The organism is Streptomyces sp. NPDC016677 (assembly GCF_055562815.1).
Genome location: NZ_JBVHEO010000028.1, coordinates 1 through 49,399, shown reverse-complemented (window position 1 = coordinate 49,399; position 49,399 = coordinate 1). Strand labels below are relative to the sequence as shown.

Here is a 49,399-nt window from a genome sequence, read left to right as displayed (position 1 = left end):
GGATCCAGCTCCGGCCGGGTCGCGTCCCCGAACGGGTCCCTGCCCTGCCAGCCAACGGTCCACAGACCGAACGTGAACCTGTCCTCGGGAGTGGGGTTGAAGCGCTTCGACATCGTGCGGCCCTTGCTGTCGTACCGTCGGCTCCCACGCCGGACGGTTTTGTTTGATGGCATGACTAATACGTCACGGAGCGGCTTCCGCGCTAGCCCCGGAGGAGGCCCTCCGCTCCGTGAGTGCCTCGTTCTCTTCGGTTATCAGAGCAGTTCAGAGGCCGAAAAGCTGGACCGGAGCCCTTCCGGGCCGATTTGTTTTGTGTACGATCAAAATGCTCCTGAGACGTCACGCACCGCTATCCGACCGCTCTCGCCCCACCCGAGGAAGATCATGAAGTTCACCGACGGCTTCTGGCTCGTCCGCGAGGGCGTGCACCTCTCGTACGCCACCGAAGTACGCGATGTCCGCGCCCAGTCGAAGCGCTTCATCGCCCATGCCGCCGTGAAGAAGGTGACACGGCGGGGCGACACACTCAATGCCCCGCTCATCACCGTCGACTGCTTCTCACCGGCCGAGGGCGTCATCGGCGTCCGGGTCACCCACCACGCGGGCAAGCGGCACCCGGGCCCCGACTTCGCGCTCACCGAGGCACCGGACGGCGCCGGCGAGGTCCGCCAGGACGGCCCGGTCACCGAGCTGACCAGCGGCCCGCTCACCCTGCGCCTGGACCGCTCCGGCCCCTGGGGGCTCACCTTCCATGACGCGGACGGACGGGAGCTGACCCGCGCGGACGCCAAGAGCACCGCGTACGCCACCACCGGCGAGGGCGCCCATCACATGCTCGGGCGCCTCGCGCTCGGCGTCGGCGAGCAGATCTACGGCCTCGGCGAGCGCTTCACCCCGTTCGTGAAGAACGGCCAGGTCGTCGACGTCTGGCAGGCCGACGGCGGCACCAGCAGCGAGCAGGCGTACAAGAACATCCCGTTCTACCTCTCCTCACGCGGCTACGGCGTCTTCGTCAACCACCCCGGCGCGGTCTCCTTCGAGATCGGCTCGGAGTCCGTCGGCCAGGTGCAGTTCAGCGTGGAGGACCAGACGCTGGAGTACTACGTCGTCGCCGGTCCCACGCCCAAGGACGTCCTGTCCCGCTACACGGCCCTCACCGGCCGTCCCGCCCTGCCGCCCGTCTGGTCCTTCGGCCTCTGGCTGAGCACCTCCTTCACCACGTCCTACGACGAGGCGACCGTCACGTCCTTCGTCGACGGCATGGCCGAGCGCGGCATCCCGCTCTCCGTCTTCCACTTCGACTGCTTCTGGATGCGCGAGTACCAGTGGTGCGACTTCGAGTGGGACCCGGACGTCTTCCCGGACCCGGAGGGCATGCTGGCCCGGCTGAAGGAGAAGGGGCTCAGGATCAGCGCCTGGATCAACCCCTACATCGCCCAGAAGTCGCCGCTGTTCGACGAGGCGGCGGAACGGGGGCACCTGGTGCGCAAGCCCGACGGCGACGTGTGGCAGTGGGACCTGTGGCAGGCCGGTATGGGCCTGGTCGACTTCACCAGCCCGGACGCCCGCGCCTGGTTCCAGTCGAAGCTGAAGCCGCTGCTCGACCAGGGCGTGGACTGCTTCAAGACCGACTTCGGCGAGCGTATCCCCACCGACGTGGTCTGGCACGACGGCTCCGACCCGGAGCGGATGCACAACTACTACACCCAGCTCTACAACCAGACCGTCTTCGAACTCCTGGAGAAGGAGCGCGGCCGGGGCGAGGCCGTCCTGTTCGCCCGGTCCGCCACCGCCGGCGGCCAGCAGTTCCCCGTGCACTGGGGCGGCGACTGCTGGTCCTCCTTCGGCGCCATGGCCGAGTCCCTGCGCGGCGGTCTGTCCCTGTCGCTGTCCGGCTTCGGCTTCTGGAGCCACGACATCGGCGGCTTCGAGGGCACCCCCGACCCGGCCGTCTTCAAGCGCTGGCTCGCCTTCGGCCTGCTCTCCTCGCACAGCCGGCTGCACGGTTCCTCGTCGTACCGGGTGCCGTGGGAGTTCGGCGACGAGGCGGTCGACGTCGCCCGCCGCTTCACCCTCCTCAAACACCGCCTGATGCCCTACCTCTACGGCGCCGCCGCCGAGGCCCACCGCACCGGCGTGCCGATGATGCGCCCGATGGTCCTGGAGTTCCCCGGCGACCCGGCCTGCCGCCCACTGGACCGCCAGTACATGCTCGGCCCCGACCTGCTCGTCGCCCCCGTCTTCACCGAGGACGGCGAGGTGGAGGTCTACCTCCCCGAGGGCACCTGGACGCACCTGCTCAGCGGCGAGCGGGTCACCGGCCCGGCCTGGCGCACCGAACGCCACGGCTACGACAGCCTCCCGCTGTACGTCCGTGAGGGCGCCGTGCTGCCGCTGGCCTCCGACGACCGGCGGCCCGACGGCGACTGGCTGGACGCGCCGACGCTGCTCGTCCACCCGTCCGCGTCCCCCGGTTACGCGGCCGAGGTCACCGTGCCGGACGCGACGGGCGCGCCGGCGGCGACGTTCCGGGTGCGGCGGGACGGCGATGTGCTGCGGGTGAGCGCGGAGGGGACCCGGCGGGCGTTCACGGTGCGGGTCGCCGGCGGGGCGAGCGCCGAGGGCGCGGGTGAGGTGACGGTGCCGCTCGGCTGAGGGGCGGATGTGCGCGAGCCCCGGGGGACGGCCTCCGGGGCTCACGCGGGCGGGCACGCGCAGAAGTCCGGCGGCTCGCGTGCCTCACCTCGCCCGCGCGGTTCAGTGGCCGGCCAGGTGCTCGCGGAGCACCGTCTCGACGGAGACGGGTTCCCGGCCGGTCAGGGTGGCCAGCGTCGGGTCGACGGTGGCGAACTCGCCGTCGCGCGCGGCGGTGAAGATGCCCAGCAACTGCTCCGCCACGGTGGCGGGCATGCCGTGGCCCGTCACCTCCGCCAGCCACTCGTCGTCCGGCACGGTGATCCGCGTGAGGGTGCGGCCCGTGATCTCGGTGGTGAGGGCGGCGAGGTCCGCGAAGGTGAGCGCCCGCGCGCCGGTGAGCGGCGGCGTGGGGCCCTCGAAGCGGCCCTCGTCGGCCAGGAGGGCGGCGGCCGCCTCGGCGAGGTCGGCGTGCGCGGTCCAGCTGAACGGCCCGTCCGCGGGGAGCACGAGCCGGCCGGACTCCACCGCCTGGCCGATGAAATGCGCCGCGCTGGCGGCGTAGAAGCCGTTGCGCAGCGAGGTGAACGGCACTCCGCCGGCGCGCAGGGCCTCCTCGGTGGCGGCGTGGTCGACGCACGCCTGGAAGCGGGAGGACGGGTCCGCCCCCATCTGGCTGGTGTACAGGATGCGGCGGGCGCCCGACGCGACCGCCGCGTCGATCGCCACGCGGTGCTGCTTGACGCACTCCTCGCCCATCTTGTCGACGGAGACGATGAGCACCTGCGAGGCGCCCTCGAAGGCGTGGGCGAGACCGGCGACGTCGGTGAAGTCGCCCTGTCGTACCCGTACGCCGCGGTCGGCCAGCGCCCGCGCCTTGCGCGGGTCGCGGACGCTGACGCCGACCTGGCCGGCGGGTACGCGGGTGAGCAGCCGCTCGACGATCCGACGGCCCAGCAGGCCGGTGGCTCCGGTGACGATGATCATGACGCACTCCCGTGACGAGACCGTGGTTCCGGTGGAAACATCAAAACGATAACACTGGTACTAACGACGAAACCATAGGTCCCGTATCATTGATTCATGTCATCACGGGAGCAGACCCGGCAGCGGGTCATCGAGGCCGCCATCGACCTGCTGACGCGCGGCGGGCGCGACGCGGTCACCACCCGCGCGGTCGCCGACGCGGCGGGCCTCCAGCCGCCGGCCATCTACCGGCTGTTCGGCGACAAGGAGGGGCTGCTCGACGCGGTCGCCGAGCACGGCTTCACCGCGTTCCTGGCCACCAAGCGCGTCGATCCCGACCCCGAGGACCCCATCGCGGACCTCAGGGCGGGCTGGGACGTCGCGGCCGAGTTCGGGCTGGCCAACCCCGCGCTGTTCACGCTGATGTACGCAGAGCCCGCCAGGACCGCCTCGCCCGCTTTCGCGGCCGGCATGGAGATCCTGATGGGCCGGGTCCGGCGGCTCGCCGCCGGTGGCTGGCTGCGCGTCGACGAGGCACTGGCGGCGCAGATCATCCACGCCACGGCGCGCGGCGCGGTGCTCACCTGGCTGTCGCTGCCCGAGGACCGGCGCGATCCGGCCCTGCTGACCGCTCTGCGGGAGGCCATGGTCGTCGCCGTCACCCACGAGGAGCCGGCCGTCCGGGAGGCGGGCCCGGCGGGCGCCGCCCGCGCCCTGCGCGCCGCGCTGACCGAGCGGACGCCCCTGAGCGACGCGGAGCGGCACCTGCTCAGGGAGTGGCTGAACCGCCTCGCCGACGGCGACTGAGGCGTCCCGGCGGCGCCCTCAGGAGGAGACGGGGGGCGCGAGTTCCGGCGGACTCTTGTCCCGCCCGCCCGGATGACGGTGCCGCCAGATCCAGAACACCGCGCACGACACCAGCGCCCACCCGGCCAGCACCAGGAACGGGAACGCGTGCTGGTGCCCCGCGAAATACACCGCGGTGTGCTGGGCGTTGACCGAGGCGCCCGGCGGCAGCCACTGCCCGATCACGCCCAGCGCGGACGGCAGCAACGGCCAGGACACCGCGCCGCCGGACGACGGATTGCCCAGCAGGATCATGACGCCCCAGGTCGGGAGCATCGCCCAGCGGCCGACCAGGGTGTTGAACATGGTGAACGTCATCCCGCTGGCGAACATCGTGAACGCGAGGATCAGCCAGGACTCCACGAACGGCAGGTCGAGCGCGCCCAGCAGCCAGTCGACGACCGCCGCGATGGCGAACCCGCCGAGCAGCGCGTAGACGAGGGTGAACCCGATCCGTTCCAGTGGGGTGAGCGCGCGGGCGTGCACACTGAGCTGGATCGCGCCGACGAAGCCGATGATCACCGCCGCGAGTGAGATGTAGAAGATCGCCAGTCCGCGCGGGTCACCGTCCTGGAGCGGATTGACGTCCCGCACGGTGACCGCCACGCCGGTGGCCTTCCCGACCGCCGGGGCCGCCTGCTCCAGCAGTTCCGCGACCGAGGCGCCCGAGGCCGAGGAGACGTCCAGCCGCACCTGCCGGCCGTTGTCGCGCAGCTCGAAGACGGCGAAGACGGACTGTTCCTCGACGGCCCGCACGGCCGTCGCCCGTGAGTCGTACGTACGGGTGTGGACCGAGGAGTTGAGGGCCTTGCCCAGCCCGTCCAGGAACGCCTTCCCCCGTCCCTCCTCGTACGAGCCGACGACGGCCGTGGGGAGCTGGTGCGGGGTCGGGTTGGCCATGGTGTACGTGTACGACCCGGCGAACAGACCGGCCGCCGCCGCGAGAATCAGCACCAGCACACTGGCCGGCCACCACGGACCCTCGCGGAACCGCCGCCAGGCCCCCTCCCGTGCCGGGGGCGGGTTCCGGCCGTCGGGGGCCGTCTCGGGAGTCTCGTCCACGTTCGCTCGTCCTTGGTCGGGCCTGCCGGTCCGGTGCGGTGTACGACGGTGGTCATGAGGGGTGGCGACTGGGCGCCGGGGAGTGCGGCGGGGGAGCACGGCGAGAGGGGCGGGGCGCGGCACCGGTCGTGGCGCCCCGGCCGTCCGACGGCTCCCGCCGCCCGACGGCCGGCGCTCCGCTCAGACCCGTACCAGCGGTGTGTCCACCAGGTGCTCCGCCAGGAACCAGGCCTGGAGTTCGTTGGTGCGGATGACGTCCGAGACCAGGATGTCGTTGGTGCCGTCGTCGCCCTGCTCCTGGACGACCGCGGCGGCGTCGTGGCAGTCGGCGAGGATCTGCTCGTGCGTCTCCAGCAGCCGCGACAGCATGGCCGGCACCTCCTCGACCCCGTCCGGCGGCCGGCGCACCGTGGTGATCTCCGCGACATGGCGGGGGTCGCCGACCGCGACACCGCCGAGCGTCTGGACCCGCTCCGCCATCGTGTCGATCAGCGCCAGCTGCTCGCCCGCGTGCTTGTCCATCAGCAGATGCAGCTGGTAGAACGTCGCCCCGCGCATCAGCCAGTGGTACTTCTTGTACAGGTCGTGCAGGATGCGCGTGTCCGCCAGGACCTTGTTAAGCCGCTGGGCGGAGTAGAGGCGGGTCTCCATGGACAGGGCCAGGGGGAACTGCTTGACGGTGCCGAACTCCTGGATGACCCGGCCCTGCTGATGCAGCCACGGCTGGCTGCCGTCGGTCTGGCGCGCCGGTGCCGCCGGCCTGGGATCGGTGCTCACGCCTGAACTCCTTCCACGGGGAGACGAAGGGGAGTGCCGGCGCCTCGCGCGGCCGGACTCGGCCCCCTGCGACAGTCGACCAGCCACCCGCCGGGCCCGCAAACGCTACGGCGCGGGCGAGGCACCCGGACCGGACACGAGGGCTGCGGACGGACCGCGCGGAAGGGGTTGTCCAGGCGATCGCCCGACGCCTAAGGTCGGCCAGGGTGTAAGCGCTTTCCATCAGGTGTCGTCCGCCGTTCACCGTCCGGCGCCCGCACCCGTGTGCTGTCGTCAGCGTCCGAGGAGGACCCCGTATGTCCCCGCTCCCCGCCCGCCGCCGGGTGGCCGTCGTCGGCACCGGTGCCATCGTGGCCGGAGGTCATCTTCCCGCCCTCAGAGCCCATGCCGACCGGGTCGAACTGGTCGCCGCCGTGGACGTGGACCCGGCCCGGCTCGACGCCTTCCGGGCCGAGGCCGGCCCCTCGGTCACCGGTCACACCTCGATGGGCGCCATGCTGGACGCCGTACGCCCCGACCTCGTCCTCATCGGCACCCCGCCGTCGCTGCACCGGGAGCAGACGGTGGCCGCGCTCAAGGCGGGTGCCTGGGTGCTGTGCGAGAAGCCGCTGTGCCTGTCGCTCGCCGAGTACGACGACATCGCGGCGGCCGAGCGGGCCTCGGGGGCGTACGCCTCCGTCGTCTTCCAGCACCGCTACGGCTCCGGTGCCGCGCACGCCCGCGAGCTGATCGCCGGCGGGGAACTGGGCGCGCCGCTGGTCGCCCACTGCCAGACGACCTGGCACCGCGACGCCGCCTACTACGCGGTGCCCTGGCGAGGGCGCTGGGCCACCGAGGGCGGCGGCCCGACCATGGGCCACGGCATCCACCAGTACGACCTGCTGCTCCACCTGCTCGGTCCCTGGGCGGAGGTCCGGGCGATGGCCGCGCGGCTGGTGCACGACACCGAGAGCGAGGACGTGTCCACCGCCCTGGTGCGGTTCGCGAACGGCGCCCTGGCCACCGTCGTCAACAGCGTCCTGTCGCCGGACGAGACGAGCCGCATACGGGTGGACTGCGCCGACGCCACCGTGGAGCTGACCCACCTGTACGGCCACCGCAACGCCGACTGGACCTACACCCCGGCCCGGCACGTCGACGCCGAGCGCGCCGCCGCCTGGCGCACCCCGGCCGCCGACGTGCCCAGCTCCCACACCGCACAGCTCGGCGCGGTCCTCGACGCCTGGGACGCCGGGGAGCGGCCGCCGGGCAGTGGTGAAGAGGCCCGCGCCACCCTGGAGTTCGCCGCCGCCCTGTACAAGGCGGCGTTCACCGGCCAGCCGGTCCGCGCGGGGGAGATCGGCCCCGGCGACCCGTTCCACGCCGCGATGCACGGCGACCACCCCGACTGGGCCCCCGAGGAGCAGGCATGAGCGACGGCATCCGCGTCACCCACACGCACGGCGAGGACGTCACGGTCACGACGGCGGCCGGCACGGAGATCCTCCGGTACGTCTACCGCCCCGACCCCGACCCGTTCGAGTCCCGCAAGCCGTACGCCCACCCGGTGCGCACCCTGGCCGGGCGCACCGTGACCGGGTACCGCCCCAGCGACCACCGCTGGCACAAGGGCGTGCAGATGACGGCCAGCCATGTGTCCGGGCAGAACTTCTGGGGCGGCAACAGCTATGTCCACGGCCGGGGTTACCTGCCGCTGCCCGAGCGCGTCGGCTCGATGCGGCACGACGGGTTCGCGGAACTGACCGCCGAGGACGACCGGCTGGCCCTCACCGAGCACCTCACCTGGGTCGAGCACGGCGGCGCCGAGTGGGCCCGCGAGGAACGCGGACTGACCGTCCACGCGGTCGACGAGGAGTCCGGTTCCTGGGCCCTTGACTGGTCGATCCGCCTCACCAACCTCCGCGCCGAGCCGCTGGCCTTCGGCTCACCGACCACCGCGGGCCGCGAGATGGCCGGCTACACCGGCCTCCACTGGCGCGGCCCCCGCGACTTCACCGGCGGTACGGCCTTCACCCCGGACGCGACGGGCGCCGGGCACCTGATGGGCGCCCAGGGCCCGTGGCTGGCGTTCACCACCGAGCACGACGACGTGGACGCCCACTCCACCCTCGTCTTCGCGCACGCGCCCGAGAACCTCGACGAGAAGACCGCGATCCACCCCTCGCACTGGTTCGTGCGCGCCGAGCCGGTCCCTACCGTCGCGTTCTCCTGGGCGTTCTTCGAGGAGTTCGAGCTGCCGCCCGGACAGTCCTTCGCCTACCGCTACCGGCTGGTGATCGCCGACGGCGCCTGGGACCGCGGCCGGGTCGCCGCACACCTGGCCGGGCTGCCGTGGTGATCCCGCACCCGCTGCCCGGCGCCGTCGGCCTGTCCCACCTCAGCGCCTACGACTGGGAGTCCGCCGACGGGGTGTGCGGCGGCAGTCCGCATCTGCACCTGGTGTGCGCGGAGGCGTACGTCGTCACCGCCGGCCGGGGCGCGGTGCAGACGCTGAGCCCGGACAGCTGCCGGGACATCCCGCTGGAGCCCGGCTCGGTCGCCTGGTTCACGCCGGGCACGGTCCACCGCATGGTCCAGGGCGGCGGCCTGCGGATCACCGTGCTGATGCAGAACAGCGGTCTGCCCGAGGCGGGCGACGCCGTCTTCACCTTCCCGCCCGAGGTGCTCGCCGACCCCGGCGCGTACGCCGCCGCGGCCACGCTGCCGCCGGGCTGCGGACCGGAGACGGAGGCCGCCGCCCGGCGTCGCCGGGACCTCGCCGTCGAGGGCTACCTCCCGCTGCGCGCGGCCCTGCTCGCCGGCGACGACGCCCCGTTGCGCGCGTTCCAGCGGGCCGCCGCCCGCCTGGTGCGCGACAAGGTGCCGGTCTGGCGCGAGGTGTGGCGGGCCGGCGCGCTGGCCGCCGCCGAACGCACCGGCGCCCAGCTCGACGGCCTGGCGGCCGGCGACCCCGCCCACCTCGACGGGGCGACCGCCCACGCGGCCTCGCCCACCCGGCGCGGCGGCTACGGCATGTGCGGACGCCGGGACGAGTACGCCCTGCCGGGGACGACACTGCCGTACGAGGAGACCGGTCGCCCGCGCACGGGGCGGGAGTGACGGCCGTTCAACTCCCGTTCGCCCGCGACCGGCAAGAGTTGACGGCGCGTTGGGAGCGGACGGGTGTGAGGGGGTGGCATGGACGCGCATCATCCTCATGAACCCGCGGCCCGAGGGGCGGGCCGCGGCCTCATGGAGGTGTGGGATGCACCGCAGAAGACTCGTGACCGGTCTTGCCGCCTCGGCCCTCTCCGTCCTCACCGTCGTCGCCACCACCACGGCCGCCGACGCCGCTCCCGCCGACAAACCGCAGGTGCTCGCGAGCTGGACCCAGACCAGCGCGTCGAGTCAGAACCTGTGGGCCGCCGCCCGCGCCAACCAGTCCGCCTGGTCCGCCTACGGGTTCGACTGGTCGACCGACTACTGCTCCTCCTCCCCGGACAACCCGCTCGGCTTCCCCTTCAGCGCCTCCTGCGCGCGACACGACTTCGGCTACCGCAACTACAAGGCGGCGGGCACCTTCACGGCCGACAAGGCCCGGCTCGACAGCGCCTTCTACGAGGACCTCAAGCGCGTCTGCGCCCGCTACACCGGCGGCACGAAGACCACCTGCGACGGAACGGCGTGGACGTACTACCAGGCCGTCAAGGCGTTCGGCTGACGCACCCCGGCCGGGCACGGGCCGTCACCGCCAGGGTGACGGCCGCGCTCGCGACCCCCAGCACGGCCCCGGCGGCCACATCGCCCGGATAGTGCACGCCGGTGTGGACCCGCGCGTAGCCGATCGCGCCCGCCAGGGCGGCCAGCGGGACGGCGGCGGGCGGCAGTACCGTGCCGACGGCGGTGGCGAAGGCGACCGCGGACGCGGTGTGGCCGGACGGGAACGCCGCCGACGCCGGCATCGGCACCCGCCGGTCCACCGTGACCCGGGCGGCCTCCCGGTCGGGCCGCGGCCGGCGCACCAGGCGCTTGCCGAGCAGGTTGGCCGAGACCGAGGCCAGGGCGAGGGAGCCGGCGCCGAGGGCCGCGGCCCGGCGCCGCCGTTCCCCGCCCAGGGCGAGCGCGGCGGCGATGGCGAGCGAGATCTTGGAGTGGTCGGCGGCGCGGGACAGCCGCCGCAGCGTCCGGTCGAGCGTGGGTGTCGGCGTGGCGGCCACCGCGGCGTACAGGGCTCCGTCCACGGCCCGCAGATCGCTCAGTACCGCGGCGGTCGGCTCGCTCATGTGCTCCTTCTCCCCAGGACGTCCGGACACCAGCCTGCCCTCGCGAGGGCCCGGACGGCGCCTCGGCCGGGCCCGTACGGGTCAGGCCCGAGTTACGGGAAGGTACCCCGGGGGGGTATTGTGGAACCGAAGTGGCGCACGCGTACCGAGCCCTGAGCCGAGGAGACGACCGACCATGAACACGGGACTGCGGATCACCGCCTTCGCGGCCGGCCTGGCCGCGACCTTCGGCACGGCCTACAGCGTGGGCGCCGCCCTCGATCCGGCCGCCGAGGACCCCGCGCCCGCCGCCCACGACGGGCACGGCGACCCGGCGCGGACGCCGCGGGCCGGTGACGGGCACGCCGGGAGCGTTCCGGCCGGCGGGCTGCAGATCGCCGAGGACGGCTACACGCTGGACCTCGACACGCCCCGCGTCACCGCCGGGCGGCGCGCCGAGCTGAGCTTCACCGTCCGCGACGACCACGGGCGGGCCGTCACCGCGTACCGGCGTGAACACGGCAAAGAACTCCACCTCGTCCTGGCCTCACGCGACCTGGGCACCTACCGCCACCTGCACCCGGAGCGGGCCGCCGACGGCACCTGGAGCACGCCCGTCGACCTGCCCCGGGCGGGCGGATACCGGGTCTTCGCCGACTTCACCCCGGCGGAGCCCGGCGCCGGCAACCTCACCCTCGGGGCCGACCTCGCGGCGGCCGGCTCCTACGCGCCGCGCGACCTGCCGGCCCCGGCCGCCACCGCCCGCGTCGACGGCTACGAGGTACGGCTGACCGGCGCCCCGCGTCCGGGTCAGGCGAGCGAACTGCGGCTGACGGTCACCCGCGACGGCAGGCCCGTCACCGACCTCCAGCCCTACCTCGGCGCCTACGGCCACCTGGTCGCCCTGCGCTCCGGCGACCTCGCCCACCTGCACGTCCACCCGAACGGCGAACCCGGCGACGGCACCACGGAGCCCGGCCCCGCCGTCTCCTTCACGGCCACCGCGCCCAGCGCCGGCGACTACCGGCTCTTCCTCGACTTCCGGCACGAGGGGAAGGTCCGCACGGCGGCCTTCACGGTCCGGGCGGGTACGGCGCCGGAGGCGGCCACGCCGTCGCCGTCGGCCATCCCCACGGACGGCCGCACCGACGAGCCCGGCGCCTCCCACGGCCACTGAGGCACCCGCCGGGGAGAGCGGCCGGCGGCTCACACCGCGACGACCGTGATCCCCGCCTCTTCGAACCGCCGCACGGTGTCCGCGTCCACCGCCGCGTCCGTGACCAGGGTGTCCACGGTCTCGGCCGCGCAGATCCGGGCGAACGCCCGCCGGCCGAGCTTGGTGGAGTCGGCGGCCACCACCACGCGTCCGGCGCGCTCGCACAGCAGCCGGTTGATCGCGGCCTCCGCCTCGTCGTGAGCGGCGGCCCCGTGCGTCACGTCGAACGCCACGACACCCAGCACCGCCACGTCCATCGTGACCTGGCCGAGCACTCCGTCCGCGAGCGGCCCGATCAGTTCGTAGGACTGCGCCCGCGCCACCCCGCCGGTCACCACGATCTTGAACTGCGGCCGGACGGCCAGCTCGTTGGCGATGTTCAGCGCGTTGGTGACGACGGTGAGCGCGGGCGTGCCCGAGGCGAGATCGGGGCGCACGGCCAGCGCGCGCGCCACCTCCGTGGTGGTCGTGCCGCCGGTCAGCCCCACCGCCTCGCCCGGCGCCACCAGGGCGGCGACGGCCTGCCCGATGCGCTCCTTCTCGGAGGCCCGCCGCGCCGTCTTGTACCGCAGCGGCAACTCGTACGACACCCCGTGCACGACCGCGCCGCCGCGCGTGCGCACCAGCATCTGCTGCTCGGCGAGCTGGTCGAAGTCGCGGCGGATCGTCGCGGCCGACACCGCCAGCTCGGCCGCCGCCTCCTCGACATCCAGCCGGCCGCGTTCGACGAGCAGCTCCAGCAGCGTCTTCCAGCGGGCGTCGCGCGACATGCGCACCCTCCGTTCCTCGGTCCCTGGCCGACCCTAACGCAGATGCTCTTCCGTCAAATGCTTGATTGTGCTTGAAAGGTCGCTATACCTTGCAAGAACAATCAATCCAGGGGAGGGTGTGGCCATGACCTACGTCGAGGACGAGCTGAACAGCCAGCCGGAGTGCTGGACCCGCGCCGCGGCGGAGGCGGCACGGCACGGCGGCGCGCTGCCGGCGGCGGGGGAGCGGGTCGCGATCGTCGGCTGCGGAACCTCGTACTTCATGGCCCAGGCCGCCGCGGCGCTGCGCGAGGAGACGGGCCGGGGCGAGACGGACGCCTTCGCCGCCTCAGAGTTCCCGTACGGCCGCTCCTATGACCGGGTCGTCGCCCTCACCCGCTCCGGCACCACCACCGAGGTGCTGGAACTGCTCGGCCGGCTGCGCGGCCGTACCCGCACCACCGCGATCACCGCCGACCCCGGCACCCCCGTGATGACGGCCGCCGACGACCCGGTCGTCCTGGACTTCGCGGACGAACGCTCGGTGGTGCAGACCCGGTTCGCCACCACCGCGCTGACCCTGCTCCGCGCCCACCTCGGCCTGCCCGTCGAGGACTCCGTCGCCGACGCCCGCACGGCCCTCGCCACGGACCTGCCCGACGGGCTCGTCGACCGCACCCAGTTCACCTTCCTGGGCCGCGGCTGGACCGTCGGACTGGCCAACGAGGCCGCGCTGAAGATGCGCGAGGCGTCCCTGTCCTGGACCGAGGCCTACCCGGCGATGGAGTACCGGCACGGCCCGATCAGCGTCACCACCTCCACCACGGCCACCTGGATGCTCGGCGAGGCCCCCGAGGGACTGGCCGGACAGGTCGCGGCCACCGGCGGGACGTGGGTGGCGGGCACCCTCGACCCGCTCGCCGAACTGGTCCGCGCCCAGCGGCTCGCGGTCGCCGTGGCCGCCGCCCGGGGCCTGGACCCGGACCGGCCGCGCCACCTCACCCGCTCGGTGATCCTCGCCCCCTGACGGGCCTCGGGAAAAGGACAGATCCGTGCCCCTCGCCACCACCGGCGACCTGGTCGCCCGCGCCGCGGCGGCGCGTACCGCCGTCGCCGCCGTCAACGTCATCACCCTGGAACACGTCGAGGCCGTCGTCGCCGGCGCCGAGTCCGTGGCCGCGCCCGTGATCCTCCAGGTCAGCGAGAACGCCGTGAAGTTCCGGCACGGCCGGCTCGAACCCCTGGCCCGCGCCGCCGTCGCCGCCGCCGAACGGGCCGCCGTGCCCGTCGCCCTCCACCTCGACCACGTCAAGAGCGACGCCCTGCTGCGGCAGGCGCCGGACGCCGGCTTCAGCTCCGTCATGTACGACGCCTCCCGGCTGCCGTACGCCGAGAACCTGGACGCGACCCGCGCCGCCGCCGACTGGGCGCACTCCCAGGGGCTGTGGATCGAGGCGGAGCTGGGGGAGGTGGGCGGCAAGAACGGCGAGCCGCCGCTGGACGCCCACGCGCCCGGCGCCCGCACCGACCCCGCCGAGGCCCGCGCCTTCGTCGCCGACTCACGGGTGGACGCCCTGGCCGTCGCCGTCGGCAGCTCGCACGCCATGACGACCCGCACCGCCGCCCTCGACCACGGCCTCCTCAAGGAACTGTCGGCCGCGCTGGACGTCCCCCTCGTCCTGCACGGCTCCTCCGGCGTCCCGGACGGCGAACTCGCCGCGGCGGTCACGGGCGGCATCGCCAAGGTCAACGTCGGCACCGCGCTGAACATCGCCCTGACCGGGGCGGTCCGGGCGCACCTCGCCGCACACCCCGAGGCGGTCGATCCGCGCGGCTACCTCGCGATGGGCCGGGACGCCATGGGCCGCACGGTCGCCGACCTGGTCCGGGTGGTGGGCCGGGTCACTTCCTGACGGCCCGCAGCACCACGAACTTCGGGTCACTGGCGACCAGTTCGCTGTTGCCGAACAGGCGGCGCAGCTTGACGTGGTAGCCGAGGTGCCGGTTGCCGACCACCCACAGCTCGCCGCCCGGCCGCAGCGCGCGCCGGGCACCGCTGAACATGCGCCACGCGGTGGCGTCGGTGGTGGCCTGGTGGGAGTGGAACGGCGGGTTGTCGAGCACCAGGTCGACACTGCCGTCCGGCACCCCGGCCAGCGCGTCACCGACCCGGAACTCGGCGTTCCCCCGCGCCCCGCTCGCCCGGTACGTCGCCTCCGCCGAGGCCACGGCCTGGAAGGACTCGTCGGTGAACAGCACGTCGGCGCCGGGGTCGGCGAGCGCCACCGCCGTACCGACGACGCCGTTGCCGCAGCCGAGGTCGACCACCTTCCGGGCCCTGGCGTCCGGCAGGTGCCTCAGGAAGAACCGGGTGCCGATGTCCAGCCGGTCGGCGCAGAAGACGCCCGCGTGGTTGACGACGGTCCGGCCCGAGACGGGACCGATGCCGTCGGGGAGCCGGTAGCTGAGCGGCCAGGGGTTGGCGGGCCGCTCCAGCGCCGGGTCCGGCGTGCAGAAGATGAGCCGGGCCTTCTTCTTCGCCAGGGAGGTCCGGGTCGGGCCGAGAACCCGCTCGAACACCTCCAGGGTCGAGGTGTGGATCTCCTTCACCATCCCGGTGCCGATGACGACCGTGCCCTCGTGCACCGACGGCGCCAGCCGCAGCAACTGGTCCTCCAGCAGCGCCAGGCTCTTGGGCACCCGCACCAGCAGGACGTCGATCCGCTCCGGCGGCGGGTCCTGCGTGGTCAGCAGCCGCACCGCGCCCGGCTCCACGCCGCCTCGGGCGAGGTTGAGCCGGGTCGCCTCCCGGCCGAGGTACGAGTCGGTGATCTGCACCGGCCGGTGCGCCGCCAGCGCCGTCACCAGCGCGCCCCAGCGGTCGCCCAGGACCACGACCGTCCCGGACAGCGGCACCCGCTCCCGGGCCAGGTGCCCGAGCAGATACTCGTCGGAGGCGTCCCAGGCGCGCAGCCGGTCGCGCGGGTCCTCGGGGAACCGGGTCAGCACCGGCTCGCCCCACTCGGTCGTCATACGGTCATCACGGTCGTCCATCGTGCGTCCAGGCTAGCGGAGCCGCAGCTCAGGGCCGGTCGGCGGCGGGAGGGCGCAGGATGGAGCACATGGACGCCGAACTGTTCGCCCGAGGCCGTACCGAGATCGCGCCCGGAGCCGTCCACCTGCCGGACTGGCTGGACGCCGGGCTCCAGCGCGAGCTGCTCGACGCCTGCCGCCGGTGGGCCCGCCCGCCGGCGGGGCTGCGCACCGTCCGCACCCCCGGCGGCGGCACGATGACCGCCCGGCAGGTCTGCCTGGGATGGCACTGGGGTCCGGTACGCGCCTGTCCGGGCTGCGGCCGGGCCGTGCGGCACAACCCGGACTGCCCCGGCCCGCACGCGTACCCGTACGCCTACTCCCGCACCGTCGCCGACGGCGACGGCGCCCCGGTCAAGCCCTTCCCCTCCCGGCTCGGCGACCTGGCCCGCCGCGCGGTGTCCGACGCGCTGGGCGCGGGGGCGGTGCCCGCGGCGCCGTACGACATCGCGCTCGTCAACTTCTACGACGCCGACGCCCGGATGGGGATGCACCGCGACGAGGACGAGCTGTCGGACGCGCCGGTGGTCTCGCTCAGCCTCGGCGACACCTGTGTCTTCCGCTTCGGCAACACCGAGACCCGCACCCGCCCCTACCGCGACATCGACCTGCGCGGCGGCGACCTGTTCGTCTTCGGCGGCCCGGCCCGGTTCGCCCACCACGGGGTCCCCCGGGTACGCCCCGGCACGGCCCCGCCGGAGCTGGGGCTCGTCGGGCGGCTGAACATCACCCTGCGGGTGAGCGGGCTCTAGAAGGCTTCTCCCGCGGGGGGCTTTCCCCGGTACAGATCATGGGAGACTCGCCTCCATGAGCGGCAAGGCGGACCCCCGGAGAACGGCGGACGGTACCACCTCCAGGACGCGGCTGGACCGGGGGCGCGGGGCGCTCGGTCCCGCGTTGGAGCTCGTGCACACCGGACGCGCGCCCACCCGTGCCGTCCTCACCGCCGAACTCGGCGTGACCCGGGCGACGGCCGGCGCGGTCGCCGCCGAACTGGAGGCGCTCGGCCTGATCCGGGTCGACGCCCGGCCCGGCGCCCCCGCCGGCTCCCAGGGCCGGCCCTCGCACCGCCTCGCCGTTGCCGAGGACGGCCCCGTCGCCCTCGCCGCCCAGATCCACGCCGACGGCTACCGGGCCGCGCTGGTCGGGCTCGGCGGCCGGATCGTCGCCACCACTCCCGGCTGCGAGATCGCCGACGCCGACCCGGCCAAGGTCCTCGGCTCCGTCGTGGAGGCCGGCGCCGACCTGCTGGAGCGCACCGGACGGCGCTGTGTCGGCGCCGGACTCGCCGTACCGTCGGCGGTGGCCGAACCGGAGGGTCTCGCGCTCAACCCGATGCACCTGGCCTGGCCGGCGGGCGCCCCCGTCCGGCAGATCTTCGCCGAGCGGCTGCGCGCCGCCGGCCTCGGCGGGCCCGCGTTCACCGCCAACGACGTCAACCTCGCCGCCCTCGCCGAACACCGGCACGGCGCCGGGCGCGGATCGCGCGACCTGCTCTGCGTGGCCACCGGCCACCGGGGCGTCGGCGGCGCCCTGGTCCTCGACGGCCGCCTGCACTCGGGCAGTTCCGGCCTCGCGCTGGAGGTCGGCCACCTCACCGTCAACCCCGAGGGCCGCCCCTGCCACTGCGGCAGCCGCGGCTGCCTGGACGTGGAGACCGACCCGCTGGCCTTCCTCACCGCGGCGGGACGCGAACCCGGCCCGGAGCAGTCGCTGCTCCAGCAGTCCATCGACCTGGTCCGCGACCACTACACCGACCCGGCCGTGCGCACCGCCGCCGAGACCCTCCTCGACCGCCTCGGCCAGGGTCTGGCCGGCCTGGTGAACATCCTCAACCCGGACCGCATCATCCTCGGCGGCCTCCACCGCGACCTGCTGCGCGCCGACCCGGACCGGCTGCGCGCGGTCGTCGCCGGCCGCAGCCTGTGGGGACAGAGCGGCGGCGTCCCCGTCCTGCCCTGCGCGCTGGACCACAACAGCCTGGTGGGCGCCGCCGAACTGGCCTGGCAGCCGGTCCTCGACGACCCGCTGACGGTACTGGGCTGACCGCCGGACCGGGCTCGCCGGCTCCTGACCGGTCCGGCCGGCCTCCTGGCCGGGCCGCTCAGCGCCGGTCCGCGGCGCGCGCCGGGCCGGACCGCCGGTGAGTGTCCGCCGTACCAGTTCCTCACCCACGGCGAGCGCGGGCCGCGGCGCCACCCGCCGCGGCGGGTACGGCATTCCCGGCCCGCCCCGGACGGGGTGCGGCGGCACCCCCGGCCCCTCGCACAGCAGGTCGAGTACGTCCAGCGGCGGGTGGTGCTCGGGCACCTCGGCCGCTCCCCGGTCCGGTGGCGCACCGGGAGGCCGCCGCGTCCGGGCTGCTTCCCGGCGTTCGACGGGCCGTCGCGGGCCCGCCACGCGCCACCGGCCGGCGGATGCCGACGCCGTGCGGGCGCGCGCCGTCGCGGGCCACGGGGACCAGGTGCTGCGCGTGGTGCGCCTCGGCCGCCGCCGTCATGCCCCGCCCCGGACGTCCCGACACCGTCGGTCGGTTCACCGGTGCAGACCTCCACCGGCCGCCCCCACCGCAGCGGGCCCGTCCGGCCGACCGGACGGACCCGGCGCGGCGTGGCACCGGCACCGCCCCCCGCGGTGAGCGGTTACCGCCCGGTCAGCCGGCGACGGCCGACCGGGCCGGAGCGGCGCGTGCCACCTGGGCGAACGGCTCGGCGGACACCTCCTCGACCAGGCGCCGTGGCGGGCGGCCGGACAGGGCCGGCAGCGACGGTGGCGTGGTGAGGGCGAACCAGACGACCTTGCCGGACTCGCCGTCCGGCCGGGCGCCCCAGCTCTCGCTCATCGCGGCCACCATGGCGAGGCCGCGCCCGCGGGTCGCGAGCGGCTCGGCCTCGTCCACCACGGGCAGCCGCGGATCGCGGTCCCGTACCGACACCGTGAGCCGGTCGGGCAGCAGCTCGATCTCCACGGTGCACGTCTTGTCGGGCCGGGCATGCTGGTGGACGTTGGTCAACAGCTCCGTCACGCCGAGCGCGGCCCGGTCGATGAGGGAGTCGAGATGCCAGTAGCGCAATTGCGCAGATACGATTCTGCGGACCTGGCCGATCCGCGACGGCAGGGCTTGGAGCTCCACCGTGCAGTGCCTGCTTGGGTGACTGATCACGGCTGCGACTCCCCGACATAGAGGTCCGGAAGAACACTGAGGACGGATCCAGCAGGCGCCTGCGTCACGCGACCGCCTGCTGTCGTGGCCGGCGGGCTGGTTCGCAGCGTTATCGCCGGTAAACCCAGAGTGACGTGAGACCAGCGTGGCGCAAGGGGTGGGGCAGTGCAACTTACGGACATCTCACCCGCTGTGTCCCGCCGCCCGGCGCACGGCCTCGATGAACCGGCGTGCCGCCGCCGGCCCCGACTCGCCCGGCACCGGGTCCGACTCGCCGAGGGTCAGCAGGTACCGCTTGCCGTCCAGCTCCGCGAGGGCACGGTCCCCCGGGGCGAACCAGGGCCTGGAGGCCCGCACCGACCGCACCGGCGCACTGTCGATCTCGCTGCCGTAACTGGTCAGCAGCTCCAGCCGGCCGTCGCTGATCCGCACCTGCCCGGCCCGCGTGAGCGAGCGGAGCCACTTGTCTATCCGCACCCCCGTCGCCGTGAACTCCGGCTCCGCCATGCCGCCGCCCCCTCGTGCGCGTCGGTGGCCGGACCGTGCTCCGGGCGGGCCGGTGCCGGCTCGTACAGTGATCCAGTGTGCCCCCGGGCGGGGCTCGGGTCCCACCCGGAGCAGTGTGCCCGCCCCCGGCGTGGAGCACCAGTGCGCGCGGCACCCTTCCCGGCACGGCCCGGAGCACTGACGCGAATGCGCCCCCCACCCCGCCCCGCATCCCGCTCCAGACGTTCCTTTGGGTCTCCCCAAGGGCCCTTTATGCAGGTGAGAGACGTGCGGGAAACATGCTTATGATCGGCGCAGGCGGCCCGGCCGGGCGCCGTCGGCGCCAGCGCGAGGAGCCGTGCCATGAGCACTCACCAGCCCACCGGGACCGGTGCGACCCTGGACGTCGACCGCGGCGACACGGCGTACCGCGCGTGGCTGAAAGAGGCCGTCCGCAAGGTCCAGGCCGACGCCAACCGCTCGGCCGACACCCATCTGCTGCGGTTCCCGCTGCCCGAGTCCTGGGGCATCGACCTCTACCTCAAGGACGAGTCGACCCACCCGACCGGCAGCCTCAAACACCGGCTCGCCCGCTCCCTGTTCCTCTACGGCCTGTGCAACGGCTGGATCCGGCCGGGCCGCCCGGTGATCGAGGCGTCCAGCGGTTCGACGGCCGTCTCCGAGGCGTACTTCGCGAAGCTGATCGGCGTCCCCTTCGTCGCCGTCATGCCGCGCACGACCAGCGCCGAGAAGATCCGCCTCATCGAATTCCACGGCGGGCAGTGCCACTTCGTGGACGACTCGCGGAAGATGTACGAGGAGTCGGCCCGCCTCGCGGCAGAGACCGACGGGCACTACATGGACCAGTTCACCTACGCCGAGCGGGCCACCGACTGGCGCGGCAACAACAACATCGCCGAGTCGATCTTCCGCCAGCTGCGTCTGGAGCGGTTCCCGGAACCGGCCTGGATCGTCGCCACGGCCGGCACCGGCGGCACCTCCGCGACCCTCGCCCGCTACGTCCACTACATGCAGTACGACACCCGCATCTGCGTCGCCGACCCGGAGAACTCCTGCTTCTTCGACGGCTGGACCACCGGCGACCCGGACGTCACCTGCGACTGCGGCTCCCGGATCGAGGGCATCGGCCGGCCCCGCATGGAGCCGAGCTTCGTGCCGGGCGCGATCGACCGGATGATGAAGGTGCCCGACGCGGCGAGCGTCGCCGCCGTCCGCGCCCTGGAGCGGGTCATCGGCCGCAAGGCGGGCGGCTCCACCGGTACCGGCCTGTGGAGCGCGCTGAAGATCGTCGCCGAGATGGTGGCCGCGGGCCGCCGGGGCAGCGTGGTGACGCTGCTGTGCGACCCGGGGGACCGGTACCTCGACAAGTACTACTCCGACGCCTGGCTGGCCGGACAGGGCCTGAGCATCGAGCCGTACACCGCGGCGATCGAGTCCCTGCTGCACACCGGCGTCTGGCCCGACTGACGGCCGGGCGCCGGCCGAGTGACGTCCCCGCGCGCCCTGGCGCCGCCCCGCACGCGCCTACGCGCGCGCCAAGCGCCGGTCCAGTGCGCCGACCGCCCCCTCGAACGCCCGCCCCAGACCGGGCCGCGCGCCGCGCAGCACCAGCCGGAAGAGCGCCGCCCCGTCCGCGGCGAGAGTCCACCGCACCCGCGTCCCGCCGCTGCCGGCCGGAGCCAGCCGCCACTCCTCGGCCGGCGCCCGCGTCCCTGGCGCGTTGGTGGCGTCCACCCGGTACGCGTACCGCTCGGGCCGGTCGGAGGCGAGGACGGTCTCCTGGAAGCGTGTGCCGCCCCGCAGCCGGATCTCCCGGCCGCCCCCGTCCGGCGTCGGCCGGGCGGGCGTCACCTGCGGGAACCACGCCGCCCAGCCCGCCACGTCCTCGGCCAGCGCGGTGAACACCGTCTGCGGCGCGGCGGTGACCGCCCCGGAGAAGACCAGCCGTACGGGAGCCGTCGTGAGGAAGTCCGGCCCCACCGGGCGCAGTCGGTGCGTCATACGGCCCCCGGAAGCTGCCGTGGACGAACGTGGACGAACGTGGACGAACCACGGGCGAACGGAGGCGTCACCCTACCCGGCGCCCCGCCGGATGCCAGCGGCGTCCGTCAGCCGTCCTGCTTCGGCTCGCCCGCCACGGACCCCGCCACGACCACCCGCACATGCTCCGCGACCTCCGCGCGCGCCTCCTCGGGCAGCCCGGCGTCCGTCACCAGCGTGTCCACCCGCGCCAGCTCCGCGAACGAACTCAGGCCCACCACACCCCACTTGGTGTGATCGGCGACCACGACGACACGCCGCGCCGACTGCACGAGGCGCCGGTTGGTCTCGGCCTCCGCGAGATTGGGTGTGGACAGCCCGGCCTCCACCGATATGCCGTGCACACCCAGGAAGAGCACGTCGAAGTGGAGCGCCGCGATCGCCTGGTCGGCCACCGGGCCCACCAGCGAGTCGGACGGCGTGCGCACCCCGCCGGTCAGCACCACCGTCGCCGCCGCCTGCCGCGCCCCCGAGGTGCGCTGCGCCGCGTGGAAGACGTCCGCCACCCGCACCGAGTTGGTCACCACCGTCAGGTCCGGCACGTCCACCAGCCGGTGCGCCAGCGCGTACGTCGTCGTACCGCCCGACAGCGCGATCGCCGCTCCCGGCGCGACCAGTTCCGCCGCGGCCCGCGCGATCTCCTCCTTGGCGGTCGGCTCCAGACCCGACTTGGCCTCGAAGCCGGGCTCGTGCGTGCTCGCCTCGACCACCGGAACCGCACCGCCGTGCACCTTCTCCAGCACACCCTGCCGGGCCAGCGCGTCCAGATCGCGGCGGACCGTCATGTCCGACACGCCGAGCCGGCGGGTCAGCTCGTTGACCCGGACGCCGCCCCGGCGCCGTACCTCGTCGAGGATCAGGGCCCGCCGCTGCTCCGCGAGGAGGTTCTGATTCTCGCTCACGTACGCTCCGGTCCTTTCGACGCCACCAGTCCGACCCGCCCGGCGCGCCCGCTCCGACGAGGACGTCCGCACGCCCTGGTGCGCCGACGCACCATCCTCGCACGCCCCGTCACGGAGCGCGCCACCGCCCGCCCGTCGCGCACATGTCACTCAGGCATCACCGGAACGCCGCCAGTCACACGCTTGGGGGAGATTCCGTGGTAAGGGGTGTACGCGGCCCGCTCAGCGGAGATCCTGGGCCCGCACGGACACAGCCGGCGGCGCGTCACGGGGGAAGTGCGACACAGTGGAACAGGCGCAGGAACGGTCCGCACACCAGGGCACGGCGGACGGCGGACAGGGCACCGGCACCGCCCTGGAACTCCTGGTGCACGGCGTGGGCGGCACCACCCCGCAGGAGATGCTCGACGACCCGCGCACGGTACGGGTCACCGGCGATGACGTCGCGGCCGTCTTCCGCCGCGCCGAGGACGCCGACGCCGAGGCGCGCCCCGAGGACTACCGGGAGAGACCGGTGCCCGAGGCGTACGTCTGGTGCAACCTCACCTCCGGCGACGGCACCCGCGCCCTGTGGCTGCTGCTCCTGCCCTTCATGGTGGCCAACCTCGCCCACTGGATGCGCCCCGCCGCGACCGGACACACCCGCACGGTGCGCCTGTACGGCCTGCTGGTGCGGCTCGCCGGACTGACCCTGACGGTGCTGCTGGTCGCCGCCGCCGCGGAGGTCGCCCTGGACCTGGCGGCCTGGCAGTGCGCCGGCACCGAGGCGTGTGCCGCGCGCCACTCCTGGCTGGGCTTCCTCTCCCCGGCCGGCCCCGACGTCGGCTGGTGGAGCGCACCCGGCCGCCGGCTCGCCCTGGCCGCCCTGGTGCCCGCCGCGCTCACCGGCCTGCTCTGGTACCTGTCCCTGCGCACCTGGCGCGCCTACGAGTCCCAGCAGCCGATGGAGCGCGATCCGGAAGCCGGGACGCAGACCGGGGACAACGCCCTGGGCCGGCCCGGGTTCTGGTACGGGCGCCGGCTGGTGGCCCGGCTGCGCGCCGCGCACACCGCCGCCGGGCTGCTGACCGTCGCCGCCGCCCTCGCCGTACCCGCGGCCCGCTTCGACCGCCGGACCGGCGGACCGGCGCTCCTGGACACCGCCGGGTGGCTCCTTGCGACCGCCCTGGTCGTCATGGCCGCCGTCGTGGTGGGCGTGGTCTGCCGCCGGGGCCGCGGCGAACGGCTCCTCGACCGGGGGCTCGACGAACACCTCGTACGGCGGCTGCCGCTCGCCGCGCTCGCCCTGCTGCTGCTCGCCGCGGTGTACGCCGGGTGGCAGCGGCCGGGGTGGGCGTCCGCCGGGCGGCTGCCGGGCGACACGGTCTTCGGCGGCCTCGCCCTGGCACAGGGGCTGCTGGTCGTCGCCCTCGCCGTCGCCGCCCACGTGCTGCACCGGGCCGCGCCCGATCCGCGCGCCGCGATGCGGGGCCTGGGCGGACCCGCCGTCGCGATGCTGGCCTGCGCCCTCGGTGGCGTCATGTCCGGCGGCGTCGCCCAGCGGGTGTCGGACTGGCTGGACGGCACCGGCACCTCGCTCGCCGGTCCCCCGGTCCTGCTGACCTGGCAGGCGTCGGTGATCCCGCCGCTGCTCGTCGTGATCCTCGCGCTGTGCGCCCTGCTCGCCCGGCGCACCTGGTCCCGGGCCCGCGCCGAACGCGCCGCCGTGACCGGCGACCACGCGGCCGAGGCCGGGGACCCGGCCCGTACCCGCCGGATCGCCGCCGCCCGCGCGATGGCCGGCCTCACCGACCTGGCACCGCTCCTGGTCGCCGTCGTCTCCACCGCGACCTTCCTGCTCGGCATGGGCGCCCTGGCCGGCGCCCTGACCACCGGACGGACCCCGGCGAAGGCCGCGGAAGGGACGTACGCCGTCGTGCACGGCGCCGCCCAGACCGCGCAGGCCGTGGGCTCCTGGCTGATCGGCCTCGGCTTCATACTGTTCGTCACCTGGGGCCGCCGCGCCTACAAGGACGCCTCCGCGCGGCGCACCATCGGCATCCTGTGGGACGTCGGCACCTTCTGGCCGCGCGCCGCCCACCCCTTCGCCCCGCCCTGCTACGCCGAGCGCGCCGTGCCCGACCTGACCTGGCGCATGGCCACCTGGACCCGGGCCACCGGCGGCCGGCTGGTGCTGTCCGGGCACTCCCAGGGCAGCGTGCTCGCCGCCGCCGCGGCCTGGCAACTGGAGCCGTCCGCCCGCGGCCGGGTCGCCCTGCTCACCTACGGCTCCCCGCTCGAGCGGCTCTACGGCCGCTGGTTCCCCGCCCACTTCGGACCGGCCGCGCTCGCCTCCCTGCACCAGGAGATCGACTGCTGGCGCAACCTGTACCGGGACACCGACCCGATCGGCGGCCCGGTCCGGCTGCCCGGCGACTGCGGACCGGAGGTCGACCGCGAGGCCCTGAAGGACCCGCTCTCCTACGGCCGCACCGCCGAGCATCCGCTGCCCGCCCCGATCCTCGGGCACGGGGACTACCAGGCCGACCCGGCGTTCGCCGAGGAACGCCGGCGGCTGCTGGCCCGGCTGCGCCCCCAGGTGCCCGCACCCCGGCCCGAGGAGGAGGGGACGCGGGCGGTGCCGGGCGCCGACGGCGGGCCTCAGGACTGCTCGGGCAGGTCCTCGGCGTAGAGCAGGGTCAGGTCGTCCGTGCTGGGGTCCGCGACCTGCGCGACCCGGCTCGCGTGCCGCTCCACCATCGCCTCGAAGGTCTGGCGCGCGGTACGGCCGTTGCCGAACGCGGGCCCCTTGGGCAGCGCCGCGAAGTACTTCAGCAGTCCCTCGTCGGCGCCCGGCGCCAGCCGGTACTCGTGCTCGTCGGCCTGCTGCTGCACGATCCGCAGCAGCTCCTCGGGCCCGTAGTCGCCGAAGGTGATGGTCCGCGAGAAACGGGACGCCACACCGGGGTTGACGGACAGGAACCGCTCCATCTCCGCCGTGTAGCCCGCGACGATCACCACGACGGCGTCGCGGTGGTCCTCCATCAACTTCACGAGCGTGTCGATGGCCTCCTTGCCGAAGTCACGGCCCGCGTCCTCGGGGGAGAGCGCGTACGCCTCGTCGATGAACAGCACGCCGCCGTGCGCCTTCTGGAACGCCTCCTGGGTGCGGATCGCCGTGGAGCCGATGTGCTCGCCGACCAGGTCCACCCGGGACACCTCGACCAGGTGGCCCTTGTCCAGGACGCCGAGGGAGGCCAGGATCTCGCCGTACAGCCGGGCCACCGTCGTCTTGCCGGTGCCGGGGGAGCCGGTGAAGACCAGGTGCCGCTTGACCGACGCCGCCTTCAGGCCCGCCTGCTGCCGGCGCCGGCCCACCTCGATCATGTCGATCAGGGCGCGCACCTCGCGCTTGACGCTCTCCAGCCCCACCAGCGCGTCCAGTTCACCGAGGACCTCCTGCGAGTCCCGGGCCGGCCGTTCGGGCAGGACGGCCGTGACGAGGGGCTCCTGCTCGGTGCTGCGCTGCCCGGGGATCGAGCCCAGCAGCCCGGGGGAGCGGGTCACCGTCTGCACGGCGGGCTCCCGTGTCTCGGGCGGCGTCCGCAGGCTCGTGCTCTCGTCGCTGGTGCAGTCCTCGACCACGGGCCCCGCGTCGCCCGCGTCCGGCCCGGCGTCCGCGAACTCGTACCCGCCGCGCGCGCACCGCTCGGTGCGGCACTTGCGCAGCGTGGTGCGGCAGCCGTCGATCACATGGAAGCCGTAGCCGCCGCTGTTTGTCACCCGGCAGTCGAGGAAACTGCCGCGGCCGCCGGCCGACACATAGGCGCCGGCCTCGCCGGGGGAGTCGATGGTGCAGCGCTCGATGGTCGGATCGGCGCCCTTGGTGACGATCACTCCGGTGCGGGTGGAGTCGACGGAGCAGTTGTTCAGCGTGCCGCCGCTGCCGTGGTCGCGGAACCAGGCGCCGGTCGCCGCCTCCCGGATGCGGCAGTCGTCGAGCTGGGCGGTGGCGCCGTCGCTCACCGACACCGCGGTGTTGCGCACCTGCGACAGGTCGCTGTCGACGACGTCGGCGCGCGAGCCCCGGTCGAGGACGAACAGCGCGTCCGGCACGTCGTGCACCCGGCAGGAGTCGAGCACGGCGGTGGCGCCGTCGCTGACCCAGACGGCCGGGTAGTCGCCCGTGCTGTCGAAGATCTCGCACTGGTTGGCGTCCACGCGGGTGCCGGGGTCCCACACCGACAGGCCGTTGCGGCCGAACTGCCGCACGGTGGTGCGGGTCAGGGTGAGGACGGAACGGGAGCGCAGGTCCACCGCGTTCTCGGGGATGTCGTGGATGCGGCAGTCGGCGAGGGTGAGCACCGCGTCGGTGTCGAGCGTGATGCCGTCGGCGGTGGTGCGGTGCACGTCGCAGTCGGTGAGGTGCGCGGTGGCCCGGCCGGTGACCTGGACGCCGCTGCCCCGCACCTCGTAGATCTCGCACCCCACGGCCTCCAGCGAGGAGTGCTCGCCCGTCGCCGTCAGGCCCGAGCCCGCGGCGTGGTGGACGCGGCAGCGGTCCAGCCGGGGGCGGGCGCCGGAGCGCACCGCGACGCCCTCCTGGCCGGCCGCGACGACCTCGCACTCCTCGAACACCCCGCCCCCGCCGTCGACCACGGCGATGCCGATGCCCGCCGGGTTGTCGACGGAGCACCGCCGCACCGTCGGCCGCGCGCCGCCGCGCACCTCTATCCCGGCGGCGGACCGGGTGACGACGCGGACGTCGAGCAGTTCCGGGGTGCCCTCTTCGATCAGTACGGCGGGTGCCGCCGAGTCCTGTCCCTCGACGTGCAGGTCCTGCACCACGGCCGAGGCGCGCACGGTGAGCGGCACCCCGTCCACGGGCGCGATCCGCACCGATCCGTGGGAGCCGTCGGGACCGCGCAGGGTCACCGCCCGCCGCACCACGAGGTTCTCCCGGTAGGTGCCGGGGGCGATGGTGAGCACGTCACCGTCGGCCGCGGCCTCCAGGGCGGCGGCGAGTGATGCGTACTCGCCCGTGCGGCGCCGCCACCGCGACGTGCCGGTGTGCGTCACCTGGACCGTGCCCTGTGCCATGGCGTTGCTGTGCCCCCACCTCGTTGGTTCGATGGCTCGTTCACCGCCGGGGCGTGCCCCGGTGGTCTCTCACGCGCGGGTCGATGCCGAAACGGGTTCGGCCGGTCCACCGTAGCGTGCGCCGGAGGGGTGGGCCGACCGGAGGCGGAAGCCGGTCAACTGCCGGTGCCCGTCCTGCCCCAGTCCGGACCGGCCTGCTCCCATGCCTGGTCCAGGCGGGCGTACCGGCGGCGGACCATGCGCCGGACGACCAGCCGCCGTGCCCCTTCGGCCAGGGCGGCGGCCGCGAGGGCGGCGCCGGTCCCGGCGAGGACGGCGTGGGTCGCGGCGGTGGCGGCGTCGAGCGGGCGGGCCACCGTCCGGCCGTGCTCGTCCGTCCATATCGGGAAGCGGTCGCCGGGGTGCGGGCTGTCGACGACCGCCAGGACGGGGCCGTGCCGGGCGGAGCCGTCCGGTGCCGTCCACTCGGCGAGGACCCGGCTGCGCGGGGGAGCCGCGGCGGCGGCCTCCGGGTCGACGTCCAGCGGTGAGGGGTCCAGCTCGCGGACGACGGTGGCCGCCACCCGGTGGCGGGTCTCCCGCTGGTCGTGGACCGAGCGCCGCAGGGTGTCGGCGGCGGCCGTGCCCACCAGCACGCCCACCACGGGTGCGAGGCACACGATCAGCACCAGGGTGGCCAGCGCCACCCAGGCCTCGGCCAGGTCGGTCGCGCGGCGCAGCGGATTGTGCCGCCAGCGCCACAGTCCCCCGATCGCTCGCACGGTCCGCATCCCCTTCCCGCTCCGTGACAACCCCGGACCGAGCCGTTCATGAGCGCGGCCGTCGAAGAGAGAGCGAGATCACCCCCCGGCGGGTCCCGCCGGGCGCCCCGGCGGACCTCTCATGAACTTCTCATCCGGGTCAACGCGCAGGCCCCGCCCCCGGGTTCCCGCCGGCAGGCCAGTGCTCCGCCGGGTCAGCCGTCGACGGTGACGGGGTCGCCGACGCGGACCGTGCCGCGGTTCAACGGCACCAGGTTCTGTCCGAACAGCAGCTTGCCGCCGTGCCGGCGGTGGCGCCCCAGGGTGTGCAGGGGCTCCCGGCCGCGGACGGCGGTGTCCTGGTCGGTGGTGGTCACCACACAGCGTCCGCTCGGCTTGGCGACCCGGAAGGAGACCTCGCCGATCGTCACGCGCGACCACGTGTCCTCCGCCCACGCCTCGGTGCCGGACACCACCACGTTGGGCCGGAAACGGTCCATGGGCAGCGGGCCCTCCGCGGCGTGATCGCCCCGTGCGATCAGCGAGTTGAGGGCGTCCAGGGAGGCCGTGGCCGTCAGCAGCAGCGGGTAGCCGTCGGCGAGGGACACGGTCTCGCCCGGCCGCGCGTACTCCGGGTCGACGGGCCGGCGGGTGGCGGGGTCGTCCAGGTACACCAGCCGCGTCCCCGCCCCCGCGCAGGCGGCGCACCACGCGTGCGCCGCCTCGTCGGCGGCCGGTGTCACACGGACCTTGTCACGGAAGACCTCCACCGTGACCGTCTCCCCAGAGTCCGGGACGGGTACCGACAGCGGGCGCGCGCCGGGCGCGGACAGCCGTACCCCGCCGCCGGGCAGCGGCTCGGCGGCGGCCAGCGCGAGGTGTGGCCGCTGGCGTTGCGTGACGACCTTTCCCCCGTCGTCGACCAGCATCCAGCGCCGGTCTCCGGCCAGCCCCCAGGGCTCCACCTCCGCCTCCCGGGGCGCGAAGCCCCGGAACGCCTTGACCGGATGTACGTGAATCGACCGCAGCCGCGCGTTCCCCATGGGGCCATCGTGCCAGGCGGCACCGACAGTCGGGCCGGCTCAGTAACCCCGGTACTGCTGGTTGTTGTACGGGTCCTGGTACGGGGCCGGTGCGGGCCGGGGCGCCGCGGGGCGCATCGCCTCGTACCCGGCCGGGGCGGGCGCCGCCGGGCGGGGCTGCTGGGGCTGCTGGGGCGCGGGGTAGCCGCGCGGCGCCGACATCTGCTGCGGGATGTAGGGGGCGGGGGCCTGCTGCAGCGGCGCGGGCTGGGCGGTCTGCTGCGGATAGCCGTAGGAGGGCTGGGAGGGCGCGGCCGGCAGCGCGGGGAGCGCCGACGGGAGGGCGGGCAGGTGGCTGCCCGGGGCGTCGTACGCGGCGGGGACCCGGATCGGGGCGATCTGCGGTGTGCCCCGTTCGGCCACGAGCGAGTCGTAGATCGGGGTGTCCGGGAAGGAGGCGGAGTAGTAGCCGCCGCCATAGGTGGAGCGGGGGGAGGTCATGGCACATAAGTTAAGCCCACGATGTGCTGGTTGGGGAGACCGATAAGAGGGTTGTTTTCCGTGTCCGCCGTGACCTCAGATCCCCAATGCGAGCGAACTCGACGAAAAAGGGCATGCCCGGAACGTGATCTTCTGATAAAGGCCGACTTGCGCGCGTGTTACCGGCCGGTTGCGGGCCCGGTTCCACGGTTCTGCCCGCCCGGGCCGGCGGCCGGACGGCGGCGGGAACGCGCCGCGCGCGGCAGAATGGACGGACCGCACGGAACGCGCCCAGGGGCGTTGTCGGCAAGAAATAAAGGAGGCCGGACATGCTCATGGCCAAAGGGGCGAACACCGCGGTGCCGACGGGGGCGCTGCGGGTGGAAATGGGCTGGCGTTCCGGACCGGGCGTGCCCGACGTGGACGCCTCGGCACTGCTCCTGGTGAACGGAAAAGTCCGTTCCGACGCGGACTTCGTCTTCTACAACCAGCCGGCGCACGCCTCCGGCGCCGTCCGGCACGAGGGCAAGCGGGACGCGGACGGCCGGGTGACCGACAGCTTGCTCGTCGACCTCGAGGGCCTGGAGCCCGCCATCGAGACGGTGGTCCTCGCCGCCTCCGCCGACGGCGGCTCCTTCGGCCAGGTACCCGGCCTCCGCATCGAGGTCCGCGAGGCGGCGGGGGACACGGTGGCGGCCCGCTTCGACAACCCGGGGGCGACGGTCGAAACGGCCTTCGTCCTGGGCGAGTTCTACCGCCGCCAGGGCGCCTGGAAGTTCCGCGCCGTCGGCCAGGGCTACCGCAGCGGGCTGGAGGGCCTGGCCACGGACTACGGCATCACGGTGGACGAGCCGGGGCGGACGGCCCCGCCCCCGCCCCCGGCCGCGTCGGCACCCCCGCCCCCGTCCCCGCCCCCGGCCGCGTCGGCACCCTCGCCGGTCCGCCTGACGAAGGTCACGCTCACCAAGGCCGCACCGTCCGTCTCCCTGGCCAAACAGGGCGGCACCTCCGGCACCCTGCACGTCAACCTCAACTGGGAGACACGCGGGGAGCCTTCCGGCTGGGCGCGCAAGCTGAGCCGGGCCCTCGCCCCGCAGAGCGGCCCCGACCTCGACCTGTGCGCCCTGTACGAACTCAGCGACGGCAGCAAGGGAGTCGTCCAGTCCCTCGGCAACGCCTTCGGCGCCCTGGACCGGCCCCCGTTCATCCACCTCGACGGCGACGACCGCACCGGCGCCGTGGCGAACGGCGAGAACCTCACCGTCAACCTCGACCGCCGGCGCGACTTCCGCCGCATCCTCGTCTTCGTCACCGTCTACGAGGGCGCGCGCTCCTTCGCCGGCCTGAACGCAACGGTCACCCTCCGGCCGCAGCACGGCGCCCCGGTCGACTTCTCGCTCGACGCGTGCACGGTCCCCTCGACGGTGTGCGCGCTCGCCCTGATCACCCGCGCCGGCGACGACCTCGTCGTCCAGCGCGAGGCCCGCTACCTGGTCCCCGAGCGCGGCGTCAGCCCCCAGCGGACCGTCGACCGGGCCTACGGCTGGGGCATGGACTGGACGCCCGGCCGCAAGTGAGCGGAGTTCTTCCCCCGGGTGCGGTCAGCTCTCCTCCGGCACGGCGTCCGGACGGGCGTAGGTGCGGCCCTTCCAGGCCGCGCCCCGCCCCCGGTGGTGCCGCACCGCCGAGTCCACCGTCATCAGCAGGTACAGGCCCGCGGTGAACGGCAGCAGCGGCGCGAGCCACGGCGGCTGCCGGTAGTAGCGCAGCATCGGCAGGTACGTCCCCGCCATCACCAGCCACGCCAGACCGCCGAGGACGGCGCAGGCCGCGCTCCCGCCGGCCGCGCCCGCGATCAGCGCGACGGGCGGGACGAGGTACACCAGCGCCAGACCGGCGACCGTGCCGAGCAGCACCAGCGGGTTGTGCCGCAACTGGGCGTACGCGCTGCGCGCCACCATCCGCCACAGATCGCCGAGCCGCGGATAGGGCCGCACGCTGTCCACCCGGTCGGCCAGCCCCAGCCAGATGTGCCCGCCGGCGCCCTTGACGGCCCGGGCGAGGGCCACGTCGTCGATCACGGCCTGCCGGACGGCCTCCGGGATCCGGGCCCGCTCGGCGGCCTCCGTCCGCAGCAGCACACAGCCGCCCGCCGCCGCGGCCGTCCGCGAGCCGCGCCGGCCGATCCGGCGGAACGGGTACAGCTGCGCGAAGAAGTACACGAAGGCCGGTACGACGAGCCGCTCCCAGACGCTCGCCACCCGCAGCCGCGCCATCAGCGACACGGCGTCGAAGCCACCGGTACGGGCCGCCGCCACCAGCTCCCGCAGGCTGTCCGGGGCGTGGGCGATGTCCGCGTCCGTCAGCAGCAGGTACTCCGGTCCACGCGCGCGTGCCAGCTCGATCCCGTGCCGCACCGCCCAGAGCTTGCCGGTCCAGCCCGGGGGCGGCTCGCCGGGGGAGGCGACGGTGAGCGGCAGCCCGCCCACGCCCAGGGCCAGCTCGCGCGCCAGGGCACCGGTGCCGTCCGTGCTGCCGTCGTCGATCAGGAAGATCTCCGCCCGTCCCGGATAGTCCTGGGCGAGCAGCGACGGCAGGCTGCGGGGCAGCACCGCTGCCTCGTCCCGGGCGGGCACGACGACGCACACGGACGGCCAGCGGCCGGGGCCGGGGGCCCGGAAGCGGGGCGGCAGCCTGACGTCGGTGCGCCAGAAGAAGCCCTGGCAGAGCAGCAGCCACAGCCAGGCGGCGAGTGAGACGGCGGAGATCCAGGCAACGGCGTTCACGTGCGCAGTCTTACCCACCGCGCCGGGCCGCCGCGGCACATCGTCTATCGTGGCCGGGTGAAGATCGCGCTCATGGACTCCGGAATCGGCCTGCTGGCGGCCACCGCCGCGGTACGGCGCCTGCGGCCGGACGCCGATCTCATCCTCTCCCTGGACCCCGACGGCATGCCCTGGGGCCCCCGCACGCCCGAGGACCTGACCGGCCGCGCCCTCGCGGTGGCCGAGGCCGCCGCCGCCCACCACCCGGACGCCCTGATCGTCGGCTGCAACACCGCCACCGTGCACGCGCTGCCCGCCCTGCGGGACCGGCACGAGCCCGGGCTGCCCGTCGTCGGCACCGTCCCGGCGATCAAGCCGGCCGCGGCCGGTGGCGGCCCGTTCGCGATCTGGGCGACGCCCGCCACCACCGGCAGCGCCTACCAGCGCGGTCTGATCAGGGACTTCGCCGACGGCCTGCCGGTCACCGAGGTCCCCTGCCACGGGCTCGCCGAGGCCGTCGAGCACGCGGACGAGGCCGCGATCGACGCCGCCGTGGCCGCCGCCGCGGCGCTCACCCCGGCGGACGTCACCACCGTCGTGCTGGGCTGCACGCACTACGAACTGGTCGCCGAGCGCATCCGGGCCGCCGTACAGCGGCCCGGCCGCCCGCCGCTGGCCCTGCACGGCTCGGCGGGCGCCGTCGCCGCCCAGGCGCTGCGCCGCGTCGGTGCCGCGCCCGCCCCCGACGCCCCCGCCGACGGCACCCTCACGGTGCTGCTGAGCGGACGCGAGGGCGCGCTGCCCGCGCCCGCGCTGGCGTACGCGGAGGGCAGGCTGCTGCGGACGGCCGCGCCCGCGCGCTGACGCGGGCCGGGCGCGCGACGGCACGCCCGGTCGGCCCAGTGACTCTCCGCGGCGCGGTACACACGGAGCCGAACGTGAGTAACCTCATTGCCATGAGGGACCACCTCCACGGCGGGCACGCGCCCCACCCCGATGTCTGGACCGGCCGCGCGACCAACCGGGTCCAGTGGCTGCTGGCGCTGATCGGCGCCGCCTGCATGGCGCTCGGCGTCCAACTGGCCGTCGACTCGGCCTGGGAGTCCGGCATCGCCGCGCTGGCCATGGCGGTCGTCGGCTGCATCGCGGCCGGGCTGCTGGTCCTCTTCGGCACCCTGGCCTTCGTGCACGTCGCCCTGAAGGTCGACCAGGAGTGCCTGGAGGTGCGCTGCGGTCACATCGGCGTCCCGCGCCGCCGCATCCCCCTGTCGCACGTGGCGGGCGCCGAGTTCGCCCCGGTCGTCACCCCGCGCCACTGGGGCGGCTGGGGCTACCGGTGGCGGCCGGAGAAGGGCACCGCCGTCGTCGTCCGGCGCGGTGAGGGCGTGGTCCTGCGCCTGTGGGACGGCCACACGTTCACCGTCACCGTGGACGACGCGGAGTCGGCCGTACGCGTCATCAAGGACCGGCTCCGGCCGCGGGCCCCCGGCACCGCGCACTGAACGCACCGGCTCCCGCCCCGGGCCCCGCGTCCCGCACCGAGGTGGTGCCCGAGCCGGTCCCAGGTCAGCCGCGTACACTCCCGGGGTGACCGTCACCGCACCCTCCGTCGCCGGGCCGGACCGGCCGGACCCGCGGACCGCGCCCGCCTCGCGCGCCGCGCGCCTCGGCCGCCGTCTCCTCCCCGCCGCCGCGGCCGCCCTGGCCGGTGTCCTGCTCTACGTCAGCTTTCCGCCGCGCACCCTGTGGTGGCTGGCCCTGCCCGCCTTCGCTGTCCTCGGCGCGGTGCTGCGCGGGCGCGGCTGGAAGGCGGGCCTGGGCCTCGGTTATCTCTTCGGCCTCGGTTTCCTGCTGCCGTTGCTGGTGTGGACCGGCGTGGAGGTCGGCCCGGGTCCCTGGCTGGCGCTGGCCGCGATCGAGGCGCTCTTCGTCGCGCTGGCCGGCGCGGGCGTCGCCGCCGTCTCCAGGCTGCCCGCCTGGCCGGTGTGGGCGGCGGCGCTGTGGACGGCCGGTGAGGCGGCACGCGCGCGCGTGCCGTTCGAGGGCTTCCCCTGGGGCAAGATCGCCTTCGGGCAGGCGGACGGCGTCTTTCTCCCGCTCGCCGCGGTGGGCGGCACCCCGGTGCTGGGCTTCGCGGTCGTCCTGTGCGGCTTCGGCCTGTACGAGGCGGTACGGCTGGCCGTGACCGCCCGGCGCACCCGGACCGTACGCAAGGGAGCGGCCGTCGCCGCCCTGCTGAGCGTCGCCGTCCCCGTCCTCGGCGCGCTCGCCGCCCGGCCGCTGGTCAGCGACGACGCGGAGGACGGCACCACCACCGTCGCCGTCGTCCAGGGCAACGTGCCCCGCGCGGGGCTCGCCTTCAACGCCCAGCGCCGCGCGGTGCTCGACTACCACGCGCGCGAGACCGAGCGTCTGGCCGCCGAGGTGGCGGCGGGCAAGGTGGACCAGCCCGACATCGTGCTGTGGCCGGAGAACTCCTCCGACATCGACCCGTTCGCCAACGCCGACGCCTACGAGGTCATCGACGCGGCGGCCAAGGCGATCAAGGCGCCCGTCTCGGTCGGCGGCGTGGTGAAGCGCGACGGCAGGCTCTACAACGAGCAGATCCTGTGGGACCCCGACAAGGGCCCCGTCGACACCTACGACAAGCGGCAGATCCAGCCCTTCGGCGAGTACCTGCCGCTGCGCTCCCTCATCGGCGCCATCAACAGCGACTGGACGTCCATGGTGAGCCAGGACTTCAGCCGCGGCAGCGAACCCGGCGTCTTCACCATGGCCGGCGCCCGCGTCGGCCTCGTCACCTGCTACGAGGCCGCCTTCGACTGGGCCGTGCGCTCCGAGGTCACCGACGGCGCCCAGCTGATCTCCGTCCCCAGCAACAACGCGACGTTCGACCGCAGCGAGATGACCTACCAGCAGCTCGCCATGTCCCGGGTCCGCGCCGTCGAGCACAGCCGGACCGTCACCGTGCCGGTGACCAGCGGGGTCAGCGCGATCATCCTGCCGGACGGCCGGGTCACCCAGCGCACCGGCATGTTCGTCGCTGGCTCGCTGGTGCAGGAGGTGCCGCTGCGCTCCTCCGAGACGCCCGCCACCAAGCTGGGCGTGCTCCCCGAAGTCCTGCTCGTCCTCGTCGCGGCGGGCGGACTGGGCTGGGCGGCCGCCGCCGGCGTGCGCGGGCGACGCGCCGGTGACGTGTAACCGTACGCCCGTCGCACGCCCTGCCAACCGGCGAGTCGGGAGAGCGGTGCCCGTTAGGGTCGGACGCATGGCTACTCCCGACTTCATCCGCACCCTCCGCGCCACCGCCGGGAACCAGTTGCTGTGGCTGCCCGGCGTCACCGCCCTGGTCTTCGACGACGACGGCCGGGTGCTGCTGAACCGCAGGTCCGACACCCGGCGCTGGTCCGTGATCGGCGGCATCCCGGAGCCGGGGGAGCAGCCCGCCGCCTGCGCCGTGCGCGAGGTGTGGGAGGAGACCGCCGTGCGGTGCGCCGTCGAGCGGGTGGTCCTGGTGCAGGCGCTGAACCCGGTGACGTACGAGAACGGTGACGTCTGCCAGTACATGGACATCACCTTCCGCTGCCGTGCCCTCGGGGGTGAGGCCAAGGTCAACGACGACGAGTCCCTCGACGTCGCCTGGTTCGCGGTGGACGCCCTGCCGGAGATCGGCGAGTTCGGCCGGTTCCGGATCAAGCAGGCGCTGGCGGAGGCGCCCACCTGGTTCGAGCCCCCGGCCGCCGGCTGAGGCGCGCGGCGCGTCAGCCGAGGACGAAGCGCACCGGTGTGCCGGCCGGCGCCTGGGCCGCCGCGGCGAGGGCGGGTTCGGTGACGACCGCGATCACCGGGTAGCCGCCCGTCGTCGGATGGTCGTGCAGGAAGACCACGGGGCGGCCGTCCGGCGGGACCTGTACGGCGCCCAGGACCATGCCCTCGCTGGGCAGCTCACCCGCCGCCGCCCGCTCCAGCGCCGGACCCTCGGTGCGCAGGCCGATGCGGTTGCTGTGCGGGGAGACCCGGTAGGCCGCCGAGGTGAAGGCGCGCAGCGCCGCCGGAGTGAACCAGTCGGCACGGGGGCCCAGGCGTACCGGAAGGACCAGCTCGGCGGGCGGGGCCGGCCAAGGGGCGGCCACGGGGGTCACCGCCCGTCCCGTGGGAGCGGCCACCGGGAGGACGTCCCCGTCGCGCAGGGGCGCCGGGCCGAGCCCGGAGAGCAGGTCGGTGGAGCGGCTGCCGAGAACGGGTTCGACGGCGACACCGCCGGCGAGGGCCACGTACGAGCGCACGCCCGCCGTCACCGGCCCCACGTCCAGCACGGCGCCCGCCGGCACCCGCACCGGGGCGCCCCAGGCCACCGGCCGTCCGGCCACCGTGACCGGGCAGGGCGCACCGCCGACCACGACGGTGACGGCGCGGTCGGGCCGCAGGGCGCAGCCGGTGAGGGTGGTTTCCAGCACCGCGGCGTCGGGATCGTTGCCCAGCAGCCGGTTGGCGAGCCGCATCGCGGGCGCGTCCAGCGCGCCGGAGCGGGGCACACCCAGGTGGGCGTGGCCGCGCCGGCCCGCGTCCTGGACGGTGGTGAGGGCACCGGCCCGTACGGTGGTCAGCTTGCCGGTCATGCCGTGTCCTTTGCCGTCACGAAGCGCACCCGGGTCCCCGGGGTGAGCAGCGCCGCCCGTTCCCTCGCCGGGTCCCACAGGGGGCTCGGGTCCGGCATGGTGCCGATCAGCTGCCAGCCGCCGGGGGTGGCGCGCGGGTAGACCGCGCTGTAGGGGCCGGCCAGCGCGACCGCTCCGGCGGGCACGCGGGTGCGGGGCGTGGCGCGGCGGGGGACGTGCAGGTGCGGGGGCAGCCCGGTGAGATAGCCGAAGCCCGGCGCGAAGCCGCAGAACGCCACCCGGTACGTGAGGGAGGAGTGCAGCGCGGCGACCTCGGACGGGGCGACTCCCCACAGGGCCGCCACGTCGGCCAGGTCCGGTCCGTCGTAGCGGACGGGGATGTCCACGGCGTCGCCGTCGTCCGCGGCGCCGGGCGGGAGCCGCCAGCCGGCGACCCGGCGGGCCAGCGCCTCCGGGTCCCGTACGCCGTCCAGCAGCACGGTCCGGGCGCCGGGCACGATCTCCTCCACCGGCGGCAGCGTCCCCGCCGCGCGCCGCCGCAGCAGCTCGGCGTGGAAGGCCGCGGTCCGCTCGGCGTCGGGCAGTTCGACGAGGAGCGCGTGCCGCCCGGCGGGACGGGCCGTGAGCTGCGGCTGGGGTGAGTCCGGTGTCATGCGAACGGCCTGACCTCGACCCCGGCCGCCGCCAGCTCCGTACGCACCCGCGCCGCGATCCGGGCCGCGCCGGGAGTGTCGCCGTGCACGCACAGGGAGCGGGCGGCGACCGTGACGGTGGTGCCGTCGACGGCCTCGACCGTGCCGTCCACCGCGAACGCCAGCGCGCGGCGTACCACCGCGTCCTCGTCGGTCACCACGCTGTCCGGCTCGCGGCGCGGCACGAGGGTGCCCTCGGGGGTGTAGGCCCGGTCCGCGAAGGCCTCGGGCACCCCGGTGAGACCGGCCTCCCCGGCGGCGGCGAGCAGCCGCGACCCCGGCAGACCGAGCACGGGCAGGTCCCCGCCCGCGAGCCGCACGCCCGCCACCACGGCACGGGCCTGCCCGTCGTCGTGCACGGTGCGGTTGTAGAGGGCGCCGTGCGGCTTGACGTAGACCACCTCGGTCCCGGCGGCGCGGGCGAAGACCTGGAGCGCGCCGATCTGGTAGGCGACCTCGGCCGCGAGTTCGCCGGCGGGCACGTCCATCGCGCGCCGTCCGAAGCCGGCCAGGTCGCGGTAGGACACCTGGGCGCCGATCCGCACCCCGCGCTCGGCGGCGAGGTCGCAGACGCGCCGCATCACCGAGGGGTCGCCCGCGTGGAAGCCGCAGGCGACATTGGCGCTGGTGACGACGGAGAGCAGGGCGTCGTCGTCGGTGAGGGTCCAGCGGCCGAAGCCTTCGCCGAGGTCTGCGTTGAGGTCGATCACCTCTCGAACGTAATGGATTGTTGAACGATTCGACAAGGGCTCCATGGGTTGCCTCCGGTGAACTTCGCCGGAAAGTCACCCCTTGTTAGATCGTTGAACGATCGTCTAGGGTCCGTGCATCCGCCATGCATCCGGAATGATGCGGTCCGCTCACCGCTCCCGGGTCCGTGCCCTGCCCCCGAAGCCTGAAGAAGGCCACCGAATGATCGTGCTTCTCGGTGTGGTCGTGGTGATCCTCGGATTCGTCACGCGCCGCAATCCCGTCCTCGTGGTGGGCGTCGCCGGTATCGTCACCGGACTGCTCGGCAAGATGGACCCGCTGGAGGTCCTCGCGGCCTTCGGCCGGTCCTTCGCCGACAGCCGCTCGGTCACCGTCTACGCCATCGTGCTTCCGGTGATCGGCCTGCTGGAACGGTACGGCCTGCGCGAACAGGCCCGTCATCTCATCGGCCGCCTCGGCAGGCTCAGCGCCGGCCGGTTCCTCACCGTCTACCTGCTGGTCCGGCAGGTCACCGCGGCCTTCGGCCTGAACAGCATCGGCGGCCCGGCGCAGACCGTGCGTCCCCTGGTGGCGCCCATGGCCGAGGCCGCCGCCGAGCGCACCACGGGCGCGAAGCTGCCCGACCGGCTGCGCGAGAAGGTGCGCTCCTACTCCGCGTCCGCCGACACCGTGGGCGTCTTCTTCGGCGAGGACTGCTTCATCGCGATCGGCTCCATCCTGCTGATCACCGGCTTCGTGAACTCCACGTACCACCAGGAGATCGAACCGACCCAGCTGGCCCTGTGGGCGATCCCGCTCGCCGTCTGCGCCTTCCTCATCCACGGCGCCCGGCTGCTGCTCATGGACAAGCAGCTCGAACGCGAGATGGCACTCGCCGCCGCCGAGCACGACCTGCCGCTTCCCGAGGGGGCCGACAAGTGATCAAAGTCGAATGGCTCTACTGGCTGATCGGGCTCGTCTTCGTCGTCATGGCCGTACAGATGGCCGTGGACCGCACCAACCCCAAGCGGTGGACGTCCGCCGCGTTCTGGGGCCTGCTCGGGCTCACCTTCCCCTACGGGACCGGCGTCGCCAACGCCACCGCGGACAACGGCGGCTGGACCCTGCCCGCCGAACCGCTCGGCGTCGCCGTCCTCGCCCTGATCGTCCTCGCCGGGTTCAACTTCCTCGGCAAGGGCGTCCCGGTCACCACCACCGGCGAGCAGCGCGAGGCGTCCGCCGCCCGGCTCGGCAACAAGATCTTCATCCCGGCCCTGACCATCCCGCTGGTCGCCATCGTCTGCGCCTCCGTGCTCGACGAGTCCGGTCTGTTCGAGCCGGGCAAGGCCACCCTGCTGGGACTGGGCCTGGGCTGCGTGGCCGCCCTCGTCGTCGGCATGCTGGTCACCGGCGAGAAGAAGGTCTCCGTCCCGGTCCACTCCGGCCGCTCCATGCTGGAGGCGATGGGCTCCGCCCTGCTGCTGCCCCAGCTCCTGGCCGTGCTCGGCTCGATCTTCGCCGCCGCCGGGGTCGGCGACCAGGTCGGCGACATCATGAACAAGGTCCTCCCCGACGACTCCAGGTACCTCGCGGTGCTCGCGTACTGCGTCGGCATGTTCCTGTTCACCGTGATCATGGGCAACGCCTTCGCCGCGTTCCCCGTGATGACCGCCGCGATCGGCTGGCCGGTGCTCATCCAGCAGATGCACGGCAACGAACCCGCCGTCCTCGCGATCGGCATGCTCGCCGGGTTCGCCGGCACGCTCTGCACGCCGATGGCCGCCAACTTCAACATCGTCCCGGCCACCCTGCTCGAACTGAAGGACCAGTACGGACCGATCAAGGCCCAGCTCCCGACGGGCGTCGCGCTGCTCGGCTGCTGCACCGTGATCATGGCGGTCTTCGCCTTCTGAGCCGCCACCGTGAGGAACCTCCTGGGCCACCGACGTGAGGAACCTCCTGAGCCAGCCGTGACTTCTGAGCCACCCCCGTAAGGAAGTGTCGTGACCCGCGTCCTCATCACCGGCTTCGCCCCCTTCGACGGCGAGCGCGTGAACCCGTCCTGGCAGGCGGCGTCCCTGGTGGCCGCCGAACCGCCCGCCGGGCTCACCGTCACCGCCACCGAACTCCCCTGCGCCTTCGGCGACTCCCTCGTCGCCCTGCGCGAGGCGGTCCGCACCGTCGGACCCGACCTGGTGCTCTGTCTCGGCCAGGCCGGCGGACGCCCCGGCGTCACCGTCGAACGCGTCGGCATCAACGTCGACGACGCCCGCATCCCCGACAACAAGGGGCGGCGGCCCGTCGACGAACCCGTGGTCCCGGACGGCCCCGCCGCCTACTTCTCCACCCTCCCCGTCAAGGCCTGTGTCGCCGCGATGCGCGAGGCCGGCGTCCCCGCCGCCGTCTCGAACACCGCCGGCACCTTCGTCTGCAACCACGTCGCCTACGGCCTCGGTCACCTCATCGCCACCGAGTTCCCGCACATCCGGGGCGGTTTCGCGCACGTCCCCTGGGCGCCGGAACAGGTCACCGACGGCCAGGCGCCGGCCCTGCCGCCCGCCACCGTCGCCCACGGCCTGCGGGCCCTGCTGACCGCCGCCGCCCGCACCCCGGCCGGCCAGGACCTGAAGGTCACCGAGGGAGCCACCCACTGATGCCGCTCAGCACCCACGCCGCGCCCTTCGCCCGGCTCGCCCTCGCCAACATCACCCGCGAGTATCCCAACTTCCCGGCCCACCTGATCACCTCCGCCGACGAGCGCGTCGAGCCCCGGACCCTCCACCCGGTGTTCTACGGCGCCTACGACTGGCACTCCTCGGCACACATGCACTGGCTGCTGGTCCGCCTGCTGCGCCGGTACGGCGACACCCCCGCCCTGCCCGTCACCGGGGCCGCCGTCGACGTGCTCGACCGGCACCTCACCCCCGGGAACCTCGCCGTCGAGGCGGCCTACCTCCGCGACCACCCCTCCTTCGAGCGGCCCTACGGCTGGGCCTGGCTGCTCGCGCTCACCGCCGAGTGCCGGGCGTACGACGGCGCGGCGGGCGCCCGCTGGGCCGAGGCGCTGGCACCGGCCGCGGCCACCGTCGACCGGCTGCTGGCGGGCTGGCTGCCCAAGGCCACCTATCCCGTGCGCCACGGCAACCACCCCAACAGCGCCTTCGCCCTCGGCCTCGCCCTCGACTCGGGCGTGCTGTCGGCCACCACCGAACGGGCCGTACGGGAACGCCTGCTGGCCTGGTTCGCCGACGACCACGACGCGCCCGCGCACTGGGAGCCGTCGGGACAGGACTTCCTGTCGCCGGCGCTGACCGAGGCCGACGCGATGCGCAGGGTGCTGCCCAGGGAGGAGTTCGCGCCGTGGCTCGACCGGTTCCTGCCCGCGCTGCGCACCGGCGCCCCGTGCTCGCCGCTGGACGTCCCCGTCGTCTCCGACCACGCCGACCCGCAGATCGGCCATCTGCTCGGACTGACCCTCAGCCGGGCGGCGGCGCTGCGCTCCCTCGCCGACGCCCTGCCCGGCGGCCCGGTCCGCGACCGGCTGGGCGCGGCGGCCGACGCCCACCTCGCGGCGGGCCTGCCGGCGGTGGAGCGCGGCGACTTCACCACCGACCACTGGCTGGCCACCTTCGCCACGCTCGCCCTGGAGCCCGTCACCGGCCGCTGAGGCCGCACTGGCCGGACTGGCCGGACTGGCCGCACCGGCCGGTCTTCGTGCCGAAACGGCAGGAAAGCTGGCCCACGGGCCCGCGCCCCGGCGACAGTGGCCGTCGATCCCGCCCCGCGGAGCACCGCGGGCGAGGCGGGCCAAGGCCGAGTCAGAAGGAGCCAGTTCCGTGGCACAGCGATCCCAAGGTCCCACCGCGGCCGACCTCGCCGCCCAGGAGCCCGGAGAGTTCTGGGACAGCCTCTACCGCCGGCGCGGTGACGACCTCGCCGCCTGGGGAGCCCGCGTCAACCCGGTGCTCGCGGAGGTGGCCGAGGCACTGCCCGCCGGTACCGCGCTCGACCTGGCCTGCGGCGCGGGCGGCGACACCCTGTGGCTCGCCCGGCGCGGCTGGCGGGTCACGGCGGCCGACATCGCGTCCACCGCCGTGCGGCGCGTCGCCGAACGCGCCGTCGCCGAGGGCCTGGGCGACCTGGTCACCACGGCCCGCCACGACCTGGCCCGGACCTTCCCGGCCGGCAGCTTCGACCTGGTCTCGGCCCAGTACTTCCACACGCCCTACGACCTGCCCCGCGGGCCGATCCTGCGCACCGCCGCCCAGGCGCTGCGTCCGGGCGGACGGCTGCTCGTCGTCGACCACGCCTCCCTCGCGCCCTGGTCCTGGAACCAGGACCCGGACACACGCTTCCCCTCCCCTCAGGAGGTGTACGACGGCATGGGTCTGCCGTCCGCCGGCTGGACCGTGGAGCGGGCCGACGCCCCGCGCCGTACGGCCACCGGGCCGGGCGGACAGACCGCCACGGTCACCGACCACGTCCTCCTGGTCCGCCGGACGGCAGGCTGAGCGCGCCGCCCGCGCTGAGCGCGCCGTCCGCCAGCACCGTGACGTCGTCGGCGACGTGGCGCACCACCCGTGGATCGTGCGTGATGACCAGCAGACCCAGTGACTGCTTCTCGCACAGGTCGCGCACGAGGTCCAGGACGGCCGCCTGCGTCACCGAGTCCAGGGCCGAGGTCATCTCGTCGCACAGCAGGACGCGCGGGCCGGCCGCCAGCGCCCTCGCCAGGGCGACGCGTTGCCGCTGACCGCCGGAGAGCCCGCCGGGCAGCCGCCGGGCGTGCTCGGCGGGCAGCCGGACCAGGGACAGCAGCCGTTCGACCTCCTCGTCGATCTCGTGCGGGTCGCGCAGGCCCCGCAGGACCCGCAGCGGACGCGCGAGGGCGGCGTGCACCGTCTGGAGGGGGTGCAGGGTCTCCGCCGGGCTCTGCGGTACGAGCTGGATCGCAGCCCGGTCGGCGACCCGCCGCTTGCGCGCCTGGCCCGGCAGCGGGCGTCCGTCGAGCAGGACCGCTCCGCCGGCCGGCGGGTGGAGTCCGGCCAGACAGCGGGCCAGCGTCGTCTTGCCGCTGCCGGAGGCGCCGGTGACGGCCAGGCACCGCCCCGGGCGCACGGCGAGGCCGACGTCCTCCAGCACGCGCCGGGTGCCGCGGTCCGCCGTGAGCCCCTCGACGCGCAGGACCGGTGGCGTCCCGCCGGGCTCCGGGGCCGGCTGGCCGCTCGTCGCCGGGGCCGCCGCGCCGACGAGCGCCGTCGCCGCCCGTGAGACGGGAGCGGTCAGGACGCGGTGCGCCGCGGCGTCCTCCACGATCCGGCCGTCGTCCAGGACCACGGCCCGGTCGACCAGCCCCTCGACCGACGACAGGTCATGGGTGATCCACAGCAGGCCGGCCCCCGAGGCACGGACCCGGTCGAGTTCGGCGCGGACCTCCTCCTTCGCCACCGGATCGAGGGCCGAGGTGGGTTCGTCGAGCACCAGCAGCCGGGGGCCGCGCGCGAGGGCGGCGGCCAGGGCGGCCCGTTGCTGCTGGCCGCCGGAGAGTTCGGCGGGCCGGCGGCCGGCGAGTGAGGCGGGCAGGCCGACGCGGTGCAGCAGGGCCGCGACCTCGCGGTCGTCCCGGCTGCCCAGCGCGGTGCGCAGGGTGACCGACAGCCGGCGGTACGGATTGAGCGTCGTACCGGCGTCCTGGCCGAGGTGGGCGACGGTACGGCCGCGCAGCCCGGGGTGCGGGACGGGCAGCGTGTCGTGACCGTCGACGCGGACCCGGCCGCCGCCCAGGATGATGCCCGGCCGCAGGTGGCCGAGGACGGACAGGGCCAGGGTGGTCTTCCCGGAGCCGGACGCGCCGACCACCGCCAGCGCCTCACCGGCGTCGGCGGCGAGGGACACGCCGCGCAGGACCGGGCCCCGGGCCGACCGCAGCTCCAGGTTCTCGATGGAGAGCATCCGCGCGCTCACTTCTCGCCGTCGGGGCGGGTCAAGGTGTCGGACAGCAGGTTGACGCCCACGGCGAGGACGGCGATCAGGACGAGCGGTGCCAGCAGCGCGTACGGCTGGAGCGCGGCCCCAGGCAGGGCCTCCTGCACGAGGGTTCCCCAGTCGGAGCCGGAGACCCCGACGCCCAGGAAGCCGGCCGCGCCGACCAGGTAGAGGGAGAAGACGAACCGCAGCCCGGCGTCGGCGAGCACCGTGGTGAGGACCAGCGGCAGCACCTCGTACCGCAGGACCCAGGGCCACCGTTCGCCCCGGGCGAGGGCCAGCTCCACGTGCGGTCTGCGCAGGACGGGCAGGGCGGCGGCCCGGATGACACGGGCGGACAGCGGGACGCCCGCGGCGCAGGCCGCCAGTACGACACCGGTCCGGCTGGGCACGGCGGTGAGGACCAGCAGCAGGGCGAGCATGGGCGGCAGCGCGGCGAGGGCGTCCAGCGGACGCATGACGACGCCCTCGGCGGCGGGCCCGCGGTGACCGGCGAAGGCGGCCAGCAGTCCGGCCGCGGTGCCGAGCAGCACGGTCAGCGCGGTGGCGCCCGCCGTGGTGAGCAGCACCGACGGCCCGCCGTGCAGCAGCCGGGACAGCACGTCGCGGCCGAGGTGGTCGGTGCCCAGCGGAAGCCCGGCACCGGGGACCGTGTACGGCGTCGCCACCGTCTCGGTCGCGGAGTGCGGGGCGAGCCACGGCCCGGCCAGACCGACGAGCACGACGGCGCCGACGAGGACGGCCACGGTCACACCGCGACGCCGGTACGGACCGGGCGCCGGCGACGGCTCCCGCCGGCCGCGGACGCCACGGGACTGCCGTACGGGGGCGGTCATAGGGACCTCGTCCTTCCCACCGCGGCGCCCACGACGTCCGCGGCGATGGTGGCCAGCAGGGTCAGGGCGCCCATGAGCATGGCCAGGGCCTGGACGACCGGCAGATCGCCGGTGCTGACGGAGGAGACCAGCACCTTGCCGATCCCCGGGTAGCTGAAGACGACCTCTACCAGGACCGTGCCGCCGAGCAGACCGGCCGCGCCGATCAGCCAGATCTGCGCGGCGGAGGGCAGGACGGCGGGGAGTACCGCCTGCCGCAGGACGGCGCGTTCGGGAATTCCGTTGAGCCGCATCGCCTCCACGTGCGGGGCGCGCAGCGCGACCAGGGTCTGCGCCCGGATCACGCGCGTGGCGTAGGCGAGGCTCACCCACAGCAGACTGAGCACCGGCAGCACCAGGACGTCGGGGTGGGCCAGGGGCGAGTCGCCGGCGGGCACCAGCGAGGTGGCCGGCAGCCAGCCCAGCTGGGCGCCCACCACCAGGGCCAGCGCGCCGGCGACCACGAACTCGGGTACCGCCGTGGTCAGGAGCAGCAGCGTCGACCCGGTGCCGTCGGCCCGGCCGCCGGCCCGCCGGCCGAGCGCGACGCCGAGTGCGAGGGAGAGGGGCACCAGGAGCAGGACGGTCAGCCCGGCCAGGACGGCGGTGTTGCCGAGCCGTCCGGCGAGCATGCCGGAGACGGGGGTGCCGTTGGCCGAGGTGCCGAGGTCGCCGTGGAGCAGACCGCCGGCCCACTCCAGGTACCGCTGGGCCAACGGCTCGTCCAGGCCGAGCCGTTCACGCGCCTCCGCTGCCTGGTCCGGGGTCGCGTTCGGGCCGAGCCGGGCGCTCGCGGGGTCGCCGGGCAGCAGGTCGACGCCGATGTACACCACCAGGGACAGGGCGGCCAGCAGCACCGCGGCGGTGACGAGCCGTCCGGCGACGTACCGGACCGTGTCCCTGCTCACGCGGTGAACCCGACCTTGCCCAGCCAGGGGTACTTCGGCGACTCGCGGTTCTCGACGCCCGTCAGCGTCTCCTTCGCCAGGCTCAGTACGTCACCGCGCCCCCAGGCCACCCAGTTCCCCCGGTCTGCCATGACCCGCTGGGCCTTCGTCCACGCCGCGGCCCGTTCGCTGCCGGAGGTGGTGGAGATCGCCGTGGCGACGGCCTCGGTCAGCTCGTCGTCCGGGAAGGCCAGCGTCTCGTAGGCGGCCGAGCGGGTGTACGTGAGCGCCAGGGAGACGGGACCCAGCGGGAAGGAGATGGCGTCGCACGCCTTCATGCCGGCCGGCTCGTACCCCTCGGTGGTGCTCACCTCGACCAGGGAGGCGTCCAGGCCGAGGCCCTTGAGCTGCTCGACGAACAGCTCCGCCGAGGAGTTCAGCCCCGTCTCGTACTCGGCGGTGCGCACCACGAAGGGCTTGCCCGTGGCGCCCGCCTCCTTCAACAGCCGTTTGGCGGCGGCGACATCACGCTCGGGAACGGCGACGTCGTCGAGGTAGTACTCGGCCCCGGCGCCGAACAGGTCGTTGGCGGGCGCCCCGTAGCCGAGGAAGACGGCGTCGACCAGTGCCTTGCGGTCGATGCCCAGCTTGATCGCCCGCCGGACGCGGGGGTCGGCGGGCAGGTCGCGGGTGACGTTGAGGACGAAGCCGTACGTGGTGCGCAGGGCCTCGCCCGCGTCCCGGATCTGGAGGCCGGTCCCGGGTGGTCCGGCCTTCGCCGTGGTGAAGGAGATGTCCGAGGCGTAGTCGGCCTGGTCGTCCTTGACCGCGTTGACGCGGGCCTGCGCGTCGTCGACGCTGAGCAGGACGACCTTCTCGGCGTGACCGGCGCCGCCCCAGTAGTCGTCGTGGCGCTCCAGACGGGTCTCGACGCCCGCCTCGAAGGCGGTCACCCGGTAGGGCCCGGTGCCGGTCGCGGTCCCGGCGGAGAAGGAGGAGGTGCCCTTCTTGATGACGTACAGACCGGCGCCCGCCAGCAGGGTGGCCGGATCGCCGACCGGCCGCACGGTCGGTACGACGACGGTGTGGTCGTCGAGGGCCTCGGCGGCGGCGAGATCCAGGTAGGCCGACAGTTCGCTGGGCGCGATCCGGTCGGGGGAGGCGCGGTACTTCAGCGTGTGCACGACGTCGGCGGCGGTGAACGCGGTCCCGTCGTGCCACGTCACTCCCCGCCGCAGGGTCAGGGTGCAGGTCTTGGCCTCGCCGTCCACCTCGGCCGCGGTGGCGAGCGACGGCTCGGCCGCGCCGTCGGCGAAGGAGAAGAGGGTGTCGAAGACGACCGAGTAACGGGCGAGGTCGCAGGGCGAGGTGCTCGCGGTGGGGTCGAGCGACTCGGCCGCTCCCGCCCCGGCGAAGGCGAGCCGGACGGTACCGCCGCGCCGGGGTTCGCCGGTGGGGGCGCCGGTCACGGTGGGAGCCGCGGCCCCGCCGGAGGTGCAGCCGGTGAGCGCGGCTGCACCGAGCCCGATGAGCGAGAGGACCGTGCGCCGGGTGACGGCGGGGGAACGGAAGGCAGGGCTCTGAGACATGACACTCCGAAAGAACCGGGAAGGACCTCATTCATACATGACAATCATTTTCACTTACAAGGGGCGTCGTGCGAACAGGGCGCCGTGCGGGGCGCGATGGCGGTGACGGGGCGCGCGAAACGGTGGCTTAGCGGCGCGTCCAAATGGAAACGATGATCGAGAGCGGTTGTCGCGACACGATGCGACGGCCGGCTGATGTGGGGAGGGTACTCAGTGAAGGACGCGCCCTTGTACTTGCGGCCGCGGGTGGAACCGCCGCTCGCCGGGCTGCTGGGGGATGTGCCGTTCCTGCACTCACTGGTGGACGCGCTGGGATCACCGCTGAACGTGCTGCTGCCGGAGGTCGTCGCGGAGAACGCCGAGCGGTTCCGCTCGGTCTACCGGCGCCACCACCTGGCCGGGCGGGTGTACTTCGCGCACAAGGCGAATCGTTCAAGCGCCCTGGTGCGCAGGCTGGCCGCGTGCGACCCGGCCGCGGTCGGGATCGACGTGGCGTCCCTGGAGGAGCTGCGGCACGCGGTGAGCTGCGGCTTCACCGGGGACCGGATCATGGCGACCGGCCCGAAGGACGCGGAGTTCCTGTGGCTCGCCGCACGGCTCGGGGCGACGGTGAACCTGGACTCGCCCGGTGAACTGGAACAACTGGCGGGGATCGTCCGCGCGTACGGCCTGGGCAAGGTCGACGTCCTGGTGCGGCTGTCCGGGTTCGAGGACGGCCACGCCGCCGGTACGCGCCTGCTGTCGCGCCGCAGCCGCTTCGGCACCCCGGTGGGGGACGCCCAGGTGCTGTGGGAGGCGGTCGAGCGGTACGCCGACGCCGTCGAACTGACCGGCGTGGCCTACCACTTGGACACCACCGCGCTGGAGGAGAAGGCCCGGGCCCTGGAGCGGTGCGTCCTCGTGATGGACGAGTGCCGGGCCCGCGGGCTGGCGCCGCGCGCCGTCGACGTCGGCGGCGGGTTCGGCGTCGGCTACGTGGACGACGCCGGGGAGTGGGAGCGGTGGACCACCGCGCTGAGCGAGGCGGTCCTCGGCGTCCGCCCGCCGCTCACCTGGCGCGGACACGGCTACGGGCTGCGCAACGAGGGCGGTACGGTGCGGGGTTCGGCGGCGCTCTACCCCGCGCACCGGCCCGTCGCCGGCCCCGACTACCTGGAGGAACTGCTGGCCCGCCCCACTCCGGTCCTGGGCCGCTCACCGGCCACGCTGCTGCTGGAGCACCTGCACGACCTGTACGTCGAGCCGGGGCGGGCGCTGGTCGACCAGTGCGGTCTGTCCCTGGCCCGGGTTCTCGACGTACGGCACACCGGCGACGGCCGGCCGCTGGTGCGCCTCGGGATGAACGCCGGTGACGTGAGCCTGGAGGAGCACGGCGTCCTGGTCGACCCGGTGCTGCTGCCCCGCGGCGGAGCCGTGACCGAAGCGGACGACGAGCCCGTCGGGGTGCACCTGGTGGGCAATCTGTGCCTGGAGGCCGACCTGATCACCCGTCGCCTGGTCTTCCTGCCCCGGCTGCCGCGCGCCGGCGACCTGCTGGCCTTCGTCAACACCGCCGGGTACGCCATGGACTTCCACGCCCACCGCGCTCAGCGGCAGCCGGTCGCGCGGACGGTGGCGGCCGGGCGCGAGGGAGGGTCCTGGCGCTGGTGCCTGGACGAGGACTACTGGCCGGTCAGCTACCCGCAGGGAGTGCCGTCATGAGGTACGACAGCATCACGGAGGCCATCGGGAACACGCCGTTGGTGCGGATCGATCCGGCTGTGCACGGGCTGCGTCATAT

General features: G+C 74.5%; 46 protein-coding genes. 24 read left to right on the top strand and 22 right to left on the bottom strand.

Annotation, left to right across the window (positions count from 1 at the left end; translation table 11 throughout):
• The first annotated feature begins 384 nt into the window (after positions 1–384).
• A complete protein-coding gene (yicI, locus tag ACZ3IG_RS35835; protein ID WP_467437413.1) occupies positions 385–2,655 on the top strand; it encodes an alpha-xylosidase in 2,271 nt (756 codons plus the stop codon).
• Positions 2,656–2,757: 102 nt separating this feature from the next.
• On the opposite strand, the gene ACZ3IG_RS35830 is transcribed toward yicI, so the two are convergent.
• Positions 2,758–3,621: an SDR family oxidoreductase gene (locus ACZ3IG_RS35830; RefSeq protein ID WP_467437411.1), complete on the bottom strand. Its 864-nt coding sequence runs from the start codon at positions 3,619–3,621 to the stop codon at positions 2,758–2,760.
• 96 nt (positions 3,622–3,717) lie between these two features.
• Here ACZ3IG_RS35830 and ACZ3IG_RS35825 point away from each other — a divergent pair, with 96 nt between their 5' ends.
• Complete coding sequence (locus ACZ3IG_RS35825; protein ID WP_467437410.1) at positions 3,718–4,407, top strand: TetR/AcrR family transcriptional regulator; 690 nt, start codon at positions 3,718–3,720, stop codon at positions 4,405–4,407.
• A gap of 18 nt (positions 4,408–4,425) precedes the next feature.
• On the opposite strand, the gene ACZ3IG_RS35820 is transcribed toward ACZ3IG_RS35825, so the two are convergent.
• Positions 4,426–5,508 carry an ABC transporter permease gene (locus tag ACZ3IG_RS35820; RefSeq protein ID WP_467437409.1) on the bottom strand — a complete coding sequence of 361 codons (1,083 nt, stop codon included), beginning with the start codon at positions 5,506–5,508 and terminating at the stop codon, positions 4,426–4,428.
• A gap of 180 nt (positions 5,509–5,688) precedes the next feature.
• Entirely contained in the window at positions 5,689–6,285 is a 597-nt protein-coding gene (locus ACZ3IG_RS35815) for a Dps family protein (protein WP_467437407.1), read from the bottom strand.
• Positions 6,286–6,581: 296 nt separating this feature from the next.
• On the opposite strand from ACZ3IG_RS35815, the gene ACZ3IG_RS35810 reads away from it, so the two are divergent.
• From ACZ3IG_RS35810 to ACZ3IG_RS35795, 4 genes are all read left to right on the top strand, one after another.
• A complete protein-coding gene (locus ACZ3IG_RS35810) occupies positions 6,582–7,697 on the top strand; it encodes a Gfo/Idh/MocA family protein (RefSeq protein WP_467437406.1) in 1,116 nt (371 codons plus the stop codon).
• On the top strand, positions 7,694–8,623 hold the full coding sequence (locus ACZ3IG_RS35805) for a DUF6807 domain-containing protein (protein WP_467437405.1): 930 nt from the start codon (positions 7,694–7,696) through the stop codon (positions 8,621–8,623). The genes ACZ3IG_RS35810 and ACZ3IG_RS35805 overlap by 4 nt, the downstream gene beginning before the upstream one ends.
• Positions 8,617–9,384, top strand: a complete 768-nt coding sequence (locus tag ACZ3IG_RS35800) for a cupin (RefSeq protein ID WP_467437403.1) — start codon at positions 8,617–8,619, stop codon at positions 9,382–9,384. The genes ACZ3IG_RS35805 and ACZ3IG_RS35800 overlap by 7 nt, the downstream gene beginning before the upstream one ends.
• A gap of 145 nt (positions 9,385–9,529) precedes the next feature.
• Positions 9,530–9,985 (top strand): phospholipase, encoded by a 456-nt coding sequence (locus ACZ3IG_RS35795; protein WP_467437402.1) that lies wholly within the window; start codon positions 9,530–9,532, stop codon positions 9,983–9,985.
• On the opposite strand, the gene ACZ3IG_RS35790 is transcribed toward ACZ3IG_RS35795, so the two are convergent.
• Positions 9,969–10,547, bottom strand: coding sequence for a phosphatase PAP2 family protein (locus tag ACZ3IG_RS35790; RefSeq protein WP_467437401.1), 579 nt, complete (start codon positions 10,545–10,547; stop codon positions 9,969–9,971). The two genes, ACZ3IG_RS35795 and ACZ3IG_RS35790, sit on opposite strands and share 17 nt — an antisense overlap.
• A gap of 175 nt (positions 10,548–10,722) precedes the next feature.
• On the opposite strand from ACZ3IG_RS35790, the gene ACZ3IG_RS35785 reads away from it, so the two are divergent.
• Positions 10,723–11,703, top strand: coding sequence for a hypothetical protein (locus ACZ3IG_RS35785; protein WP_467437399.1), 981 nt, complete (start codon positions 10,723–10,725; stop codon positions 11,701–11,703).
• A gap of 29 nt (positions 11,704–11,732) precedes the next feature.
• Here ACZ3IG_RS35785 and ACZ3IG_RS35780 read toward each other — a convergent pair whose 3' ends face one another.
• Positions 11,733–12,512, bottom strand: coding sequence for a DeoR/GlpR family DNA-binding transcription regulator (locus tag ACZ3IG_RS35780; RefSeq protein ID WP_467437398.1), 780 nt, complete (start codon positions 12,510–12,512; stop codon positions 11,733–11,735).
• Between the two features lie 124 nt (positions 12,513–12,636).
• Between ACZ3IG_RS35780 and ACZ3IG_RS35775 the strand changes: the two genes are divergently transcribed.
• Both ACZ3IG_RS35775 and ACZ3IG_RS35770 read left to right on the top strand, forming a co-directional pair.
• Positions 12,637–13,518 carry an SIS domain-containing protein gene (locus tag ACZ3IG_RS35775; RefSeq protein ID WP_467437397.1) on the top strand — a complete coding sequence of 294 codons (882 nt, stop codon included), beginning with the start codon at positions 12,637–12,639 and terminating at the stop codon, positions 13,516–13,518.
• A 25-nt stretch (positions 13,519–13,543) separates the two neighbouring features.
• Positions 13,544–14,404: a class II fructose-bisphosphate aldolase gene (locus ACZ3IG_RS35770; protein WP_467437395.1), complete on the top strand. Its 861-nt coding sequence runs from the start codon at positions 13,544–13,546 to the stop codon at positions 14,402–14,404.
• Here ACZ3IG_RS35770 and ACZ3IG_RS35765 read toward each other — a convergent pair.
• The gene (locus ACZ3IG_RS35765) at positions 14,394–15,524 is read right to left on the bottom strand and encodes a methyltransferase (RefSeq protein WP_467437417.1); all 1,131 of its coding nucleotides are present in this window, start codon (positions 15,522–15,524) and stop codon (positions 14,394–14,396) included. The two genes, ACZ3IG_RS35770 and ACZ3IG_RS35765, sit on opposite strands and share 11 nt — an antisense overlap.
• Before the next feature lie 89 nt (positions 15,525–15,613).
• Between ACZ3IG_RS35765 and ACZ3IG_RS35760 the strand changes: the two genes are divergently transcribed.
• A complete protein-coding gene (locus tag ACZ3IG_RS35760; protein ID WP_467437415.1) occupies positions 15,614–16,336 on the top strand; it encodes an alpha-ketoglutarate-dependent dioxygenase AlkB family protein in 723 nt (240 codons plus the stop codon).
• A 55-nt stretch (positions 16,337–16,391) separates the two neighbouring features.
• The gene (locus ACZ3IG_RS35755) at positions 16,392–17,630 is read left to right on the top strand and encodes an ROK family protein (protein ID WP_467437394.1); all 1,239 of its coding nucleotides are present in this window, start codon (positions 16,392–16,394) and stop codon (positions 17,628–17,630) included.
• Between the two features lie 607 nt (positions 17,631–18,237).
• Here ACZ3IG_RS35755 and ACZ3IG_RS35750 read toward each other — a convergent pair.
• Together ACZ3IG_RS35750 and ACZ3IG_RS35745 are read right to left on the bottom strand one after the other, a co-directional pair.
• Complete coding sequence (locus tag ACZ3IG_RS35750) at positions 18,238–18,747, bottom strand: ATP-binding protein (protein WP_467437393.1); 510 nt, start codon at positions 18,745–18,747, stop codon at positions 18,238–18,240.
• Positions 18,748–18,930: 183 nt separating this feature from the next.
• Complete coding sequence (locus ACZ3IG_RS35745; RefSeq protein ID WP_403545739.1) at positions 18,931–19,254, bottom strand: hypothetical protein; 324 nt, start codon at positions 19,252–19,254, stop codon at positions 18,931–18,933.
• 342 nt (positions 19,255–19,596) lie between these two features.
• On the opposite strand from ACZ3IG_RS35745, the gene cds1 reads away from it, so the two are divergent.
• Positions 19,597–20,721 (top strand): L-cysteine desulfhydrase Cds1, encoded by a 1,125-nt coding sequence (gene cds1 / locus ACZ3IG_RS35740; protein ID WP_467437391.1) that lies wholly within the window; start codon positions 19,597–19,599, stop codon positions 20,719–20,721.
• Between the two features lie 57 nt (positions 20,722–20,778).
• Here the strand turns inward: cds1 and ACZ3IG_RS35735 are convergent, their stop codons facing one another.
• Both ACZ3IG_RS35735 and ACZ3IG_RS35730 read right to left on the bottom strand, forming a co-directional pair.
• Positions 20,779–21,255 carry an SRPBCC family protein gene (locus tag ACZ3IG_RS35735; protein ID WP_467437390.1) on the bottom strand — a complete coding sequence of 159 codons (477 nt, stop codon included), beginning with the start codon at positions 21,253–21,255 and terminating at the stop codon, positions 20,779–20,781.
• Positions 21,256–21,362: 107 nt separating this feature from the next.
• Positions 21,363–22,196: a DeoR/GlpR family DNA-binding transcription regulator gene (locus ACZ3IG_RS35730; protein WP_467437388.1), complete on the bottom strand. Its 834-nt coding sequence runs from the start codon at positions 22,194–22,196 to the stop codon at positions 21,363–21,365.
• A 286-nt stretch (positions 22,197–22,482) separates the two neighbouring features.
• On the opposite strand from ACZ3IG_RS35730, the gene ACZ3IG_RS35725 reads away from it, so the two are divergent.
• A complete protein-coding gene (locus ACZ3IG_RS35725; protein WP_467437387.1) occupies positions 22,483–24,867 on the top strand; it encodes a hypothetical protein in 2,385 nt (794 codons plus the stop codon).
• Here the strand turns inward: ACZ3IG_RS35725 and ACZ3IG_RS35720 are convergent.
• The 4 genes from ACZ3IG_RS35720 to ACZ3IG_RS35705 form a co-directional block, all read right to left on the bottom strand.
• Positions 24,837–27,275, bottom strand: coding sequence for a right-handed parallel beta-helix repeat-containing protein (locus ACZ3IG_RS35720; RefSeq protein ID WP_467437385.1), 2,439 nt, complete (start codon positions 27,273–27,275; stop codon positions 24,837–24,839). The genes ACZ3IG_RS35725 and ACZ3IG_RS35720 overlap by 31 nt on opposite strands.
• 155 nt (positions 27,276–27,430) lie before the next feature.
• Complete coding sequence (locus ACZ3IG_RS35715; protein WP_467437384.1) at positions 27,431–28,045, bottom strand: Rv1733c family protein; 615 nt, start codon at positions 28,043–28,045, stop codon at positions 27,431–27,433.
• Between the two features lie 185 nt (positions 28,046–28,230).
• Positions 28,231–29,058, bottom strand: coding sequence for an MOSC domain-containing protein (locus ACZ3IG_RS35710; protein WP_467437382.1), 828 nt, complete (start codon positions 29,056–29,058; stop codon positions 28,231–28,233).
• Positions 29,059–29,097: 39 nt separating this feature from the next.
• The gene (locus tag ACZ3IG_RS35705; RefSeq protein ID WP_467437381.1) at positions 29,098–29,538 is read right to left on the bottom strand and encodes a DUF6643 family protein; all 441 of its coding nucleotides are present in this window, start codon (positions 29,536–29,538) and stop codon (positions 29,098–29,100) included.
• Between the two features lie 314 nt (positions 29,539–29,852).
• Between ACZ3IG_RS35705 and ACZ3IG_RS35700 the strand changes: the two genes are divergently transcribed.
• Positions 29,853–31,094 carry a TerD family protein gene (locus ACZ3IG_RS35700; protein WP_467437414.1) on the top strand — a complete coding sequence of 414 codons (1,242 nt, stop codon included), beginning with the start codon at positions 29,853–29,855 and terminating at the stop codon, positions 31,092–31,094.
• A gap of 24 nt (positions 31,095–31,118) precedes the next feature.
• Here ACZ3IG_RS35700 and ACZ3IG_RS35695 read toward each other — a convergent pair whose 3' ends face one another.
• On the bottom strand, positions 31,119–32,321 hold the full coding sequence (locus ACZ3IG_RS35695) for a glycosyltransferase (RefSeq protein ID WP_467437380.1): 1,203 nt from the start codon (positions 32,319–32,321) through the stop codon (positions 31,119–31,121).
• A 39-nt stretch (positions 32,322–32,360) separates the two neighbouring features.
• Between ACZ3IG_RS35695 and ACZ3IG_RS35690 the strand changes: the two genes are divergently transcribed.
• From ACZ3IG_RS35690 to ACZ3IG_RS35675, 4 genes are all read left to right on the top strand, one after another.
• Positions 32,361–33,146 carry a glutamate racemase gene (locus ACZ3IG_RS35690; RefSeq protein WP_403545758.1) on the top strand — a complete coding sequence of 262 codons (786 nt, stop codon included), beginning with the start codon at positions 32,361–32,363 and terminating at the stop codon, positions 33,144–33,146.
• Between the two features lie 92 nt (positions 33,147–33,238).
• A complete protein-coding gene (locus tag ACZ3IG_RS35685; protein WP_467437378.1) occupies positions 33,239–33,784 on the top strand; it encodes a hypothetical protein in 546 nt (181 codons plus the stop codon).
• An 85-nt stretch (positions 33,785–33,869) separates the two neighbouring features.
• Complete coding sequence (gene lnt / locus ACZ3IG_RS35680) at positions 33,870–35,483, top strand: apolipoprotein N-acyltransferase (protein ID WP_467437377.1); 1,614 nt, start codon at positions 33,870–33,872, stop codon at positions 35,481–35,483.
• A gap of 67 nt (positions 35,484–35,550) precedes the next feature.
• Complete coding sequence (locus ACZ3IG_RS35675) at positions 35,551–36,030, top strand: NUDIX hydrolase (RefSeq protein ID WP_467437376.1); 480 nt, start codon at positions 35,551–35,553, stop codon at positions 36,028–36,030.
• 13 nt (positions 36,031–36,043) lie between these two features.
• Here the strand turns inward: ACZ3IG_RS35675 and ACZ3IG_RS35670 are convergent, their stop codons facing one another.
• The 3 genes from ACZ3IG_RS35670 to ACZ3IG_RS35660 are packed head-to-tail and all read right to left on the bottom strand — an operon-like array spanning position 36,044 to position 38,303.
• On the bottom strand, positions 36,044–36,901 hold the full coding sequence (locus tag ACZ3IG_RS35670) for a 5-oxoprolinase subunit C family protein (protein WP_467437375.1): 858 nt from the start codon (positions 36,899–36,901) through the stop codon (positions 36,044–36,046).
• Entirely contained in the window at positions 36,898–37,554 is a 657-nt protein-coding gene (locus tag ACZ3IG_RS35665) for a 5-oxoprolinase subunit B family protein (protein ID WP_467437373.1), read from the bottom strand. Before ACZ3IG_RS35665 ends, ACZ3IG_RS35670 begins: the two co-directional genes overlap by 4 nt.
• On the bottom strand, positions 37,551–38,303 hold the full coding sequence (locus tag ACZ3IG_RS35660) for a LamB/YcsF family protein (RefSeq protein WP_467437372.1): 753 nt from the start codon (positions 38,301–38,303) through the stop codon (positions 37,551–37,553). Before ACZ3IG_RS35660 ends, ACZ3IG_RS35665 begins: the two co-directional genes overlap by 4 nt.
• Before the next feature lie 202 nt (positions 38,304–38,505).
• On the opposite strand from ACZ3IG_RS35660, the gene ACZ3IG_RS35655 reads away from it, so the two are divergent.
• The 5 genes from ACZ3IG_RS35655 (at position 38,506) to ACZ3IG_RS35635 (ending at position 42,794) form a co-directional block, all read left to right on the top strand.
• Positions 38,506–39,225: a DUF969 domain-containing protein gene (locus ACZ3IG_RS35655; protein WP_467437370.1), complete on the top strand. Its 720-nt coding sequence runs from the start codon at positions 38,506–38,508 to the stop codon at positions 39,223–39,225.
• A complete protein-coding gene (locus ACZ3IG_RS35650) occupies positions 39,222–40,196 on the top strand; it encodes a DUF979 domain-containing protein (protein WP_467437369.1) in 975 nt (324 codons plus the stop codon). The genes ACZ3IG_RS35655 and ACZ3IG_RS35650 overlap by 4 nt, the downstream gene beginning before the upstream one ends.
• A 90-nt stretch (positions 40,197–40,286) precedes the next feature.
• A complete protein-coding gene (pcp, locus tag ACZ3IG_RS35645; protein ID WP_467437367.1) occupies positions 40,287–40,937 on the top strand; it encodes a pyroglutamyl-peptidase I in 651 nt (216 codons plus the stop codon).
• Positions 40,937–41,950: a DUF2891 domain-containing protein gene (locus tag ACZ3IG_RS35640; protein WP_467437366.1), complete on the top strand. Its 1,014-nt coding sequence runs from the start codon at positions 40,937–40,939 to the stop codon at positions 41,948–41,950. The genes pcp and ACZ3IG_RS35640 overlap by 1 nt, the downstream gene beginning before the upstream one ends.
• Before the next feature lie 169 nt (positions 41,951–42,119).
• A complete protein-coding gene (locus tag ACZ3IG_RS35635; RefSeq protein WP_467437365.1) occupies positions 42,120–42,794 on the top strand; it encodes an SAM-dependent methyltransferase in 675 nt (224 codons plus the stop codon).
• On the opposite strand, the gene ACZ3IG_RS35630 is transcribed toward ACZ3IG_RS35635, so the two are convergent.
• From ACZ3IG_RS35630 to ACZ3IG_RS35615, 4 genes are read right to left on the bottom strand one after another with little or no spacing between them, the layout of a single operon-like run.
• On the bottom strand, positions 42,754–44,235 hold the full coding sequence (locus ACZ3IG_RS35630; RefSeq protein WP_467437364.1) for an ABC transporter ATP-binding protein: 1,482 nt from the start codon (positions 44,233–44,235) through the stop codon (positions 42,754–42,756). The genes ACZ3IG_RS35635 and ACZ3IG_RS35630 overlap by 41 nt on opposite strands.
• A gap of 8 nt (positions 44,236–44,243) precedes the next feature.
• A complete protein-coding gene (locus ACZ3IG_RS35625; RefSeq protein WP_467437362.1) occupies positions 44,244–45,104 on the bottom strand; it encodes an ABC transporter permease in 861 nt (286 codons plus the stop codon).
• Positions 45,101–46,051 carry an ABC transporter permease gene (locus ACZ3IG_RS35620; protein ID WP_467437361.1) on the bottom strand — a complete coding sequence of 317 codons (951 nt, stop codon included), beginning with the start codon at positions 46,049–46,051 and terminating at the stop codon, positions 45,101–45,103. The genes ACZ3IG_RS35625 and ACZ3IG_RS35620 overlap by 4 nt, the downstream gene beginning before the upstream one ends.
• Complete coding sequence (locus tag ACZ3IG_RS35615) at positions 46,048–47,619, bottom strand: ABC transporter substrate-binding protein (RefSeq protein WP_467437359.1); 1,572 nt, start codon at positions 47,617–47,619, stop codon at positions 46,048–46,050. Before ACZ3IG_RS35615 ends, ACZ3IG_RS35620 begins: the two co-directional genes overlap by 4 nt.
• Positions 47,620–47,814: 195 nt before the next feature.
• Here ACZ3IG_RS35615 and ACZ3IG_RS35610 point away from each other — a divergent pair, with 195 nt between their 5' ends.
• Entirely contained in the window at positions 47,815–49,320 is a 1,506-nt protein-coding gene (locus tag ACZ3IG_RS35610; RefSeq protein WP_467437358.1) for a Y4yA family PLP-dependent enzyme, read from the top strand.
• Positions 49,321–49,399: the final 79 nt, after the last annotated feature.

Bases quoted from the DNA above. Each gene is read 5' to 3' on its own strand.
- ACZ3IG_RS35705 (WP_467437381.1), bottom strand. From the start codon at position 29,538: ATGACCTCCCCCCGCTCCACCTATGGCGGCGGCTACTACTCCGCCTCC.
- ACZ3IG_RS35615 (WP_467437359.1), bottom strand. From the start codon at position 47,619: ATGTCTCAGAGCCCTGCCTTCCGTTCCCCCGCCGTCACCCGGCGCACG.
- ACZ3IG_RS35720 (WP_467437385.1), bottom strand. From the start codon at position 27,275: ATGGCACAGGGCACGGTCCAGGTGACGCACACCGGCACGTCGCGGTGG.
- ACZ3IG_RS35655 (WP_467437370.1), top strand. From the start codon at position 38,506: ATGATCGTGCTTCTCGGTGTGGTCGTGGTGATCCTCGGATTCGTCACG.
- ACZ3IG_RS35785 (WP_467437399.1), top strand. From the start codon at position 10,723: ATGAACACGGGACTGCGGATCACCGCCTTCGCGGCCGGCCTGGCCGCG.
- ACZ3IG_RS35735 (WP_467437390.1), bottom strand. From the start codon at position 21,255: ATGACGCACCGACTGCGCCCGGTGGGGCCGGACTTCCTCACGACGGCT.
- yicI (WP_467437413.1), top strand. From the start codon at position 385: ATGAAGTTCACCGACGGCTTCTGGCTCGTCCGCGAGGGCGTGCACCTC.
- cds1 (WP_467437391.1), top strand. From the start codon at position 19,597: ATGAGCACTCACCAGCCCACCGGGACCGGTGCGACCCTGGACGTCGAC.
- ACZ3IG_RS35790 (WP_467437401.1), bottom strand. From the start codon at position 10,547: ATGAGCGAGCCGACCGCCGCGGTACTGAGCGATCTGCGGGCCGTGGAC.
- ACZ3IG_RS35665 (WP_467437373.1), bottom strand. From the start codon at position 37,554: ATGACACCGGACTCACCCCAGCCGCAGCTCACGGCCCGTCCCGCCGGG.
- ACZ3IG_RS35805 (WP_467437405.1), top strand. From the start codon at position 7,694: ATGAGCGACGGCATCCGCGTCACCCACACGCACGGCGAGGACGTCACG.
- ACZ3IG_RS35755 (WP_467437394.1), top strand. From the start codon at position 16,392: ATGAGCGGCAAGGCGGACCCCCGGAGAACGGCGGACGGTACCACCTCC.
- ACZ3IG_RS35780 (WP_467437398.1), bottom strand. From the start codon at position 12,512: ATGTCGCGCGACGCCCGCTGGAAGACGCTGCTGGAGCTGCTCGTCGAA.
- ACZ3IG_RS35745 (WP_403545739.1), bottom strand. From the start codon at position 19,254: ATGGCGGAGCCGGAGTTCACGGCGACGGGGGTGCGGATAGACAAGTGG.
- ACZ3IG_RS35810 (WP_467437406.1), top strand. From the start codon at position 6,582: ATGTCCCCGCTCCCCGCCCGCCGCCGGGTGGCCGTCGTCGGCACCGGT.
- ACZ3IG_RS35775 (WP_467437397.1), top strand. From the start codon at position 12,637: ATGACCTACGTCGAGGACGAGCTGAACAGCCAGCCGGAGTGCTGGACC.
- ACZ3IG_RS35760 (WP_467437415.1), top strand. From the start codon at position 15,614: ATGGACGCCGAACTGTTCGCCCGAGGCCGTACCGAGATCGCGCCCGGA.
- ACZ3IG_RS35765 (WP_467437417.1), bottom strand. From the start codon at position 15,524: ATGACGACCGAGTGGGGCGAGCCGGTGCTGACCCGGTTCCCCGAGGAC.
- ACZ3IG_RS35795 (WP_467437402.1), top strand. From the start codon at position 9,530: ATGCACCGCAGAAGACTCGTGACCGGTCTTGCCGCCTCGGCCCTCTCC.
- ACZ3IG_RS35825 (WP_467437410.1), top strand. From the start codon at position 3,718: ATGTCATCACGGGAGCAGACCCGGCAGCGGGTCATCGAGGCCGCCATC.
- ACZ3IG_RS35685 (WP_467437378.1), top strand. From the start codon at position 33,239: ATGAGGGACCACCTCCACGGCGGGCACGCGCCCCACCCCGATGTCTGG.
- ACZ3IG_RS35625 (WP_467437362.1), bottom strand. From the start codon at position 45,104: ATGACCGCCCCCGTACGGCAGTCCCGTGGCGTCCGCGGCCGGCGGGAG.
- ACZ3IG_RS35710 (WP_467437382.1), bottom strand. From the start codon at position 29,058: ATGGGGAACGCGCGGCTGCGGTCGATTCACGTACATCCGGTCAAGGCG.
- ACZ3IG_RS35630 (WP_467437364.1), bottom strand. From the start codon at position 44,235: ATGCTCTCCATCGAGAACCTGGAGCTGCGGTCGGCCCGGGGCCCGGTC.
- ACZ3IG_RS35675 (WP_467437376.1), top strand. From the start codon at position 35,551: ATGGCTACTCCCGACTTCATCCGCACCCTCCGCGCCACCGCCGGGAAC.
- ACZ3IG_RS35670 (WP_467437375.1), bottom strand. From the start codon at position 36,901: ATGACCGGCAAGCTGACCACCGTACGGGCCGGTGCCCTCACCACCGTC.
- ACZ3IG_RS35830 (WP_467437411.1), bottom strand. From the start codon at position 3,621: ATGATCATCGTCACCGGAGCCACCGGCCTGCTGGGCCGTCGGATCGTC.
- ACZ3IG_RS35700 (WP_467437414.1), top strand. From the start codon at position 29,853: ATGGCCAAAGGGGCGAACACCGCGGTGCCGACGGGGGCGCTGCGGGTG.
- ACZ3IG_RS35715 (WP_467437384.1), bottom strand. From the start codon at position 28,045: ATGCGGACCGTGCGAGCGATCGGGGGACTGTGGCGCTGGCGGCACAAT.
- ACZ3IG_RS35610 (WP_467437358.1), top strand. From the start codon at position 47,815: ATGTGGGGAGGGTACTCAGTGAAGGACGCGCCCTTGTACTTGCGGCCG.
- ACZ3IG_RS35640 (WP_467437366.1), top strand. From the start codon at position 40,937: ATGCCGCTCAGCACCCACGCCGCGCCCTTCGCCCGGCTCGCCCTCGCC.